Annotated in this window: 58 protein-coding genes (1 of these 58 running past the window's edge); 36 read left to right on the top strand and 22 right to left on the bottom strand. The window is 65.0% G+C overall.

Annotation, left to right across the window (positions count from 1 at the left end; all coding sequences use genetic code 11):
* Nucleotides 1–1205 carry the 3' portion of a TrkH family potassium uptake protein gene (locus ACFXP9_RS11190; protein WP_397208754.1) on the top strand. Its footprint begins 244 nt before the window's first position, so only the last 1205 of its 1449 coding nucleotides appear in the window; its start codon lies beyond the left edge, outside the window; the stop codon is at nt 1203–1205.
* A gap of 84 nt (nt 1206–1289) precedes the next feature.
* Here ACFXP9_RS11190 and ACFXP9_RS11185 read toward each other — a convergent pair whose 3' ends face one another.
* Nucleotides 1290–2873 (bottom strand): peptidoglycan-binding domain-containing protein, encoded by a 1584-nt coding sequence (locus tag ACFXP9_RS11185; protein WP_397208755.1) that lies wholly within the window; start codon nt 2871–2873, stop codon nt 1290–1292.
* A gap of 80 nt (nt 2874–2953) precedes the next feature.
* On the opposite strand from ACFXP9_RS11185, the gene ACFXP9_RS11180 reads away from it, so the two are divergent.
* From ACFXP9_RS11180 to ACFXP9_RS11140, 9 genes are all read left to right on the top strand, one after another.
* A complete protein-coding gene (locus tag ACFXP9_RS11180) occupies nt 2954–3910 on the top strand; it encodes a glycine--tRNA ligase subunit alpha (RefSeq protein WP_397208756.1) in 957 nt (318 codons plus the stop codon).
* Nucleotides 3907–4383: a DUF6446 family protein gene (locus ACFXP9_RS11175; protein ID WP_397208757.1), complete on the top strand. Its 477-nt coding sequence runs from the start codon at nt 3907–3909 to the stop codon at nt 4381–4383. The genes ACFXP9_RS11180 and ACFXP9_RS11175 overlap by 4 nt, the downstream gene beginning before the upstream one ends.
* Nucleotides 4383–6581, top strand: a complete 2199-nt coding sequence (gene glyS, locus ACFXP9_RS11170) for a glycine--tRNA ligase subunit beta (RefSeq protein WP_397208758.1) — start codon at nt 4383–4385, stop codon at nt 6579–6581. The genes ACFXP9_RS11175 and glyS overlap by 1 nt, the downstream gene beginning before the upstream one ends.
* A gap of 732 nt (nt 6582–7313) precedes the next feature.
* The gene (locus ACFXP9_RS11165; RefSeq protein ID WP_397208759.1) at nt 7314–9869 is read left to right on the top strand and encodes a putative PEP-binding protein; all 2556 of its coding nucleotides are present in this window, start codon (nt 7314–7316) and stop codon (nt 9867–9869) included.
* Between the two features lie 440 nt (nt 9870–10309).
* The gene (locus ACFXP9_RS11160) at nt 10310–10972 is read left to right on the top strand and encodes a cell wall hydrolase (RefSeq protein WP_397208760.1); all 663 of its coding nucleotides are present in this window, start codon (nt 10310–10312) and stop codon (nt 10970–10972) included.
* Nucleotides 10973–11037: 65 nt separating this feature from the next.
* Nucleotides 11038–11826 carry a dihydroneopterin aldolase gene (locus ACFXP9_RS11155; RefSeq protein WP_397208761.1) on the top strand — a complete coding sequence of 263 codons (789 nt, stop codon included), beginning with the start codon at nt 11038–11040 and terminating at the stop codon, nt 11824–11826.
* Nucleotides 11819–12817, top strand: coding sequence for a dihydropteroate synthase (folP, locus tag ACFXP9_RS11150; RefSeq protein ID WP_397208762.1), 999 nt, complete (start codon nt 11819–11821; stop codon nt 12815–12817). Before ACFXP9_RS11155 ends, folP begins: the two co-directional genes overlap by 8 nt.
* Nucleotides 12818–12823: 6 nt before the next feature.
* Nucleotides 12824–14167 carry a phosphoglucosamine mutase gene (glmM, locus tag ACFXP9_RS11145; protein WP_397208763.1) on the top strand — a complete coding sequence of 448 codons (1344 nt, stop codon included), beginning with the start codon at nt 12824–12826 and terminating at the stop codon, nt 14165–14167.
* Nucleotides 14164–14667, top strand: a complete 504-nt coding sequence (locus tag ACFXP9_RS11140; protein ID WP_397208764.1) for a GAF domain-containing protein — start codon at nt 14164–14166, stop codon at nt 14665–14667. Before glmM ends, ACFXP9_RS11140 begins: the two co-directional genes overlap by 4 nt.
* Here the strand turns inward: ACFXP9_RS11140 and ACFXP9_RS11135 are convergent.
* The 3 genes from ACFXP9_RS11135 to dksA all read right to left on the bottom strand — a co-directional run bounded on the left by ACFXP9_RS11135 (nt 14654) and on the right by dksA (nt 16923).
* A complete protein-coding gene (locus ACFXP9_RS11135; protein WP_397208814.1) occupies nt 14654–15799 on the bottom strand; it encodes an FAD-dependent oxidoreductase in 1146 nt (381 codons plus the stop codon). The genes ACFXP9_RS11140 and ACFXP9_RS11135 overlap by 14 nt on opposite strands.
* Before the next feature lie 42 nt (nt 15800–15841).
* Nucleotides 15842–16420 carry a DJ-1/PfpI family protein gene (locus tag ACFXP9_RS11130; protein WP_397208765.1) on the bottom strand — a complete coding sequence of 193 codons (579 nt, stop codon included), beginning with the start codon at nt 16418–16420 and terminating at the stop codon, nt 15842–15844.
* 80 nt (nt 16421–16500) lie between these two features.
* Entirely contained in the window at nt 16501–16923 is a 423-nt protein-coding gene (dksA, locus tag ACFXP9_RS11125; RefSeq protein ID WP_397208766.1) for an RNA polymerase-binding protein DksA, read from the bottom strand.
* A 169-nt stretch (nt 16924–17092) separates the two neighbouring features.
* On the opposite strand from dksA, the gene ACFXP9_RS11120 reads away from it, so the two are divergent.
* Together ACFXP9_RS11120 and ACFXP9_RS11115 are read left to right on the top strand one after the other, a co-directional pair.
* Nucleotides 17093–17935: an AAA family ATPase gene (locus ACFXP9_RS11120; protein ID WP_397208767.1), complete on the top strand. Its 843-nt coding sequence runs from the start codon at nt 17093–17095 to the stop codon at nt 17933–17935.
* Between the two features lie 147 nt (nt 17936–18082).
* The gene (locus ACFXP9_RS11115) at nt 18083–18628 is read left to right on the top strand and encodes a CAP domain-containing protein (RefSeq protein ID WP_397208768.1); all 546 of its coding nucleotides are present in this window, start codon (nt 18083–18085) and stop codon (nt 18626–18628) included.
* A gap of 447 nt (nt 18629–19075) precedes the next feature.
* Here the strand turns inward: ACFXP9_RS11115 and ACFXP9_RS11110 are convergent, their stop codons facing one another.
* The 13 genes from ACFXP9_RS11110 to sucC form a co-directional block, all read right to left on the bottom strand.
* Complete coding sequence (locus ACFXP9_RS11110; RefSeq protein WP_397208769.1) at nt 19076–19570, bottom strand: transglycosylase SLT domain-containing protein; 495 nt, start codon at nt 19568–19570, stop codon at nt 19076–19078.
* Between the two features lie 145 nt (nt 19571–19715).
* Nucleotides 19716–21104, bottom strand: a complete 1389-nt coding sequence (gene lpdA, locus ACFXP9_RS11105; RefSeq protein ID WP_397208770.1) for a dihydrolipoyl dehydrogenase — start codon at nt 21102–21104, stop codon at nt 19716–19718.
* 66 nt (nt 21105–21170) lie between these two features.
* A complete protein-coding gene (locus ACFXP9_RS11100; protein ID WP_397208772.1) occupies nt 21171–21584 on the bottom strand; it encodes an MAPEG family protein in 414 nt (137 codons plus the stop codon).
* 3 nt (nt 21585–21587) lie between these two features.
* Nucleotides 21588–21740: a L,D-transpeptidase family protein gene (locus ACFXP9_RS11095; protein ID WP_397208773.1), complete on the bottom strand. Its 153-nt coding sequence runs from the start codon at nt 21738–21740 to the stop codon at nt 21588–21590.
* Entirely contained in the window at nt 21737–22027 is a 291-nt protein-coding gene (locus ACFXP9_RS11090) for a L,D-transpeptidase family protein (RefSeq protein ID WP_397208774.1), read from the bottom strand. Before ACFXP9_RS11090 ends, ACFXP9_RS11095 begins: the two co-directional genes overlap by 4 nt.
* A gap of 107 nt (nt 22028–22134) precedes the next feature.
* The gene (locus tag ACFXP9_RS11085; RefSeq protein ID WP_397208775.1) at nt 22135–22389 is read right to left on the bottom strand and encodes a hypothetical protein; all 255 of its coding nucleotides are present in this window, start codon (nt 22387–22389) and stop codon (nt 22135–22137) included.
* Between the two features lie 3 nt (nt 22390–22392).
* Nucleotides 22393–22836, bottom strand: coding sequence for an EVE domain-containing protein (locus tag ACFXP9_RS11080; RefSeq protein ID WP_397210214.1), 444 nt, complete (start codon nt 22834–22836; stop codon nt 22393–22395).
* Nucleotides 22837–22894: 58 nt separating this feature from the next.
* The gene (gene odhB / locus ACFXP9_RS11075; protein ID WP_397208777.1) at nt 22895–24415 is read right to left on the bottom strand and encodes a 2-oxoglutarate dehydrogenase complex dihydrolipoyllysine-residue succinyltransferase; all 1521 of its coding nucleotides are present in this window, start codon (nt 24413–24415) and stop codon (nt 22895–22897) included.
* A 4-nt stretch (nt 24416–24419) separates the two neighbouring features.
* On the bottom strand, nt 24420–27386 hold the full coding sequence (locus ACFXP9_RS11070) for a 2-oxoglutarate dehydrogenase E1 component (RefSeq protein ID WP_397208778.1): 2967 nt from the start codon (nt 27384–27386) through the stop codon (nt 24420–24422).
* Nucleotides 27383–27910, bottom strand: a complete 528-nt coding sequence (locus ACFXP9_RS11065; RefSeq protein WP_397208779.1) for a DUF805 domain-containing protein — start codon at nt 27908–27910, stop codon at nt 27383–27385. Before ACFXP9_RS11065 ends, ACFXP9_RS11070 begins: the two co-directional genes overlap by 4 nt.
* Before the next feature lie 146 nt (nt 27911–28056).
* Nucleotides 28057–28941, bottom strand: a complete 885-nt coding sequence (gene sucD / locus ACFXP9_RS11060; protein WP_397208780.1) for a succinate--CoA ligase subunit alpha — start codon at nt 28939–28941, stop codon at nt 28057–28059.
* 13 nt (nt 28942–28954) lie between these two features.
* The gene (locus ACFXP9_RS11055) at nt 28955–29212 is read right to left on the bottom strand and encodes a hypothetical protein (RefSeq protein WP_397208781.1); all 258 of its coding nucleotides are present in this window, start codon (nt 29210–29212) and stop codon (nt 28955–28957) included.
* Nucleotides 29213–29216: 4 nt separating this feature from the next.
* Nucleotides 29217–30410: an ADP-forming succinate--CoA ligase subunit beta gene (gene sucC / locus ACFXP9_RS11050; RefSeq protein ID WP_397208782.1), complete on the bottom strand. Its 1194-nt coding sequence runs from the start codon at nt 30408–30410 to the stop codon at nt 29217–29219.
* A 417-nt stretch (nt 30411–30827) separates the two neighbouring features.
* On the opposite strand from sucC, the gene ACFXP9_RS11045 reads away from it, so the two are divergent.
* Nucleotides 30828–33101 (top strand): calcium-binding protein, encoded by a 2274-nt coding sequence (locus tag ACFXP9_RS11045; RefSeq protein ID WP_397208783.1) that lies wholly within the window; start codon nt 30828–30830, stop codon nt 33099–33101.
* A 64-nt stretch (nt 33102–33165) separates the two neighbouring features.
* Here the strand turns inward: ACFXP9_RS11045 and ACFXP9_RS11040 are convergent, their stop codons facing one another.
* Both ACFXP9_RS11040 and mdh read right to left on the bottom strand, forming a co-directional pair.
* Nucleotides 33166–34533 carry a hypothetical protein gene (locus ACFXP9_RS11040; protein WP_397208784.1) on the bottom strand — a complete coding sequence of 456 codons (1368 nt, stop codon included), beginning with the start codon at nt 34531–34533 and terminating at the stop codon, nt 33166–33168.
* A 71-nt stretch (nt 34534–34604) separates the two neighbouring features.
* Nucleotides 34605–35567 (bottom strand): malate dehydrogenase, encoded by a 963-nt coding sequence (gene mdh, locus ACFXP9_RS11035; protein WP_397208785.1) that lies wholly within the window; start codon nt 35565–35567, stop codon nt 34605–34607.
* A gap of 128 nt (nt 35568–35695) precedes the next feature.
* Here mdh and ACFXP9_RS11030 point away from each other — a divergent pair, with 128 nt between their 5' ends.
* The 14 genes from ACFXP9_RS11030 (at nt 35696) to ACFXP9_RS10965 (ending at nt 45869) form a co-directional block, all read left to right on the top strand.
* Nucleotides 35696–36433 (top strand): sulfite exporter TauE/SafE family protein, encoded by a 738-nt coding sequence (locus ACFXP9_RS11030; protein WP_397208786.1) that lies wholly within the window; start codon nt 35696–35698, stop codon nt 36431–36433.
* 83 nt (nt 36434–36516) lie between these two features.
* Nucleotides 36517–37362, top strand: a complete 846-nt coding sequence (locus ACFXP9_RS11025) for an HpcH/HpaI aldolase/citrate lyase family protein (RefSeq protein ID WP_397208787.1) — start codon at nt 36517–36519, stop codon at nt 37360–37362.
* A gap of 2 nt (nt 37363–37364) precedes the next feature.
* Nucleotides 37365–37913, top strand: coding sequence for an NnrU family protein (locus ACFXP9_RS11020; protein WP_397208788.1), 549 nt, complete (start codon nt 37365–37367; stop codon nt 37911–37913).
* A 3-nt stretch (nt 37914–37916) separates the two neighbouring features.
* Nucleotides 37917–38123, top strand: coding sequence for a DUF1737 domain-containing protein (locus ACFXP9_RS11015; RefSeq protein ID WP_397208789.1), 207 nt, complete (start codon nt 37917–37919; stop codon nt 38121–38123).
* On the top strand, nt 38120–39154 hold the full coding sequence (locus ACFXP9_RS11010; protein WP_397208790.1) for a MaoC family dehydratase: 1035 nt from the start codon (nt 38120–38122) through the stop codon (nt 39152–39154). The genes ACFXP9_RS11015 and ACFXP9_RS11010 overlap by 4 nt, the downstream gene beginning before the upstream one ends.
* An 836-nt stretch (nt 39155–39990) precedes the next feature.
* The gene (gene sdhC, locus ACFXP9_RS11005) at nt 39991–40383 is read left to right on the top strand and encodes a succinate dehydrogenase, cytochrome b556 subunit (RefSeq protein WP_397208791.1); all 393 of its coding nucleotides are present in this window, start codon (nt 39991–39993) and stop codon (nt 40381–40383) included.
* Between the two features lie 15 nt (nt 40384–40398).
* Complete coding sequence (sdhD, locus tag ACFXP9_RS11000; protein WP_397208792.1) at nt 40399–40785, top strand: succinate dehydrogenase, hydrophobic membrane anchor protein; 387 nt, start codon at nt 40399–40401, stop codon at nt 40783–40785.
* Between the two features lie 12 nt (nt 40786–40797).
* Nucleotides 40798–42600, top strand: a complete 1803-nt coding sequence (gene sdhA / locus ACFXP9_RS10995; protein ID WP_397208793.1) for a succinate dehydrogenase flavoprotein subunit — start codon at nt 40798–40800, stop codon at nt 42598–42600.
* Nucleotides 42600–42956, top strand: a complete 357-nt coding sequence (locus tag ACFXP9_RS10990) for a hypothetical protein (protein ID WP_397208794.1) — start codon at nt 42600–42602, stop codon at nt 42954–42956. Before sdhA ends, ACFXP9_RS10990 begins: the two co-directional genes overlap by 1 nt.
* Nucleotide 42957: 1 nt before the next feature.
* On the top strand, nt 42958–43287 hold the full coding sequence (locus ACFXP9_RS10985; RefSeq protein WP_397208795.1) for a hypothetical protein: 330 nt from the start codon (nt 42958–42960) through the stop codon (nt 43285–43287).
* 2 nt (nt 43288–43289) lie between these two features.
* Nucleotides 43290–44114, top strand: coding sequence for a hypothetical protein (locus tag ACFXP9_RS10980; protein ID WP_397208796.1), 825 nt, complete (start codon nt 43290–43292; stop codon nt 44112–44114).
* A 13-nt stretch (nt 44115–44127) separates the two neighbouring features.
* On the top strand, nt 44128–44907 hold the full coding sequence (locus ACFXP9_RS10975) for a succinate dehydrogenase iron-sulfur subunit (RefSeq protein WP_397208797.1): 780 nt from the start codon (nt 44128–44130) through the stop codon (nt 44905–44907).
* A gap of 217 nt (nt 44908–45124) precedes the next feature.
* On the top strand, nt 45125–45610 hold the full coding sequence (locus ACFXP9_RS10970) for a hypothetical protein (protein ID WP_397208798.1): 486 nt from the start codon (nt 45125–45127) through the stop codon (nt 45608–45610).
* Between the two features lie 121 nt (nt 45611–45731).
* The gene (locus ACFXP9_RS10965) at nt 45732–45869 is read left to right on the top strand and encodes a hypothetical protein (RefSeq protein ID WP_397208800.1); all 138 of its coding nucleotides are present in this window, start codon (nt 45732–45734) and stop codon (nt 45867–45869) included.
* A gap of 96 nt (nt 45870–45965) precedes the next feature.
* On the opposite strand, the gene ACFXP9_RS10960 is transcribed toward ACFXP9_RS10965, so the two are convergent.
* Nucleotides 45966–46304, bottom strand: a complete 339-nt coding sequence (locus tag ACFXP9_RS10960; RefSeq protein WP_397208801.1) for an ArsR/SmtB family transcription factor — start codon at nt 46302–46304, stop codon at nt 45966–45968.
* A gap of 240 nt (nt 46305–46544) precedes the next feature.
* On the opposite strand from ACFXP9_RS10960, the gene ACFXP9_RS10955 reads away from it, so the two are divergent.
* The 5 genes from ACFXP9_RS10955 (at nt 46545) to ACFXP9_RS10935 (ending at nt 49310) form a co-directional block, all read left to right on the top strand.
* The gene (locus ACFXP9_RS10955) at nt 46545–46910 is read left to right on the top strand and encodes an AtpZ/AtpI family protein (protein ID WP_397208802.1); all 366 of its coding nucleotides are present in this window, start codon (nt 46545–46547) and stop codon (nt 46908–46910) included.
* A gap of 2 nt (nt 46911–46912) precedes the next feature.
* Nucleotides 46913–47668: a F0F1 ATP synthase subunit A gene (locus tag ACFXP9_RS10950; protein ID WP_397208803.1), complete on the top strand. Its 756-nt coding sequence runs from the start codon at nt 46913–46915 to the stop codon at nt 47666–47668.
* A 68-nt stretch (nt 47669–47736) separates the two neighbouring features.
* On the top strand, nt 47737–47961 hold the full coding sequence (locus ACFXP9_RS10945; RefSeq protein ID WP_397208804.1) for a F0F1 ATP synthase subunit C: 225 nt from the start codon (nt 47737–47739) through the stop codon (nt 47959–47961).
* Nucleotides 47962–48030: 69 nt separating this feature from the next.
* Entirely contained in the window at nt 48031–48753 is a 723-nt protein-coding gene (locus ACFXP9_RS10940; RefSeq protein ID WP_397208805.1) for a F0F1 ATP synthase subunit B', read from the top strand.
* Complete coding sequence (locus ACFXP9_RS10935) at nt 48753–49310, top strand: F0F1 ATP synthase subunit B (RefSeq protein WP_397208806.1); 558 nt, start codon at nt 48753–48755, stop codon at nt 49308–49310. The genes ACFXP9_RS10940 and ACFXP9_RS10935 overlap by 1 nt, the downstream gene beginning before the upstream one ends.
* Nucleotides 49311–49539: 229 nt before the next feature.
* Here ACFXP9_RS10935 and ACFXP9_RS10930 read toward each other — a convergent pair whose 3' ends face one another.
* Together ACFXP9_RS10930 and ACFXP9_RS10925 are read right to left on the bottom strand one after the other, a co-directional pair.
* On the bottom strand, nt 49540–50202 hold the full coding sequence (locus ACFXP9_RS10930) for an OmpA family protein (RefSeq protein WP_397208807.1): 663 nt from the start codon (nt 50200–50202) through the stop codon (nt 49540–49542).
* A 177-nt stretch (nt 50203–50379) separates the two neighbouring features.
* Nucleotides 50380–50970, bottom strand: coding sequence for a methylated-DNA--[protein]-cysteine S-methyltransferase (locus ACFXP9_RS10925; protein WP_397208808.1), 591 nt, complete (start codon nt 50968–50970; stop codon nt 50380–50382).
* Between the two features lie 103 nt (nt 50971–51073).
* Between ACFXP9_RS10925 and nth the strand changes: the two genes are divergently transcribed.
* From nth to mltG, 4 genes are all read left to right on the top strand, one after another.
* Nucleotides 51074–51739, top strand: a complete 666-nt coding sequence (gene nth / locus ACFXP9_RS10920) for an endonuclease III (RefSeq protein ID WP_397208815.1) — start codon at nt 51074–51076, stop codon at nt 51737–51739.
* The gene (locus ACFXP9_RS10915) at nt 51736–52755 is read left to right on the top strand and encodes an adenosine kinase (protein ID WP_397210212.1); all 1020 of its coding nucleotides are present in this window, start codon (nt 51736–51738) and stop codon (nt 52753–52755) included. The genes nth and ACFXP9_RS10915 overlap by 4 nt, the downstream gene beginning before the upstream one ends.
* Nucleotides 52756–52927: 172 nt before the next feature.
* On the top strand, nt 52928–54190 hold the full coding sequence (gene fabF, locus ACFXP9_RS10910; protein WP_397208810.1) for a beta-ketoacyl-ACP synthase II: 1263 nt from the start codon (nt 52928–52930) through the stop codon (nt 54188–54190).
* Nucleotides 54190–55359 carry an endolytic transglycosylase MltG gene (gene mltG / locus ACFXP9_RS10905; protein WP_397208816.1) on the top strand — a complete coding sequence of 390 codons (1170 nt, stop codon included), beginning with the start codon at nt 54190–54192 and terminating at the stop codon, nt 55357–55359. The genes fabF and mltG overlap by 1 nt, the downstream gene beginning before the upstream one ends.
* The last annotated feature ends 341 nt before the right edge of the window (nt 55360–55700 follow it).

The raw sequence follows: 55700 nt of genomic DNA, 5'->3' as shown, positions 1-55700 counted from the left end.
CGCTGATGGGGGCGCTGCCCTTCATGATCGGGGCGCCGCATGTCGGCTTTACCGATGCCTATTTCGAGGCCATGTCCGGCATGACCACCACCGGCACCACCGCCTTTCCGGCGCTGGACGACCTGCCCAAGGGGGCGAATTTCTGGCGTGCCATGCTGCAATGGATGGGCGGTCTGGGGATCGTGGTGGTGGCGATGGTGTTTCTGCCGGTGATGAAGGTCGGCGGGATGCAGTTTTTCCGCTCGGAAGGGTTTGACACTTTGGGCAAGGCGCTGCCGCGCGCCTTTGACATCGCGGCCGAGATGACCGCCATCTATATCGGCCTGACGGCGGCGGCGGCGGTGGTGTTCATCATGCTGGGGATGGGCGCCTATGACGCGGCCTTTCACGCACTGACCACGATGTCGACGGGCGGTTTTTCCAATTACGACGCCAGTTTCGGCACCTATCTGGGGGCGCCGGAATGGGCGGCGGCGGTGTTCATGGTTCTGGCCTCGATCCCGTTTATCCGCATGGTGCAGGCGCTGCGTGGCAATGCCATGCCGCTGTGGCGTGACGTGCAGATCCGCGCCTATCTGCGCTGGATCTTCTATGCGGTGGCGGTGATCGTGCTGTATCGGCTGATTTATATGGAAGATATGCACCCGCTGGATGTGGTGCGCGAGACGGTGTTCAACGTCATCTCGACCTTCTCGGGGACGGGGTTTGCCAGCACCGATATGTCGGCATGGGGGCATCTGCCTTTCGTGGTGCTGATCGTGGTCGGGCTGATCGGCGGCTGCACCGGGTCGACGGGCTGTTCGGTGAAGGTGTTCCGCTATCTGGTGCTGATCCAGGCGGTGCGCGCGCAGGTGCGCCGGATGCGGTCGCCGCACCGCGTCTATCCGCTGCGGCTCGAGGGGCGGTCGCTGGATCAGGACGTGGTCGATTCGGTGATGGCCTTCTTTACCCTGTTCGTGCTGACCTTCGGCCTGCTGATCGTCGGGCTGGCGCTGACCGGGCTGCATCCGCGCACCGCCCTGACCGGGGCATGGACGGCGATTGCCAATGTCGGCCCGCTGTGGGGCCCCGAGGTGACGGCAAACGGGTCGGTCCAGCAATTGCCGGTCGCGGCGAAATGGCTGATGATCACCGGCATGTATCTGGGCCGGCTGGAGCTGGTTTCCGTTTTCGTGCTGTTGCTGCCACGTTTCTGGCGGGCCTGAGCTTTGCGGCGGGCGCCGGCGCCGGGGTATTTGGACAACGAAGAAACCGGCGCGGTCGTGATGATCCGCGCCGGTTTTTTGGGTTCAGTCAGCCGGTGATCCGGCGTCCGGTGCCGGGGCGGTGGTGGGTTCGGGGGCTGGCATCAGGGTCAGGCTGTCTGCGATCTCGGCTGCGACGCGCCCGGCATCGGCGGACTGGGCCGTGGGCCAGATCAGCACAAAGCCGGTGATCTGTTCGCCATCGCGGCGCAGCTCGGCGCGGGCGGTATGCTGGTCATCGCTGCCGCGCAGGGTAATGGTGCCGGTGCCGTCCTGTCGTTCGGCGCGGGGCACCCAGCCAAGCGCGGTGACCAGACCGGCCAGTTGCGCCATGCGGTCGCGCCCGCCCTGATCTGCGATCAGGATCAGCGCCGTGCCCGAGCCGTCGCGCGGGCCATAGATCGCCATCGGGCCTTTGTTCTGTTTATGCGCGACCCGGTTCAGCGGCGCGATCAGCGCCAGCCGGGTATGGGCGTCTTGCAGCGTTTCCAGACCCATCCGGTCGCGCCAGTTCTGGCGCTTTTCCAGCAGCCGCTGCATGGCGGTGCCGCTGTCGGTCGACAGCCGTTCCGCGCCCATGGCCGCCGCAATCGCCTTGCGGGTTTGCGGGCCGGATTTGCCGTCGATCGCCCCGTCGTAATAGCCGCCCCAGCGCAGGGCCTGCTGGACCTGTGCCATCGGCGGCATGGGGGCGGTGGCGTCGGGGGCGGGCAGGTCGGGCGCCGGGGCGGCGTCCAGTTCCTGCCCCAGATCGTCGCGTGTGGTCACGAAAGCGTCTTTGGCGATCAGCCCGCTGTCCTTGAAGGTTCGCGCCCATGGCGCCGCGCTGTCCTGATCCAGCGGTCCCAGTGCCAGCGCGAACCAGCCCGAGGGCAGTTGAAACAGGCTGACCCCCGGCAGGGTCTGGCGCAGGGCGGCCAGTTCGGCATCGGCCTTGTCGCGGGTTTGCAGGGCGCGCAGCCGGATAAAGCCGTCGGGCAGGTCCGGCGCGGCGGTGGTGTCGGATGTGGCGGCATCTTGCGCGGGGGCGGGGCTGGCGTCGGCACTGTCAGCCGCGCTGTCCCCGGTGGCGGGGGGCTGGGATGCGTCAGGCTGGGGGGGCGCCTCGGCGGGGGGGTGTTGCGGTTGCGGCATATCCTCGGGGTCGGCGCCGGGGGTGTCCGGGGCGCTGGCATCCGCTGGCATGGCCTGTGCTGGCGCTGGTGCGGTATCCGGGCTGGTGCCCGTTACGGGGGCGGTCTGGTCGGGGCTGTCCGCGCTGCCATTCCCGGCGGACCCATCCTTGGCCGCTTCGGCGCGGGCGGCGCGCAGGGCGTCGGCCCCCAGCGGCTGGCGCCCGTCGGCGGCGGTCAGGAAGCTGTCACGCGGGATGCTGTCTGACGCCCGCAGCGCGTCATAGCGCGCCACCGCCTGACCCACATCCAGCGGACCCAGCGCGATGCCGGTCCATCGGCCCGGCAGGTCCAGCGCCACGGCTTCGGGGAAATGTTCCTGCCAGCGCGACAGCGCCGCCTGTGCCTGCGCGTCGGGCGCGGCCTCCAGCCGGATATAGGCGTCCTGCGCCAGCGCGGACGTGCCCGCCGCCGCCGTTGTTGCCAGCATGGCCGCCCAAATCATCTTGCGTTGCATTGCCACCCCCTGATTGACCCTGTGCCGCGACCTGCCTAATACACATCGCGCGTGCGATCATTAGCCAAAAGGACGCCCCCATGACCAGCCCCGATGCAGCAGCCCCCGCGAAACCCCGCTGTTTCCAGGAGGTGATCCTGCGGCTGCAAGCCTATTGGGCGGCCACCGGCTGCGCCGTTCTGCAACCCTATGACATGGAGGTCGGGGCCGGCACCTTCCACCCCGCGACCACGCTGCGCAGCCTTGGCACGCGGCCCTGGGCTGCGGCCTATGTCCAGCCCTCGCGCCGTCCGACCGACGGGCGTTACGGCGAAAACCCCAACCGGTTGCAGCATTATTACCAGTATCAGGTCATTATCAAACCCAGCCCGCCCAACCTGCAAGACCTGTATCTGGGCAGCCTGCGGGCCATTGGTCTGGACCCGATGGTGCATGATGTCCGCTTTGTCGAGGATGACTGGGAAAGTCCGACCCTTGGCGCATGGGGCCTTGGCTGGGAGGTCTGGTGCGACGGGATGGAGGTCAGCCAGTTCACCTATTTCCAGCAGGTCGGCGGCCATGACTGCCACCCCGTGTCGGGCGAGCTGACCTATGGTCTGGAACGTCTGGCGATGTATGTGCTGGGGGTCGATCACGTCATGGATATGCCGTTCAACGACCCGGACGCGCCGATCCCGCTGAGCTATGGCGATATTTTCCGCCAGACCGAACAGGAATATTCGCGCTGGAACTTTGATCAGGCCGATACCGACATGCTGTTTGCCCATTTCAGGGATGCCGAGGCCGAATGCGCCCGCATCCTTGACGCCGCTGAAACCGACAGCGCCGGGCGGCGCATTCCAATGGCGCATCCGGCCTATGATCAGGCGATCAAGGCCAGCCATCTGTTCAACCTGCTGGATGCGCGCGGGGTGATTTCGGTGACGGAACGTCAGGCCTATATCGGGCGCGTCCGTGCCTTGGCCAGGCGTTGCGCCGACCTATTTGTCACCACCGGGGCCGCGACCGGGGCCAATGCCGCGCAGGCGCAGCCATGAACGGCAAAATCCTTGTCGCCGGGCTGGCGCTGGTCACGGTGATGACGGCGGCCTCGGTGTATTATTTGCAGGTCTATGGCTATTACGACGATGTGTCGGAACTGGCGGGCGATGACATGCGCCTGACCCTGCTGGATGGCGACCAGATCCCGCTTGCCACCACTGATTTCCGCGCCATTGATTCCGACAGCTCGCCGCTGCGTTACCGCGCCTGCTTTACCATTGACCCGGCGCAGGCCGATGGCGCGCAGCCGTTTGACGGCGCCACCCCGCTGAACGGCCCGTCGTGGTTTCACTGTTATTCCGCACGCGCCCTGACCGAGGATCTGGCCTCGGGTCAGGCCCGCGCTTATCTGGGGCAGCCCGAGATCCGCCCCGATGTGGACCGCGTCATCGCGGTCTATCCCGATGGCCGCGCCTTCGCGTGGCACCAGCTGAACGACAAAACCCCCGAGCGTGGAGTGATGGACTGATGCCCGACCTGCTGATTGAACTGTTCAGCGAAGAAATCCCCGCGCGGATGCAGGCCAAGGCCCGCGAGGATTTGCGCAAACTGGTCACCGACGGTCTGGTCGGGGCCGGGCTGACCTATGCCGGCGCGGGCGCGTTTTCGACGCCGCGCCGCCTGACCCTGACGATTCAGGGCCTCAGCCCCGAAAGTCCCACCACGCGCGAGGAACGCAAAGGCCCCCGCGTCGATGCCCCCGAAAAGGCGCTGGATGGCTTTCTGCGCGGGGCCGGGCTGACCCGTGACGACCTTGAAATTCGCGACGACAAGAAGGGGCAGGTCTATTTCGCGACCATCACCCGCCCCGGTCGCCCCGCCGCCGACATTGTGGCCGAGGTGCTGGACACCACCATCCGTAACTTTCCGTGGCCCAAGTCGATGCGCTGGGGGACGGGCAGCCTGCGCTGGGTGCGGCCTTTGCATTCCATCATCTGCCTGTTGTCCGATCAGGGCGGCGCGCAGGTGGTGCCGCTGACGGTTGACGGCATCGCGGCGGGCGATGAAACCCGTGGCCACCGCTTTATGGCGCCCGATGCCTTTCGCGTCACCGGCTTTGACGATTACACCGCCAGACTGCGCCGCGCCAAAGTGATGCTGGACCCCGCCGAGCGCGAGGCCGAGATCCGCGCCCAAGCCGAAAATCTGGCTTTCTCGCGCGGCTGGCAGATCGTGCCTGACGATGGGCTGATGCGTGAACTGGCCGGTCTGGTCGAATGGCCGGTGCCGCTGATGGGCGTGATCGAGGACCGCTTTCTGGACCTGCCGCCCGAGGTGTTGCAGACCTCGATGAAGGAACACCAGAAATTCCTGTCCGCCCGCAACCCCAAAACCGGCCGGATCGAGGGGTTCGTGACCGTCGCCAATATTGCCACGCCCGATGATGGTGCGACCATTCTGGCCGGCAACCAAAAGGTTCTGGCGGCGCGCTTGTCGGATGCGTTGTTCTTTTGGGACAATGACATGCGTCAGGCCCGGTCGGGCATGGCGGATTGGGCCGATGGGCTTGGCGCGGTGACGTTCCACAACAAGCTGGGGTCGCAGGCCGACCGCGTGACCCGCATCGCGGCGCTGGCGCGCGACATTGCCCCGCTGGTGGGCGCCGACCCCGATCAGGCAGCAAAGGCCGCGCAACTGGCCAAGCTGGACCTTCGATCCGAAATGGTGGGTGAATTCCCGGAATTGCAGGGGATCATGGGCCGCTATTACGCGCTGGCGGCGGGACAGGACGCTGCCGTGGCCGACGCCGCCCGCGACCATTATTCGCCGCTGGGTCCGTCCGATGAGGTGCCGGACGCGCCGGTCTCGGTCGCTGTGGCGCTGGCGGACAAGATCGACACGCTGACCGGTTTCTGGGCCATCGACGAAAAGCCCACCGGGTCCAAAGACCCCTATGCCCTGCGCCGCGCCGCGCTGGGGGTGATCCGGCTGGTACTGGGCAATGAGGTCCGGGTGGGGCTGTGCGAAAAAATTCGCGCTGCAATACCTAATGTAGGTGCCTTTGCTTCGCTTCGCCAACAGGCTGATAAGGCTGAGTCCACGCTTACTGAAACAATGGACGAGACAGCGGCTTGGGACCGCGCCAACATGACATTTTCAGATGCGTCGGCGAGTGCCGCCAGAGCTGAAACAGGACTGGCCCGCGACCTTCTTGCCTTCCTGCATGACCGCCTCAAGGTCCACCTCCGCGATCAGGGCATCCGCCACGACATTATCGACGCGGTGCTGACGATGGGGGGCAGCGACGATCTGGTGCTGGTGGTCAAACGCGCCACCGCCCTGAATGCGATGCTGGTGACCGAGGACGGGACCAACCTGCTGCAAGGCCTGAAACGCGCCGCCAATATCCTTGGTCAGGCCGAGGAAAAGGACGGCGTGGAATACAGCTTTGGCGCCGATGTGAAATTCGCGCAAACGGAGGCCGAACGCGACCTGTTCGCGGCGCTGGACGCGGCGGAACCGGCGATCAAAACGGCGGTCGGGGCCGAGGATTTCCCTGCCGCGATGACCGCCATTGCCGCCCTGCGCGCCCCGGTGGATGCGTTTTTCGAGGCCGTTCAGGTGAACACGGATCACGACATCATCCGCCGCAACCGCCTGAACCTTCTGTCCCGCATCCGCGAAGCCGGCCGCCAGATCGCCGACTTCACGAAAGTTGAGGGGTGAGGCACGCCCGTAAAAGGTCCGGGGGACCTTTTACAGTGCCGAACGCCCGAAGCGCAGCGAAGGGCCGCACGCCCGTAAAAGGTCCGGGGGACCTTTTACAGTGCCGAACGCCCGAAGCGCAGCGAAGGGCCGCACGCCCGCAAAAGATCCGGGGGACGCTGTGGCGGGGTAAGGCGCCTCCGGCACCTTCCCTGATCCGCCTCCGATACAGTGCCGAACGCCCGAAGCGCAGCGCAGGGCCGCACGCCCGTAAAAGATCCGGGGGACGCTGTGGCGGGGTAAGGCGCCCCCGGCACCTTCCCCGATCCGCCTTCGATGCACGCCGCATCCTGACCGGATCTTTAATCGCCCTGCACGGGCGCAGGCCCCTCCAGCCATCCCCGGCCCGTCGCTGCCCCGCCGCGAACGGCCCTGAAACCCTGCGCCGCCGCCCGTCCCGCGACCTGAACGCCCGCCAGATGTCCCGCCCCCAACGTCGCGCGCCCCCAGTCCGGGAATCCGTTCGGGCGCCCCGCAGCGACAGCACACATGCGCCGCGCCCGCCGCATCCTTGCCGCCCGTGCGCACCGCTTGCCTTACCCACACCCGCGCTGCCTCGCTTCTGTCCCAAATACCTCGGGGGAAATCGGCGCAGCCGATTGGGGGCGGCGCCCCCGACGGCCTGACAGCCCGCGCCTCACGGCCATGCTTTCCCCTTGCGGCAGTGCAGAAATCGCGCCTAATCTGCCGGTTATGGAAATCATCGACCACCCCCTGTCCCTGCTGGAAATCACCCCCTCGGCGGGGATCGACCGGCGCAGCCATGGCTGGCGGGCAAAATGCCTGCAACGGCTGATCCGCATGGACCTGCCGGTGCCGCGCAGCCACGCGCTGTCCTTTGATGCCGTGCGCGCCATTGCGCAGGGCCGGGTGACACAGTGGGACCGGCTGGCGCAGATTGCCGCGCAGGGGCTGGTCAGCGTGCGGCCATCGGCGCGCGAGCCGGAATGGGGCGGGCCGGGGACGGTGCTGAATGTCGGCATGAACGACGCCCGCCATGCGAGACTGGCCGCTGCGCTGGGGGAAAAATCTGCCGATGCCATCTATGCCGGGTTCATCCAGTCCTATGCCGTGCATGTCGCCCGGCTGGACCCCGATATGTTCGAGGGCGACAGCCCCGACCTGACCGCGCTGCGCCGGGCCTATCGCGACGAAACCGACGAAGACTTCCCCCAGGACCCCGCCCGCCAGCTGGCCGAGGTGCTGCGATCCATGGCCCGCACATGGGACGGCCCGACCGCGCGGCTGTTGCGTCAGGCCAAGGGCGCGCCGCTGGATGCGCCGCTGGGACTGGTGGTTCAGGACATGGCGCTGGCGCTGGGGCCGGGGGTGACCGGGTCGGGGACGATCCAGTTCATTGACGACGTGACGGGTCAGCCGCGCATCACCGGGCGCTTTCGCGGCCAGACACAGGGCCGGGCGCGCGGGCAGGGGGCGGAAACGCTGTATCTGACCCGCGACCCGCGCGGCCCCTCGCTGCAAGAGGCCGCGCCGGACGTGTTTGCCGACCTGATCCGCTTTGGTCAGGCCGCCCGCGAACGCCTGCGCGAGGAAATGCAGATCGAATTCGTGGTCGCGGACGGGCGGCTGTCGCTGATCGACGCGGTGCGGGTGGCGCGCAGTTCGCGCGCGGAATTGCGGGTCGCGGTGGCGATGGTGCGTGACGGCATCATCCCCGCATCCGAGGCGCTGATGCGGGTCGAGCCGCGCGCGCTGACCGACCTGCTGCACCATCAGGTCGACCCGCGCCAGCCGCGCGATGTGCTGGCGCGCGGCATCAATGCCAGCCCCGGCGCCGCCACCGGTCGCATCGTCTTTACCGCCGCCGCCGCGCAGGCCGCCGCGGCGCGCGATGAAAGCTGCATTCTGGTGCGGCGGGAAACCGTGCCCGGCGATATTCGCGGCATGCACGCCGCCGTTGCGGTGCTGACTGAACGCGGTGGCATGACCAGCCACGCCGCGGTTATTGCGCGCGGGCTTGGCGTGCCCTGCATTGTCGGCGCCAGCGGCATCAGCATTGATTCGCGCAACCGCGTGTTAAGCGCCGGCAAGATCACCCTGCGCGAGGGCGATATCGTCACCGTCGACGGCACCCGTGGCGAGGTTCTGCTGGGGGCGGCGGCCCTGCTGGAACCGGCGCTGGACGACGATTTCAACCAGCTTCTGGAATGGGCCGATCAGGCCCGCCGGATGGATGTGCGCGCCAATGCCGACACCCCCGAGGACGCCCGCACCGCGCGCCGCTTTAACGCGCAGGGCATCGGGCTGTGCCGGACCGAACATATGTTCTTTGACGAAGACCGCCTGCCCGCCATGCGCGAGATGATCTTTGCCGACAGCGCCGATGACCGGCGCATGGCGCTGGACCGCCTGCTGCCGATGCAGCGCAATGATTTTCAGTCGCTGTTCAGCATCATGGCCGGTCTGCCGGTGACGATCCGGCTGTTTGACCCGCCGCTGCATGAATTCCTGCCCCATGACCGCGAGGGGATGCGCGAGCTGGCCGAATCGCTGGACCTGCCGCTGTCGGATGTGACCCGGCGCGTCGAATCGCTGACCGAATTCAACCCGATGCTGGGGATGCGCGGCGTGCGTCTGGGGATCGCCATGCCCGAAATCTATGACATGCAGGCCCGCGCCATCTTCGAGGCCACCATCGAATCGTCGCGTCAGGGCGCCCCCGTCGTCCCCGAAATCATGATCCCGCTGGTCAGCGCCATGCGCGAGGTCGAGCTGGTCAAGACCCGCGTCGATGCGGTCGCGGCGGCGGTGCGCAATGAAACCCGCGCCGATTTCACCTATCGGCTGGGGGTGATGGTCGAAACCCCGCGCGCGGCGCTGCGGGCCGGTGACATTGCCCATCATGCCAGCTTTTTATCCTTCGGGACCAATGATCTGACGCAAATGACCTATGGTCTGTCGCGCGACGATGCCGGGCGCTTTATGGGCGCCTATGTCGGGCAGGGCGTCTATGCCGAGGACCCGTTCCACATTCTTGACCGCGAAGGTGTCGGTGAATTGCTGAGCATCGGTGCCGGTCGCGCCCGTGCGGTCAGCCCCGATATCCGCATCTCGCTGTGCGGCGAACATGGCGGCAATGCCGAATCCATCGCGTTTTGCGAACAGGCGGGGTTCGATTACATCTCGTGCTCGCCCTTCCGGGTGCCGCTGGCGCGGCTGGCCGGGGCGCGGGCATCGCTGATGGCGCGGGGGCAGGTCGCCCGCCACCACCTGCGCGACGGCGGTTAAGACCCGGCCAGCCGGCGGGACATCAGGGCTTTGACATCTGAACCTTGGGGCAGGGGGCCGGCTGATCCGGGCCGGGCCTTGCCCATGGCAAAGCGCGGGACACGGCGGTTGTGTGGCGCGTGTTCCCGACCCGTGGGAGCGGTCTGATCCGGGGGCCGCTTCGGGGGTGACGAATCGGTTTTTCAGCGCCCGTTGCGATGCAGAACCATGGCGCGCAAGGAAAATCTTGCCGAAAGCCGCCGATCCGGGGTGGAATCGTCGGCGGGTTTCCGCCTGTCAGGGGTGTTTTTGGTCCAAATCCCCGCCTCACGCGGCTGTGTTATGGTCTCGTTAACGGGTGGTCGCTTACCTGTCTGGCGATCCGCCCCTCTCTGCCGGGGGGCGACCAAGCTGCCAAACCGAACGAAGCCCGTTCAGAATCGAAACAGGACCGCCCTTAAATGCGTTACTTGCCCGACTGGATTGCGCGACTGACTGTGTGTGTTGCCGTCGCCTTGCCCGTCCTTGCCCCCGCATCCGCCAGCGCCGAAAGCACCCGCACGGCCAGCTATGAACAGCGCCTGTCGCAATACAAGGCCCGCAACGCCGCGCGCATGGTCGCGCCGCGCAGCACCCGCCCGCTTTATGTCGGCGCCGCCCCGGCCCGGATCAGCGCCGCCGCTGCCGGCCCCGAACAGCTGTACCGCGCCAGCGCCAACGCCGCTGGCGCGCCCTCCAGCCGCGAACTGCAATGCATGACCGAGGCGCTGTATTTCGAGGCCCGCGGCGAACCCCGCGCCGGTCAGCGCGCCGTGGCCGAGGTGATCCTGAACCGCGTCGACAGCGGGCGCTTTCCCGATAATGTCTGCGGCGTGGTCAATCAGCGTGGCCAGTTCAGCTATACCATCGGCGGGTCGCGCAAGATCCGCAACAAATCGGCCTATATGCGGGTCCGCGCCGTCGCGATGGAGGCCCTGTCGGGCGCCCCGCGCAGCCTGACCAATGGCGCGACCTATTTCCACACCCCGCAGGTCCGCCCCTCGTGGTCGCGCCGCTTTACCCGCACCACGCGGATCGGCAGCCACATCTTTTATCGTCAGGGGCGGCAACTGGCCTCGAACTAGGCTGAATCCGGCCTGCCCCGGCCCCGCCCCTTGCGGCGGGGCTTTTTTATTGGATAACCAGCGACATGGATATCGCTGATCGCATTCATCTTCGTGACTATATCGTGGCTGCCGATATCGGCGCCTTCCAGACCGAGCGTGGCCAGAACCAGCGCCTGCGCTTTGACCTCGAGGTCGAGCTTGCCGAACCGGCGCTGGGCGTGAATGACGATGTCGACCGCATCCTGTCCTATGACGTGCTGACCGACGCCATTGCCGCGGGGCTGGCCGACCAGCGCTATAACCTGCTGGAAACCCTGGCCGAGAAAATCGCCGCCGAGGTGCTGCGCCATCCGCGCGCCGACCGGGTGGCGGTGACCATCGAAAAGCTGGACCGGGTGCCGGGGGCGCTGGGGGTGACGCTGACGCGGCGGGCCGGGCGCGTGGCCGCCGATGGCGGTCTGCCCGCGCGGCCGCTGGTGGTGATGGACGGGGGCGGTCACACCCTGCCCAAGGGCGCGGTGGTGCTGGTGCCCGATGCGCCGGGGCTGCCGCTGCCGGGCGGCGGTGGCGACCGTCAGGTGCGGCTGCTGGCGCTGGATCAGGCGGCATGGGTGCTGGCGGCGCGGCTGGGGCTGACCGTGGCCGACAGCCGGACCGAACTGGACTGGGCCGTGACGGAGGGCCGCGCCGTGGTCTGGGCCCCGGCGCGGATGATCGCGGATGTGGCCGGTCAGGATGCCGACCCGCTGGCGCTGGCTGTCTGGCTGGCGGAACGGATGCGCGCCGAGGCGCTGTTGCTGCCGGCCGCGCTGACTGCGCCCGCCCATCCCACGCTGCCGGTCCGGCGCTGGCCGGGGGGCGCGGATGACTGACTATTACCGCCCCATCCCGCTGTTGCCCGGACAGGCCGCGCCCGGTGCCTTGCGGCTTGCCGGGGGCTGGACCCGCTTTGCCGAAATCGAGCTGCTGCGCCGGGGGCAGCCCCCGCAACGCCTGCCGGTGGCCGATCTGCCGGGTGACTGGCGCCACCGCCTGACCGCGCCGCGCCCCGATATGCTGGGGGTGCCGATGGCCCGCCCCAGTCTGATGGGGATTGTGAATGTCACCCCGGACAGTTTCTCGGACGGGGGGATGTGGGACGACACTGACCGCGCCGTGGCCCATGGTCGCGACCTGTTGGGGCAGGGGGCCGATTTTCTGGATGTGGGCGGCGAATCGACCCGCCCCGGCGCGGCCGAGGTTCCGGTGGATGCCGAAATCGCCCGCGTTACCCCGGTGATCCTGGAACTGGCATCGGCGGGGCCGGTCAGCGTGGATACCCGCAAGGCCGCTGTCGCCGCCGCCGCGACCGGGGCCGGGGCGGGGTTGGTCAATGACGTGTCGGGTTTCGATTTCGACCCGGCCATGGCGGCACAGGTGGCGGGCGACGGGGCCTTGGTCTGTCTGATGCACGCGCAGGGCCTGCCGGACAGGATGCAGGACGATCCGCGCTATGACGATGTGGTGCTGGATGTCTATGACGCGCTGGCCGCGCGGGTGGCGCGGGCGCAGGCGGCGGGCATTGCGCCATCGCGGATCTGCATTGATCCCGGCATTGGCTTTGGCAAGACGCAGGCGCATAATCTGGCGATCCTGCGGCGGATTTCGCTGTATCATGGTCTGGGCTGCCCGGTCCTGCTGGGGGTGTCGCGCAAGCGCTTTATCGGCAGCATCGGCAACGCCGAATCGCCCGAGGCCCGCGATGCCGGCACGCTGGCGGTGACGCTGGCGGCCATTGCGCAGGGCGTCCAGATTCACCGCGTTCACAATATTGCCGCCATTGCGCAGGGCATCGCCCTGTGGATGGCCGTCGCTGAGGAGTAAGACAGAATGACCAGAAAGTTCTTTGGCACTGACGGGGTGCGTGGCCGGGCCAATACCTATCCGATGACGGCGGAAATGGCGCTGAAACTGGGGGCCGCCGCAGGCCGTTATTTCCGGCGCGACGGCAAGAACGGGCACCGGGTGGTGATCGGCAAGGACACGCGGCTGTCGGGCTATATGCTGGAAAATGCGCTGACGGCGGGTCTGACCAGCACCGGGATGAATGTGCTGCTGCTGGGACCGATCCCGACCCCGGCGGTGGGCTTTCTGACCCGCTCGATGCGGGCGGATCTGGGGATCATGATCTCGGCCAGCCACAACCCGGCGGATGATAACGGCATCAAGTTCTTCGGTCCCGATGGCTTCAAGCTGTCCGACGAGGCCGAGCTGGAAATCGAGGCCCTGCTGGAGGGCGAGATCCGGCTGGCGCAGCCCCAGAATATCGGGCGCGCGCTGCGCATCGACGACGGGCTGGGGCGCTATGTCGAATATGCCAAGACCACCTTTCCGCAGGGGCTGCGTCTGGATGGGCTGAAGGTGGTGGTCGATTGCGCCAACGGTGCCGCCTATCGCGCCGCGCCCGAGGTGTTGTGGGAACTGGGCGCGGATGTGGTGGCGATCGGTGACGAACCCGATGGCCGCAATATCAATGACGGCGTCGGCTCGACCCACCCCGGGGCCTGCGCCTCGATGGTGCGCGAACATGGCGCCGATCTGGGGATCGCGCTGGATGGCGATGCCGACCGCATCCAGATTCTGGATGAAACCGGGCGGCTGGCCGATGGCGATCAGCTGATGGCGCTGATGGCGTCGCGTTGGGCCGACGAGGACCGGCTGAAAGGCGGTGCGCTGGTGGCGACGGTGATGTCCAATCTGGGGCTGGAAAAGTTCCTGACCGGGCGCGGTCTGCGGCTGGAACGCACCAGCGTGGGCGACCGCTATGTCGTGGAACGGATGCGGTCGGGCGGTTTTAACCTTGGCGGTGAACAATCGGGGCATATCGTGATGACCGATTACGCCACCACCGGCGACGGGCTGATTGCCGGGCTGCAGTTTCTGGCCGCCATGGCCGCCAGCGGGCGCCGGGCCAGCGAATTGGTGCATCAGTTCGACCCGGTGCCGCAATTGCTGAAAAACGTCCGCTATGCGGCGGGCAGCGACCCGCTGGCCAGCCCCGCCGTTCAGGCCGAGATCGCCGCCGCCGAGGCCCGCCTTCAGGGGTCGGGCCGGGTGCTGATCCGCAAATCCGGGACCGAGCCGCTGATCCGCGTCATGGCCGAGGCCGGCGACGACGCCACCCTGCACGAGGTCGTCGACGCCATCATCGCCCGGATCGAATCCGCCGCATGACCGCCGCTGACCTGACCCCGGCGCTGGCGGCGTTCAGCGCGGCCATCGCGCAGGGGACAGGTCAGCCGCAGCGGGCGTTTTCGGCGCTGCATGACCTGACCCGCGCCACCATCGGCGCGCGTCTGTTCACGGTGATGCGTTTTGACGCTGACCGGGGCGTTGCCGCGCGGTTGTTCAGCAGCGATCCGCTGGCCTATCCCCCGGCGGGGGAAAAACCGGTACGGCCGGACCGCTGGTCGGAACAGGTTCTGGTGCGAAAACAGCCCTTCATTGCCAATGACTTGGCGGCAATAGCCGAGGTGTTTTCAGATCACGCACAAATCGCGGCGCTGGGGTGTCAGTCCTGCCTGAACCTGCCGCTGATTATCGGTGGTCAGGTTCTGGGAACGCTGAACTGCCTTGACGTGGCCGGGCATTACACCCCGCAACGCGTCGCGCAGGCGGCCTGTCTGGTGGCGCCGGGGCTGGTGGCAATGTCGCTTGCGCTTAGGCTTGCGTGAAAACCTCGGCCACGGGGTCATAGTCATAGATCCAGTCGAACCGCCCCAATAACCGGTCCGGCGCCAGCGCCGAAACCGCGCGCAGGCCCAGATGCCCGGCCAGCGCCACCGGGCCTGACAGGTGGTAATTGCGGGCATTGGCGTTGGCGGCCTCGACAATGCGGGTCACGCGCGGGCGGCGGCGGGCCTGCCATTCGGCCAGCGCCTGCGCCTGATCGGGGATCGCATCCAGTGCGGCGGCCAGCAGCCAGGCATCCTCGATCGCCATGACCGCGCCTTGCGCCATGAAGGGCAGGGTCGGGTGGGCGGCGTCGCCCAGAATCGCCGCGCGCCCGTCCTGCCAGCGTCCGGCCACGGGGTGGCGGAACAGGCCCCAGATGCGGACCTCGGACACCTGCGCCAGCCAGCCGGGCACCGGCCCGCCGAACCGCGCAAAGGCGGCGCGCAGATTGGCGGGGTCGTCGGGCTGTGACCAGTCCTCGGCCACCCATTGGTCACGTTCCTGCACGGCGACGATATTGCGCAGCCCGTTCGCCAGCGGATAGCTGACCAGATGCCGCCCCGGTCCCATGAACACATGCGCCTCGGGGGGGGCGGCACTTTCCAGCGGGATCAGCGCCCGCCACGCGGTCTGGCCGGTAAAGAACGGGTTGCGCTTGCCGTCCAGCACCTCGCGCACACGGGAACGCGCGCCATCGGCGCCGATGACCAGACCGGCCTCGTTCGGCAGGCTTTGCACCAGCGTGTTCAGGCGGATGGTCACCCCGGCATCGCGGGCGGCCTGTTCCAGCACCGCCAACAGCCGGGCGCGGTGGATCATCCGAAACGCGGCATCGGGGCGATGCGCGGCCAGATCCAGCCGCGCCACCCGGCGCCCGGCGCGGTCATGCAGCTGCACCGCCCGCGACCGGACCGAGACCGCATCCAGCGCCGTGTCCAGCCCCAGCGCCGCCAGCACCCGCCCCGCATTGGCCGAAATCTGCAACCCCGCGCCCACCTCGCGCAGGGCATCGGCGCGTTCCAGCACCGTCACCTGCGCCCCGCGCTGCGCCAGTGCCAGCGCCGCCGTCAGCCCGGCCACGCCGCCACCGATCACCGTAATCTCGCGCTTGTCCAGATGCCCCATGGCGATGGTCCTTTCCGGTGCGGCACCGCCTGCGGACAGGGGGCCGCGTCAGGATGTCAGTTCGGCGCCAAGCATGGCCTGCATCTGCGCCAGATTATCCGCGCCCACCCCGCTGGCCGCCAGCACATGACGCGCAAAGCTGACCGGCGCGGTGCCCGCAGCCGTGATCACCCCGCCATCTGACACGGCGGCGGGCTGGTCGCAATAGCGCCCGCGCCCGGCATAACCGGGCAGAAAGTGGTCGACGAAATCCGCGCCGTTCGAGGTGTGATCCACATCATCCAGCAGCCCCGCGCGTCCCAGCGCCAGCGTGGCCGCGCAGATGCCGGCGACGGTCTGGCCACGGTTCTGCGCGGCCTGCAACAGCGACGACAGGTCCGGCGCCTGCGGCCCGGTCCAGATATCGCCGCCGCACAGCACCAGAACCTCGTCCCCGGTCAGGGAAATGTCGGGCAACCCGGTCACCCGCAGCCCCGCCATCGAGGTCACATCGCCCCCGCCCGGTGTCGCGTGGCGCACTGAAACGCCGTAAAACGACGCCCCCGCCGCGGCGATCAGCGGTGTTTCCCAATCGGCATAGCCCTGGGTCAGAACGATCAGGATGGGTTTCAGCGTGTCCTGCGTCATGGTTGGGTCCTTTTTGAATGCGCCAAGGGCGCGGCCATGAAAAAGGCGCGGTCCCTGCCGCGCCTTATGCCGTCCGAATTTTAACCGTCACGATGCACGCGTTCGCGGCGTTCGTGTTTTTCCTGCGCCTCCAGCGTCATGGTGGCGATGGGGCGGGCGTCCAGCCGTTTCAGGCTGATCGGGTCGCCGGTCATTTCGCAATAGCCGTATTCGCCATTCTCGATCCGGCGCAGGGCGGCGTCGATCTTGCTGACCAGCTTGCGCTGGCGGTCGCGGGTGCGCAATTCGATGGCGCGGTCGGTTTCCTCGGACGCGCGGTCGGCCAGATCGGGGACATTGCGCGCGCTGTCTTGCAGCCCTTCCAGCGTCTCGGCCGACTGGTCCAGCAATTCCTGCTTCCACGCGACCAGCTTACGGCGGAAATATTCAAGCTGACGCTCGTTCATGAAGGGTTCGTCCTCGGCGGGGCGATAATCCTCGGGCAAGAAGGTCTGGGATTTCATCATTCCTCCGGCGGGCCGGAGATGAAGAAAAGGTCTTCCGGCCTTACGGCTGCCGCCTTACCGGATGCAGCCCCTGTTGTCACGCTTAGATTTGTCTGTCGGGGTGGGCGCTTGCCGGGCGCGGGTGGCGCGGCTAAGGTCGCGCGGCAACACGGACAGGAGGCCCCCGATGCGTTTCACCGGAACCGACCGCTATGTCGCGCCGCCCGATCTGGCGATGGCGGTGAATGCCGCCGTGACGCTGGAACGCCCGTTGCTGGTCAAGGGCGAACCCGGCACCGGCAAGACCGAACTGGCGCGTCAGGTGGCGGCCAGTCTGGGGCTGCCGATGGTGGAATGGAATATCAAATCCACCACCAAGGCACAGCAGGGCCTGTATGAATATGACGCCGTCAGCCGCCTGCGCGACAGCCAGTTGGGCGATGAACGGGTCCATGACGTGGCCAATTACATCCGCAAGGGCAAGCTGTGGCAGGCCTTCGAGGCCGATGGCAAGGTCGTGCTGCTGATCGACGAGATCGACAAGGCGGATATCGAGTTTCCCAACGACCTGTTGCAGGAACTGGACCGGATGGAGTTTCACGTCTATGAGACCGGCCAGACGGTTCAGGCCCGGCATCGCCCGGTAGTGATCATCACCTCGAATAACGAAAAGGAACTGCCCGACGCGTTTTTGCGGCGCTGTTTCTTTCACTATATCCGCTTCCCCGATGCCGAAACGCTGACCCGGATCGTTCAGGTCCATTACCCCGACCTCAAGCCGCGCCTGCTGACCGCGGCGCTGGAACAGTTCTTTGACCTGCGTCAGGCACCGGGGCTGAAGAAAAAGCCCTCGACCAGCGAATTGCTGGACTGGCTTAAGCTGATCCTGGCCGAGGACCTTGCACCTGAGGACCTGACCCGCGATCCGCAGACCGTGCTGCCCAAGCTGCATGGGGCGTTGCTGAAGAACGAACAGGATGTGGCGCTGTTCGAAAAACTGGCCTTCATGGCCCGGCGGCAAGGCCGGTAAGGGGCGCCGCCCCTCGCCGCTGCGCGGCTTCACCCCGAGGTATTTGGGACAGGCGCGAGGGGGCGGATCGGTCAAATGTGATGCAATCCGTGGTTGATACCTGCGCTGGCTTGCGCGACCCTGCGCCAGGTTAACGAGGGGTATGTGATGATTGTCAGATCATGGATCGTGCTGGCCGGGATGGCCGCGATGCTGACGGCCTGTGGGCCGGCCCAACCGCCGGTGCCGTCAAATGGCTCGGGCAAATACGATGTGCAGGCCAGCGCGCCGGGAACGGCGCAATGCGTGGCCACCACTGCGGTGGAAAATGCCCGTGGCGCCGCCGCCACCAATCAGGCGCGGCAGGCGCATGGTCTGGCACCTGTGCGCCCGGATGCACGGCTGGCGCGGGTTGCGGCGCAACATGCCTGCGACATGGCAAAGCGCGGGCTGATGTCGCATGGCGGCAGCACCACCAGCGGGCCGGGCCAGCGGGTCAAGAAGGCCGGTTACGCGCCGCGGATCACCGCGGAAAACATTGCCGCCGGGCCGTTCAGCCTGCCGCGTGTGCTGGCGGAATGGAACGGCTCGTCCGGGCATTTGGAAAACATCCTGATCCCGCAGATGCGCGATTACGGCATCGGTCGTGCGGTCGGCAGTGACGGGCGGATGGTGTTCTGGTCGGCGGTCTATGCCGCGCCCAAGGGCGGTTGAGGCGGGCGGTCCTGCGCAGGCAAACGGGGGGCGGTGGCCTGTGACGGCCTTTGCGTGATGTCATCGGGAAGTGATGTCATCGGAAAGGCGGGGCCTGTCGGGGCCTGACGTCATCCCGTTTCCGGTCGTGGCGTGTGGCAGGCCTGTGGGACAGGCGATCGGGACCGTGGCGTGGCAGCGTCAGACGGGGTTTGTGGGGTCTTGGTTGGGCAGCCGGGGGCGCAGCCAGACCGACATTTACCACGATCTGCCCGGCGTGGCTGGCACGGGGTGGCACCGGGACAGTCCGGTGCTGCGTCGGTGCGCCATCGCTGTCGGGCGTGGGTCAATAAGGCACCGCCGCGCGGCCATTGTCGATGGGTGTGGGGGTGTCAGTCCTTGATCGCGCCCGGTTGGGCGCGACCGGATCGGGGGCTTGCCGGCTGATCCGGGCCGTCACGGGGGCGGTCAGCGCAGGCCGGTGGCTTGCAGCAGGCCCTTGCGCTTGGCCTCGTAATAATAGCCGCGCGAATACCATTTCACCGCTGCGTCGTGGTTGCCGTCGGCCACCATATAAGCGCCGCGCAGGTATTTGACGCCATATTTCAGGTTGGTATCGGCATCCAGCAGCCCCTCGGCATTGCCGCGATAGCCCATGCCGCGCGCGGTGGCGGGCAGCATCTGCATCAGCCCGTAATAGGGGCCGTTGCGCGCGCCGGGACGGTGGCGGCTTTCGCGGATCACCACGCGCTGCACCAGCGATACCGGGACGCCGTAATGGCGCGACCAGTATTCGATCTTGTTGCGCAGTTCCGGGGTCTCATTCGCGTTCAGCCCGCCCGCGCCGCCGCTGACCGCGCGCGGATCGGTCAGATACATCCGGTCCGCGCCGCCCGAGCCGCCGCCACAGGCCGCCAGTGCCATCACGCAGCCAAGGGCAATCGCCCGCATCTTGCCTGCCATTTTATCCCTCATTCCCGTTGGGGCCCGCTTTGCGGGTTGTGCTGCCGATATACGGCAGCTTGCGGTCCCGCACCTATTGAAAAAAGCGTGGGCCGCCCCGGTGGGACGGCCCGTCAGCGGCTTTTTGCCGGTCTGTGCGGGGGCGTCAGACGTGGATCGCGCCGTCGCCACAGGCCAGCGCGGCCTCGCGCACGGCCTCGGAGCAGGTCGGGTGGGCGTGGCAGGTCAGGGCGATATCCTCGGCCGCGGCGCCAAAGGACATGGCGACGCAAACCTCGTGGATCATCTCGCCGGCATTCGGGCCAATGATGTGACAGCCCAGAACCCGGTCGGTTTCGGCATCCGCGATCATCTTTACGAAACCATCTGCCTGCATCATCGCCTTGGCGCGGGCATTGCCCATGAAGGGGAATTTGCCGATCTTGATCTTGCGACCCGCGTCCCTGGCGGCCTGTTCGGTCAGGCCGACGCTGGCGACCTCGGGGGTGGTATAGATGACGCCGGGAATGACGTTATAGTCAACATGCCCGTGCTTGCCGGCGATGACCTCGGCCACGGCCATGCCTTCATCCTCGGCCTTGTGGGCCAGCATCGGGCCGGTGATGGCGTCACCGATGGCATAGATGCCTTTGACATTGGTCGACCAGTGATCGTCGGTCGCGATCTGACCGCGTTCGGTCAGCCTGACGCCTGCGGCTTCCAGCCCCAGACCATCGGTGAAGGGCTTGCGACCGGTGGCGACCAGCACGGTTTCGGCCTCGATGCTGTGTTCGCTGTCGTCTTTCTTCAGCTTGAAAGTGACGGTGGCCTTGCCTTTTTCAGCGCGCACCCCCTGAACGGCGGCCCCCAGTTTGAAGTCAAGCCCTTGCTTGGTCAGGATTTTCTGGAACTGCTTTTGCACCTCGGCATCCATGCCGGGGGTGATGGCGTCCAGATATTCAACCACGGTGACCTTGGCGCCAAGGCGGGCATAGACCGACCCCAGTTCCAGCCCGATAACGCCCGCGCCGATCACCACCATGGATTTCGGGATTTTCGGCAGGCTGAGCGCGCCAGTGGAATCGACGACGATACCGGCCTGATTGTCAACCTCGACACCCGGCAGGGCAGAGGGAACCGAGCCAGAGGCGATGACGATATTTTTGGTGTCATATTCCTGATCACCGACCTTGACCTTACCCGCGGCGGGGATGCTGGCCCAACCTTTCAGCCAGTCGATCTTGTTCTTCTTGAACAGGAATTCGATGCCCTTGGTGTTGCCCGACACGACATCGGATTTATAGTCCTGCATTTTGGACCAGTCGACTTTGACCTTGGCGCCGGTCAGGCCCATCTTGTCAAAGTTTTCATGGGTTTCGTGCAGCATATGGCTGGCATGCAGCAGCGCTTTCGAGGGGATGCAGCCGACATTCAGGCAGGTGCCGCCAAGGGTTTCGCGCCCCTCGACGCAGGCCACTTTCAGCCCCAGTTGCGCGGCGCGGATGGCGCAGACATAGCCGCCGGGGCCGGCGCCGATAACGATCAGGTCATACATCAGGTTGGTTCCTTGTCTTGATGGCGGCACCGGGGGCTGTCTGCCCCCGGACCCCCGAGGGTATTTTTACACCGAAGAAAGCAGGGCGGTGACGATCATCACCATGGTGGCCACAAAGCCCGCCCCCCAGATGACCGAGCGCCAGGGCGACCAGCCAAAGGCATAGGCCGGCACATACAGCGCCCGCGCCAGCAAATAGACCCAGGCGCAGATGGTGGTCAGCGGGGTCGAAAACACGGTCAGGGTGACCAGCAGCACCGCGATGGTAAAGAAGATCAGCCCTTCGAAATGGTTGTTCACCGCCCGGCGCAGACGCCCGGTCAGGGGTGACAGGTCCGGTTCGCGGTCGCGTGGCCCGGCATTCCATTGCGCGCCGACATCGCGGTTCAGCGCCGCGCCGGCCAGCCCGATCTGGATGGCTTGCAGGATGGCGGCAAGGCCAAGGATGAACAATTCGGGGGTGATCGTCACGGCAGTCATGGGTCAGCCTTCAATATGGATCGGCGTGCCTTGGGCGACCGCCGACCAGATTTCGCGGATTTCGTCATTGGTAACGGCACTGCAGCCATTGGTCCAATCACGCAGGTGATGCAAGGGGCCAGGACAGCCCCGGTCATTGGGAAGACCATGGATCATAATGGCCCCGCCGGTGTCTTGATTGCGGGTTTGGCGGCGGCGCGATCAGCGGCATCGGAACAGGAGATATGCAGCGACAGATGCGCCACCGAACGCGGGTTGCGGGCGTCGATGATATAGGCACCCTTGGGCCTGCGCTGGTCGCCTTCACGCCGTTTGTGGCCCTGTGCATCGGCACCAAGGCTGATGCGATAGCTGCGCAAGACCAGACCGTCATGCATCAGCCGCAACTGGCGGTCGGCCTTGCTGACCCTGATCATATCGGCCTGAAGGTCTGCGTCAGCCATGGCTGGCGTGCTGTTCTGCGCGCCGCCCGTCGCATGGGCGTGGCCGGGTGCCGCGACGGGCACGGAGATCAGCAAAGCCAGCAGGACAGGACGCGCGGGGGACATGGTCAGGCGGTTTCGACGAAATGGAAATCGCTGGCGCTGACCCCGGCCTGCGTGTGAAACACCTGCGCCGCACCGCTCAGATAGGCACGCGCGGCCTTGGCGTCACGCACGTCATACAGAACCCAGACGCTGGTATCGGATTCGCGCCAGATTTGCAGGACGCCAAGGTGGTTATTGGCGCGGTCCTCGGCATCGGCATCGAAGGCGGTTTTGAAACCGGCGAAACCGGCGATGGTGTAATGGGCGATCAGCTGCATCGGTCAACCTTTCAGCATGGCATCGCGGATGGTCTGGAAATCCGCGGCCGAGATTTCGAACATCCCGCGCCGGGCCAACATGCCCCAGGGACTGCGGGTAAATTCCAGCCTGTCCCTTAACGCGCTGATCGGGGTTTCGGTCGCATCCAGAAACGCCACATCGCGGCGAAAGCCCATCATGCCGGGGCGCATTTCCGCCTGAAAGGGGTCGGCATCAGCGATCTGGCCGATGGCGGTAAAGGCCTGCAAGACGTCACCGTCGGGATAGGCGGTTTTCGGGGAATAATAGACCAGCCAGTCCCCCGGCGACATGCGCCGCAGCGGCGCCAGCTTGCCGTGGTTCAGCATGGCGAACCCGCCCGCCACCCCCCGCAGCACATGGGCGCGGCTGACAACGCCGATCCAGAAGCGGGTGGGGCCGGACGCGGGGGGACGGGGCTGGGACATGGACAGCGGCTTACCCGTGTTCCGTCAGGGGCGGCCCGTGGACCGCCCCCGCAGGTGATTACAGATCCATCAGCAGGCGGCGCGGGTCCTCAAGCGCCTCTTTGACGCGGACAAGGAAGGTCACGGCGCCCTTGCCGTCCACGATCCGGTGGTCATAGGACAGCGCCAGATACATCATCGGGCGGATCACGATCTCGCCCTTCACGACGACGGGGCGGTCCTGGATCTTGTGCATCCCAAGGATACCCGATTGCGGCGGGTTCAGGATCGGCGAAGACATCAGCGAGCCATAGACACCACCGTTCGAGATGGTGAAGGTGCCGCCCTGCATTTCGGCCATGGACAGCTTGCCGTCACGGGCGCGTTTGCCCATTTCCGCGATGGATTTCTCGATCTCGGCAAAGCTCATCTGATCGGCGTCGCGCAGGACCGGCACCACCAGACCCGAGGGCGTGCCGACCGCGACACCCATATGGACGAAGTTCTTGTAAACCACGTCGCCGCCGTCGATTTCGGCGTTCACCTCGGGGACCTCTTTGAGGGCGTGGTTACAGGCTTTGACGAAGAAGGACATGAAGCCCAGCTTGACGCCGTGTTTCTTTTCGAACTGGTCCTTATAGGCGTTGCGCAGGTCCATGACCGCCTTCATGTCGACCTCGTTATAGGTGGTCAGCATGGCGGCGGTGTTCTGCGCGTCCTTCAGGCGGCGCGCGATGGTGGCGCGCAGGCGGGTCATCTTGACGCGTTCCTCGCGGCGCGCATCTTCGGGCGACGAGGGGCTGCGCGGGGCGGCTGCCGGGGCCGGGGCGGCGCTGGCGGCGGGGGCGGCTTTGGCGACGTCTTCTTTCATCACCCGGCCATCCTTGCCGCTGCCGGTGACCGCATCGCGCGAGATGCCCTTTTCGGCCATGGCTTTCTTGGCCGAAGGCGCGTCCTCGACATCCTTGCCCGTTTTCGCGGCGGGGGCGGCGCTGGCGGCGGGCGCGGCGGCTTTGGCCGCCGAGGCACCGGCACCGGCCATGATCACGGCCAGTTTGCCATTGGCCTGCACCGTGTCACCCTCGGCGGCGATCACCTCGGACAGCACACCTGCGGCGGGGGCCGGAACCTCGACCGAGACCTTGTCGGTCTCAAGCTCGCACAGCATTTCGTCCTGCTCGACCCGGTCGCCGGGCTGTTTGAACCAGGTGGCGACGGTGGCTTCGGTGACCGATTCCCCCAGCGTCGGCACCATGACATCGACCGGCTGGCCGCTGTCGCTGGCGGTATCGCCAGTTGCCGGGGCGTCGGATTTGGCGTCGGCACCATCCTTGGGCAGCATTTCCTCGGGGCCGGCGCTGCCGGCCTCGGCGATCTGGGCCAGCAGGGCGTTGGGCTGAACGGTCTCGCCCTCGGCGGCGACGATCTCGGCCAGTTTGCCAGCGGCGGGCGAGGGCACCTCGACCGTTACCTTGTCGGTTTCCAGCTCGCACAGCATTTCATCGACGGCCACCATATCGCCGGGCTTTTTGAACCAGGTGGCGACGGTTGCCTCGGATACGGATTCCCCCAGCGTGGGGACGCGGACTTCTACGGCCATTGGCTCAATCCTCTTTGCTGATAGCTTCGTTCACAAGTGCCTCTTGTTCCGCTTTATGGCGCGAGGCCAGACCGGTTGCGGGCGAGGCAGATGCCGCACGGCCGACATAGCGGGGGCGCGCATGTGTCGCGCCGATACGGTTCAGAACCCATTCGATATTGGGTTCGACAAAGGTCCAGCCGCCCTGGTTCTTGGGTTCTTCCTGACACCAGACCACCTGCGCCTGTTTGAAACGCTCAAGCTCTTTCGACAGGGACTGGGCCGGGAAGGGATAGAACTGTTCCAGACGCAGGATATAGACATCGTCGATGCCCTGTGCCTCGCGTGCCTGCATCAGGTCGTAATAGACCTTGCCCGAACAGATCACCACGCGGCGGATCTTGTCGTCAGCGGCCAGTTTGAAATCGACCTTACCGCGTTCGGCGTCATCCAGCAGCACCCGGTGGAAGGTGGACCCGGTGGTGAATTCATCCGCCGAGCTGACCGCCATCGGGTGACGCAGCAGCGATTTCGGCGTCATCAGCACCAAAGGCTTGCGGAACGGGCGCACCAGCTGGCGGCGCAGAATGTGGAAATAGTTCGCCGGCGTGGTGCAGTTGGCGACGATCCAGTTATCCTCGGCCGACATTTGCAGATAGCGTTCCAGACGGGCGCTGGAATGTTCCGGTCCCTGACCTTCGAACCCATGCGGCAACAGCATCACCAGACCCGACATGCGCAGCCATTTGCGTTCGCCCGAGCCGATAAACTGGTCGAACATGATCTGCGCGCCATTGGCGAAATCGCCGAACTGGGCCTCCCACAGGGTCAGGGTGTTGGGTTCAGCCAGCGAATAGCCGTATTCAAAGCCCAGAACCGCATATTCCGACAGCATCGAATCGATGACCTCGTAATGCGCCTGACCGCCGCGGATGTGGTTCAGCGGGTAATAGCGTTCCTCGGTCGTCTGGTCGATAAAGGCCGAATGACGCTGGCTGAAGGTGCCGCGGGTGCTGTCCTGACCGGCCAGACGCACCGGCTTGCCGTCCAGCAGCAGGCTGCCGAATGCCAGCGCCTCGCCGGTGGCCCAGTCAAAGCCCTGACCTTTTTCGAACATCTGCGATTTGGTGTCCAGAAGGCGGCCAACGGTTTTGTGCAGGTCGAACCCGTCGGGCACGCGGGTCAGCGCGGTGCCGATCTCGGCCATGGTTTCGGGGCTGATGCCGGTGGCGCCGGCGTTATATTCGGCACCTTCGGTTTCCAGACCCGACCATTTGCCGTCCAGCCAGTCCGCCTTGTTGGGCTTGAAGGCTTTGCCGATCTCGAACTCTTCGTTCAGATGCGACTGGAAGGCGGCCTTCATATCCTCGATCTCGCCCTCGGGGATCAGGCCGTCAGCGACCAGACGGTCGGTATATAGTTGCAGCGTGGTCTTGTGACCCTTGATCTGCTTGTACATCGCCGGGTTGGTGAACATCGGCTCGTCGCCCTCGTTGTGACCGAAGCGGCGATAGCAGAAAATGTCGATGACCACGTCCTTGTGGAATTTCTGGCGAAACTCCGTCGCGACCTTGGCGGCGTGAACCACGGCCTCGGGGTCATCGCCATTGACGTGGAAAATCGGCGCCTCGACCATCAGGGCGATGTCGGTCGGATAGGGCGAGGTCCGCGAGAAATGCGGCGCGGTGGTAAACCCGATCTGGTTGTTCACGACGATATGAATGGTGCCGCCAGTGCGATGGCCGCGAATGCCCGACAATTGCAGACATTCCGCGACGACGCCCTGACCGGCAAAGGCCGCATCGCCATGCAGCAGGATCGGCAGAACCGCGGTGCGGTGGGTGGTGTCGGAATGCTGGTCCTGCTTGGCGCGGACCTTGCCCAGAACCACGGGGTTCACGGCCTCAAGATGGCTGGGGTTGGCGGTCAGCGACAGGTGGACGGAATTGTCGTCAAAGCTGCGATCGCTGGAGGCGCCAAGGTGGTATTTCACATCGCCCGAACCGTCCACATCCTCGGGCTTGAAGCTGCCGCCCTGAAATTCGTGGAAGATCGCGCGATAGGGCTTGCCCATGACATTGGCCAGCACCGACAGGCGGCCCCGGTGGGGCATCCCGACGACGATTTCCTTGACGCCAAGCGCGCCGCCGCGCTTGATGATCTGTTCCATCGCCGGGATCAGCGCTTCGCCGCCATCAAGGCCGAAACGCTTGGTGCCCATGTATTTGACATGCAGGAACTTTTCAAAGCCCTCGGCCTCGACCAGCTTGTTCAGGATGGCGCGGCGGCCTTCGCGGGTAAAGGCGATTTCCTTGCCATACCCCTCGATCCGTTCCTTCAGCCAGGCGGCCTCTTCAGGGTTGGAAATATGCATGTATTGCAGCGCGAATGTGCCGCAATAGGTGCGTTCCATAATGTCGACGATCTGGCGGATCGAGGCGACCTGAAGCCCCAGCACATTGTCGATAAAGATCGGGCGGTCCAGATCGCCGGAATGGAAGCCATAGGTTTCGGGCTTCAGCTCGCCATGGTCGGGCACCTCGCGCATTGCCAGCGGGTCCAGCTGGGCGTGCAGGTGGCCGCGAATACGGAAAGCGCGGATCAGCATCAGCGCGCGGATGCTGTCCAGAACGGCGCGGCGCAACTGTTCATCCGACAGCTTGACGCCCTTTTCATCGGCCTTGCCGGTGATCTTTTTCAGCGCGGCCTGGGCCTCGGCGTTGCTGGCCATCGGCCATTCGCCGGTCAGCGCCGCGGTGTTTTCATCGCCCGGCATCGGCGGCCAGTCGGCGCGGGTCCAGCTGGCGCCCCTGGCCTCGCGGGTGACGGTGGTCTCGTCATCGCCGAGGCCGCGGAAGAAGGCGTCCCACGCCTCGTCGACGGCGGCGGGGTCCTGCGCCCACTGGCCATAAAGCTGTTCGACATATTCCGCGTTATGCCCTTGCAGGAAGGACGAATCGTGGAATGCGGCATTGGGGGACTGGTCGTTCATTGATTGACCTCGAGGGGGTTGGGGCCGAAACGGTTGGGGCCGGGGGTGCCGGCGCGGATAAGCTGGATCAGGACATAGATAAAGGTCCCGAAACTGGCCAGCATGACGGCAAATGTCAGCGGCAGGTTGGGGCTGGTGGTCACCAGCGTGCCACCTTCGCGCAGGCTGCGAAGCACTGCGGCAAAGCCGAAATGGGACAGGGCAAGAAGGATCACGCCGCCAAAGCTGATGGCAAAGGGCAGGGCCTGCCACCAGCCGCTTTTGTCGCGGTCATGCAGGCGCCGGGCCGCGACGGCGATGGTCGGGATCAGCGTCAGCAGCGTGAAAAGACTGCCCGGCCAGCCGCTGCCATAGGTGATGCGGGTGCCGGTCATGACCATGCGCCCATCGGGGCTGGTCTGATGAACCTGGGTGACAGCCGGGCCAAAGATCGCGGACCAGATCACGGTCAGCACGATCTGAACCAGAATGCAGAACAACACGAATTTCCAGAACTCGGCCGGTCGTGCGCGCCCTGAAAACACGAATGCCTTGCGAAAGACACGCGCAGCCGCCTGCATCATCGGCAGTGGTCGGGGCGGGACAGGGGGGGCAGGCTGGTTCACGTCGTTCATCCGTGGCGGTCTGTCGCAGCCCCCAACCTAAGCAGGGGCTGCAACAATTTCAAAGATTACTTGCCCATAGCCTTAAGAACGGCTTCACCAAGACCGGCGGGGCTGTCGGCAACCACGATCCCGGCGGATTTCATCGCCTCGATCTTGGACCCGGCATCGCCTTTGCCGCCCGACACGATGGCGCCGGCATGGCCCATGCGACGACCCGGAGGCGCGGTGCGGCCCGCGATGAACCCGGCAACCGGCTTTTTACGGCCACGCGCGGCTTCGTCTTTCAGGAACTGCGCGGCCTCTTCCTCGGCGCTGCCGCCGATTTCACCGATCATGATGATGGCGTCGGTTTCATCGTCGTCCAAGAACATGTCCAGCACGTCGATATGTTCCATCCCCTTGATCGGGTCGCCGCCGATGCCCACCGCCGAGGACTGGCCCAGACCCACATCCGAGGTCTGTTTCACCGCCTCATAGGTCAGCGTGCCCGAACGCGACACGACGCCGATGCGCCCGCGCTTGAAGATGGAACCGGGCATGATGCCGATCTTGCATTCGTCAGGCGTCATGATGCCGGGGCAGTTCGGGCCGATCAGGCGCGATTTGCTGTTTGCCAGCGCCCGCTTGACGCGCATCATGTCCAGCACCGGGATGCCCTCGGTGATGCAGACGATCAGCGGCACTTCGGCGTCGATGGCCTCAAGGATCGAATCCGCCGCGAAAGGGGGCGGAACATAGATCACCGAAGCGTTTGCCTCGGTCCTGGCGACGGCTTCGTGAACGCTGTCGAAAACCGGCAGGTCCAGATGCGTGCTGCCGCCTTTGCCGGGCGTCACGCCGCCAACCATCCTGGTGCCATAGGCGATGGCTTGTTCAGTATGAAACGTCCCCTGCGAGCCGGTCAGGCCCTGACAGATGACTTTGGTGTTTTTGTCGACGAGAATGGCCATGTGTTGGCGTCTCCTATTCCACAAATAGCGCACGAAGCGCGAAAAAGAGCGATGCTGCGAAGAGGGTCACCGTGACAGCGCGGACCAAAAAGGCCTGTATCACGATGCCAGATCGCCCATTACCGAAGGAGAAGATCTTTCCAAAGCTGCGATGCCACGCCAGAAACGTGTCCTGATCCTGATTGCGGACCAGTTGGTCTGCCATGATCGAAACCATCCCGGTCCAAAGTCCGGCAAGGGCCAGCAAACCAGCTATCGCGGCGTCAGTCACCCGGTTATCCCTTCACCGCCTTCACGATTTTCTCGGCGCCGTCTTTCAGGTCGTCGGCGGCGATCACGTTCAGGCCGGATTCGGCGATGATCTTTTTGCCCAGTTCGACATTGGTGCCTTCCAGACGCACGACCAGCGGAACCTGCAGCCCGACCTCTTTCACGGCGGCGATGATGCCTTCCGCGATGATGTCACAGCGCATGATGCCGCCAAAGATGTTGACCAGAATGCCTTTGACGTTCGGGTCGCTGGTGATGATCTTGAACGCCTCGGTGACCTTTTCCTTGGTCGCGCCGCCGCCCACATCAAGGAAGTTGGCGGGTTCGGCGCCATACAGCTTGATGATGTCCATCGTCGCCATCGCCAGACCGGCACCGTTGACCATGCAGCCGATTTCGCCGTCCAGCGCGATATAGTTCAGGTCGTATTTCGACGCTTCCAGCTCTTTGGGGTCTTCCTCGGTCTCGTCACGCAGGGCCTGAATGTCGGGGTGGCGATACAGCGCGTTGCCGTCAAAGCCCACCTTGGCGTCCAGCACCTTCAGATCGCCCTGTTCGGTCACGATCAGCGGGTTGATTTCCAGCATCTCCATGTCTTTGTCCGAGAAGGCTTTGAACAGGATGCCGGCCAGTTTTGCCATTTGCTTGGCCTGGTCTTTTTCCAGCTTCAGCGCCTGCGCGATTTTCCGGGTGTGGAACGGTTGCAGGCCGGTGGCCGGATCGACGCTGAAGCTGACGATCTTTTCGGGGGTCGAGGCCGCGACTTCCTCGATATCCATGCCGCCCTCGGTCGAGGCAACAAAGCTGATGCGCGAGGTCTGACGGTCAACCAGCAGCGCCAGATACAGTTCGCGCGCAATATCGGACCCATCTTCCAGATAGATGCGGTTGACCTGTTTGCCCGCGGGGCCGGTCTGGTGCGTGACCAGCGTCTTGCCCAGCATCTGGTTCACGAATTCCGCGACCTCGTCGATGGATTTGGCCAGACGCACGCCGCCTTTTTCACCGGCTTCGGCCTCTTTGAATTTGCCTTTGCCGCGTCCACCGGCGTGGATCTGCGATTTCACGACCCAAAGCGGCCCGCCCAGTTCGGTGGCCTTGGCTTTTGCTTCGCTGGGGTCCAGCACGACGCGGCCCTCGCTGACCGGCGCGCCGTATTCTTTCAGCAGCGCCTTGGCCTGATATTCGTGGATGTTCATCACGATCCTCCGTTCAGATGCGTTCCGGCAGCTTCTGACACAAAGCAATCGCGTTTTCGATGCAAATCTTTCGTGACGGCTGTTTTTTGCGCGGTTTGCGGTGTTTGTGATCACAGAAAAATCCGCTGTGATCACAAAATGCCCCGCGCGGTCCCAGCCCCAGCCCCGCCTGCCGCACCGCAGCTTGTTTCCGCTGCGTTGCGGCATGTGCCGGGGCGATTCCCGCCCCGCCCCGGGGCCGCATCCCACCCCGCGCCGCCCTGATGCACCCGCCCCATCAGGTCGCGGCAAGGTTGCAGCGGAAAGCCGCCGATCTGCCACGGGTCCGGCACTGTCTCAGCGATTGTGCTTGCCTCAGCTCTGACGTTGCGGAAACTTTTGTCAGTTTTGTCTCTGGGGAGAGAGGGAGTAGTCTCAATGGCGGATATCGCAGGTGACAGGTCGACGACGGCGGTCGTGACCGGGACGGGCACATATCGGTCGGATCTGGGCGTTAACAGAGATTCCGACTGGTGGAAGGTCGAGCTGAAAGGCGGCCTGAATTACGATTTCAAGATCACCGGCGATGGCAGCGCGACCTCGCTTGATGACGGGCGGCTGCATATCCGCGATGCGGATGGCAACAGCCTTGACAGCGTGCGCGACGGCAGCACCCTCAGCTTTCGTCCGACGGCGTCGGGGACGTTTTTCCTGTCGGTCGAGGATGACGACCGCTGGGACAATGCCGCCGAGGGCAATTACGTCCTGACCGCGAACATGACCGACACGATCGCGGATAACGTCAACACCACCGCCCGCATAGACGGCAGCGGCCAGACCCGCGGCGAGCTGGGTCAGAACGCCGATAACGACTGGTACCGGATCGAACTGACCGCCGGGCAAAGCGTCGATTTCCTGCTGAGCGGCGATGGCTCGGGCAGTTCGCTGGCGAATGGGCGGCTGTATCTGCGCGATGCCAATGGCAATGATCTGGGCAATATCCGCGATGGCAACCTGCTGTCTTTTACCGCCAAAACCAGTGGCGTTTATTACCTTGACGTGGGCGATGACGATGTCTGGAATGGCCGCCCCGAGGGCAATTACGTCCTGACCGCGCGCATGGATGACCGCATCGCCAACAATACCGGCACCGACGCCGTGCTGCTGGCGGGCGAGACCCGGTCTGGCCGCGTCGATGCCAAGGATGATTACGACTGGTACCGGGTCGAGCTGAAGGCCGGTCAGACCTACAGCTGGACGGTCAGCGGCGATGGCGCGCCTGATCAGGTCAAAAACGCTTTTGTCGGGCTGCGCGATGCCGACGACACCAATATCAAGTATGATTACGGCTACAGCGGGCCGGCCTCGGTCAGCTTTACCGCCAGCACCAGTGGCACCTATTATATTTCGGCCGGCAGTCATGGCGGCTACAGCGGCGGCTATGTGCTGACCGGCGGCACCGACCTGTCGCGGCTTGGCGGCGATGCGCGTGACAACCTGCTGGCGGGCGATAATGGCGGCAACGCCATTCGCGGCATGGCGGGCAATGACACGCTGATCGGCAATGGCGGCAATGACAACCTGTTCGGCATGAATGGCAATGACAGCCTGTCGGGCGGCGCGGGCAATGACTTTCTGAATGGCGGCGCGGGCAATGACACGCTGTCAGGGGGCGACGGTCTGGACACCGCGCTGTTCGGCGGCCGCACGGCGCTGAACGTGGATCTGAACATCACCGGCGCGCAGAATACCGGGCAGGGCCGCGACGTGCTGACCGGGGTGGAGCATGTGATCGGTGGTGCCGGCAATGACCGGCTGACCGGGGATGGGGCGGGCAACCGTCTGTTGGGTGGCGGCGGCAATGATACGCTGATCGGCAATGGCGGCGACGATTTCCTGTATGGCGGCGCGGGCGATGACGTGATGCAGGGCGGGGCCGGGGTTGACACGGTGCGCTTTGCCGGGCGCGGGGCGGTGAATGTCGACCTGCGCCTGACCGGGGCACAGCAGACCGGGCATGGAACCGACGTCATGACCGGGGTTGAAAACGTCATGACCGGGGCGGGCAATGACCGCGTGACCGGCGATGCCGGGCGCAACCTGATCGCCGGGGGTGCCGGCAGTGACCGGATCGAGGGTCTGGACGGTGATGATATCCTGAATGGCGGCACCGGCCATGACACGCTGATCGGCGGCAATGGCATCGACACGGTGCAATATGTCGGCAGCCGTGGCGCCGTGGTCGACCTGTCCCAGACCGGGCCGCAGAATACTGGCTATGGGTTCGACGTGATCACGGGGGTGGAACGCATCTTTTCGGGCGATGGCGACGACCGGCTGACCGGCAATAACGGGGCCAACGGGCTGGTGTCGAATAATGGCAACGACCTGCTGCGCGGGCTTGGCGGCAACGACCTGCTAAGTGCGGGTGCGGGCGACGACACGCTGGAAGGCGGGCGCGGCAATGACTATCTGATCGGGGGCGCGGGTGCAGATGTTTTTGTTTTCGCGGGCGGCGATGGCCGCGATACCATCCGCGATTTCCAGCAGGGCAGCGATGTCATCCGCATTACCAGCGGCGCCGACAGTCTGGATGATCTGCGCATTGCGGCGGTGGGTGCGGATGTTCATATCAGCTTTGACGACACGGTGATCGTGGTCCAGAACCAGTCGGTCTGGTCCTTCGGCGCATCCGATTTCGACTTTACCTGATCCGGGCCGCAAGCCGGATCAGAACGCCGCGCGGTGCCTGCCGCGCGGCTTTTTCCATCGCTGGTCAGTTCAGCAGGATCATATACAGCCCCGCCGGGCCATCGAACATGCGGGCGAATTGCGCCAGCGTGTCCGCGCGCGACAGCGGGCCTTTTTCGGCATAGGGAAGGGCGCTGGCCCCCTGAACCCAGCCCACCGGGTCCAGCGCAGACGGGTTTTCGAACCATTTGGCGATATTGATGCCGTGATCGGGGGCAAAGCGCCAGAACGGCACCAACAGCTTGCCGTCCAGCACCGACCCGGCCTCGGTCAGGACGGCCTGCCATGCCGGGCCGGTCCCCTTTGGCAGCTCAAACCCCAGCGCCGCCTGCTGACGGTCATTGGGAATCCATTCGCGGTCATTGTCGGTTTCGGCCCCCAGCTTGTCCCAAAAGCGGCGGTTGGCGGCGATCATGTCACGCAGGTGCTGGCGGGCCGCGTGCAGCCGCGCCGGGTCGGGGTCGTGGCGCAGCAGGGACAGGATGGTGGTGATGTCATCGGCCAGCGGGCCGAACTGGTCCGCCTCGTGGGTCAGGACGGCACGCCCATCACCCGCTGTGCCGTCACCCGTCATCGCCCCGCGCCACTGATCGGCCAGCGCCTGTTGCGTGGCGATGCGCATGGACAACGCGGCTTCAGGGTAAAAGGCCAGCAGGAATTCCGCGAAACCCGACAGCATATGGGTATAGGCGCGCAGCCATTCGGCATCAGCCGCGTCAAAGCGCACCACCGGGGCGGCGGCGCTGTCGCCCTGATCCGCGCTGCCCTGCCCGCTATTGCCCTGATCGCTGCCATCCTGCTGCGGCGTGGCGGCGGCAAGGGGGATGCCGAACTGGGCTGGCATAAAGGCGGCCAGACCCTCGGCCGTGTCGGGCTGGCCGTTCTGGTTGATGTCGAACCAGATCGCGTCAGGGCGCAGGGTCAGCGCGGCGCTGTCATCGACCCCGTCCAGCGCCTTGCGCGTCGCGGTCATGTCGTCGATCAGGCCCTGGGCCAGCCGGTTCAGGAAATCGGGTTCCAGCGGCTGCGGCGCGGGGTTTTGCGGCAGCTGCGCCGTCAGCACCGGCAGCCCCAGCATCTGACCCAGCGGCGCGCTTTCGCCAATGCGCCAGCGCGCCTGATAGGCACGTTCGATGCCGCGCAGAAAGCTGACCGCCGCCAGCGCCATGGCGGTGTCGGGGGTCGCATCGCCCCGTCCGGCCAGATCGGCCAGCGCCGCCGCCAGCCCCTTTTCGCGCAGCAGATCCGACAGATCCGGCGCGGCCGAGGCAGGCGCGGCCTGTGTGTCAGGCGCGGCCTGCGCGGCAGGTGCGACCTGTGCGCTTGCTGTGACCGTTGCGGTCGTGGTGGCCAGCAGGCCGGTCAAAAACATCGGCATGAAAGCGGCGCGCATCATCCCGTCCCCCCAAAACAAAACGGCGCGCCGATGGTGGCGCGCCGTCTGTCAGGATGCAAGGGCGGCGATCAGGCCAGCGTGCCGTCGATGCCTTTGCAGGCGTCAACCAGACCTTTGACCGCGTCGACCGATTTGTCGAACATGGCCTGTTCGTCCTTGTTCATCTCGATGTCGATGACCTTCTCGATGCCGCCGGCACCGATCACGGTCGGCACGCCGACATACAGGCCGTCCAGACCATAGGCGCCTTTCACGAAGGCGGCGCAGGGCAGCACGCGCTTTTGGTCTTTCAGATAGGCCTCGGCCATCTCGATCGCGCTGGTGGCGGGCGCATAGAAGGCGGAACCGGTCTTCAGCAGGCCCACGATCTCGGCGCCGCCATCACGGGTGCGCTGGACGATCTGGTCCAGTTTTTCCTGGCTGGTCCAGCCCATCTTGACCAGATCCGGCAGCGGAATACCGGCCACGGTCGAATAGCGGGTCAGCGGCACCATCGTGTCGCCATGACCACCCAGCACGAAGGCGGTCACGTCCTTCATCGACACGTCGAATTCCAGCGACAGGAAGTGACGGAAGCGGGCGCTGTCCAGAACACCGGCCATGCCACAGACCTTTTCGGCGGGCAGGCCGCTGAATTTTTGCAGCGCCCAGACCATCGCGTCCAGCGGGTTGGTGATGCAGATGACAAAGGCGTTCGGGGCATGGGCCTTGATGCCCTCGCCAACCGATTTCATGACTTTCAGGTTGATCCCCAGCAGGTCGTCGCGCGACATGCCCGGCTTGCGCGGCACGCCCGCGGTGACGATGCAGACATCGGCGCCGGCGATATCGGCATAGTCATTGGTGCCTTTCAGGCGGGCGTCGAACCCTTCCGACGGGCCGGATTCGGCAATATCCAGCGCCTTGCCCTGCGGGGTGCCCTCGGCAATGTCGAACAGCACGACATCACCCAGTTCCTTCATCGCGGCCAGATGGGCCAGCGTGCCGCCGATCTGACCGGCGCCGATCAGTGCAATCTTGGGTCGAGCCATGTTTTCCTCCTGAAGGTTGATAGCTGACCGTTGGGTTAAGGCTTTGCGCTGCGCCGCGCAAGGCGTAAGCAGGGCAGGGCGGGGCGGTGTTTGCGCTAATATGCGACCCCCGCGACGATGGGGAACGGATGGAACCGGAAATCTGGGCACTGGCCGCGCTGGCGGCATTTCTGGTCGGGCTGTCCAAGGGCGGTTTGTCGATGATGGCCACGCTGGCGGTGCCGGTCATGGCGCTGGCGATGAACCCGGTGCTGGCGGCGGGGCTGTTGCTGCCGGTTTTCGTGGTGTCCGACCTGTTCGGCCTGATCGCATGGCGGCGCGATGTAGACTGGCGGGTGCTGCTGCGCGTGGTCCCCGGTTCGGTGCTGGGGGTGGGGCTGGGATGGGCGACGGCCAGTCTGGTGCCGGCGCATCTGGTCGGCGGTCTGGTGGGCGTGATCGGTGCGGCCTTTGCGCTGTGGGCGCTGATCCGGCCGCCGCTGCCCGATGCGCCGGCCCGGCACCCGCGCTGGCTGGCAGGCGGGTTCTGGGGCAGTGTCGCGGGCTATACCAGCTTTGTCAGCCACAGCGGGGCGCCGCCCTATCAGGTCTATGTCCAGCCGCTGCGGCTGGGGCGGCAGGCCTATGCCGGCACCATCACGGTGTTTTTCGCCATTACCAATGCGGTCAAGCTGATTCCCTATGCCGCGCTGGGGCAGTTATCGCCGCAAAACCTGCATATCGCCGCCAGCCTTGTGCCCGCTGCGCTGGCGGGTGTGGCGGTCGGTGTCTGGGCGGTGCGGCGCGTGTCAGAGCGGGTGTTTTACCTGTTCATCACCTGGGCCTTGCTGGCGGTGTCGGTCAGGCTGATGGCGGATGCGGTCTGACGCCGCGTTGCAGCGAAAGACCTTGCCGTTTTGGTCGAAATCGGGCAGCCTTGCGCAAGATTATTGCGATACGAAGGTTTGCTATGCCCACGACCCGCCCCTACCGCTCGGTTCTGTATATCCCTGCCGCCAATGCCCGCGCGATGGAAAAGGCGCAGGGGCTGGCCGCCGATGCGATTATCTTCGACCTCGAGGATGCCGTCGCGCCCGCGGAAAAAGCCGCGGCGCGCGACCTGCTGCGGGCGGCGCTGGCCAATGATTACGGCAAGCGCGCCCGGATCGTGCGCATCAACGGGCTGGACACCGACTGGGGCGCCGATGACGCGCGCGCCTTTGCCAGCGGCGCCGATGCGGTGCTGATCCCCAAGGTCAGCCGCCCGCAAGACCTTGATGCCGTTGCGGCGCTGGTGCCTGAAACGCCGCTGTGGGCGATGATGGAAACCGCCGAGGGGATGCTGAACGCCGCCGCCATTGCCGCGCATCCGCGCTTGCAGGGCATGGTGATGGGCACCAATGACCTTGCGAAAGAACTCAACAGCCGGTTCCGCGCCGACCGCCTGCCGATGATGGCCGGGCTGGGGCTGTGCCTGCTGGCGGCAAAGGCGCAGGGCAAGGTGATTGTCGACGGCGTCTATAACGCCTTCAAGGACGAGGACGGGCTGCGCGCCGAATGCGATCAGGGTCGCGATATGGGCTTTGACGGCAAGACCCTGATCCACCCGGCGCAGCTGGCGGTGACCAATGCCGCCTTTGCCCCATCCGGCGCCGAGGTCGATCTGGCCCGCCGCCAGATCGCCGCCTTTGAACAGGCGCAGGCCGGGGGCAAGGGCGTTGCCGTGGTCGATGGCCGCATTGTCGAGAACCTGCATATCGTGACCGCGCGGGCGCTGCTGGCCAAGGCCGACGCCATCGCCGCGCTGGAGGGGTAAGGATGAACATTCTGGTTCTGGGCGTGGCGCTTTGGGTGGCCGCGCATCTGTTCAAACGCATGGCCCCGCAATTTCGCGCCGCGATGGGCGACACTGGCAAGGCGGTGGTCGCGCTGGCGCTGCTGGCGGCGGTGCTGCTGATGATCTGGGGCTATCGCAGTGCCGATGGCGCGGTGTTCTGGGGCGTCAGCCCGGCCTTGAAAGGCATTAATAACCTGCTGATTCTGATCGCCTTCTATCTGTTCGCGGCGGCGGGGATGAAAACCGCCATCGCGCGGCGGATGCGCCACCCGATGCTGTGGGGTGTGGTGATCTGGTCGGTGGCGCATCTGATGGTGAATGGCGACACGCCGTCCTTCGTGCTGTTTGGCGGGCTGGGTCTGTGGGCGCTGGTGGAAATGGCGGTGATCAACCGCAGCCAGCCGCATTGGGTGCCGCCCGCCGCGCAGCCCCGCCAGCGCGAGCTGATGGCGCTGGCCGGTGCGTTCATCGTTTACGGTGTCGCGGCGCTGGTTCATATCTGGCTGGGTTACAACCCGTTCGGAGCCTGACCCATGAGCACCCTTTACCGCCTGCTGACCGAGGATGACACATCCGCCTTTTGCCACAAGGTCAGCGACGCGCTGGCCAAAGGCTGGGTGCTGCATGGCAGTCCCGCGATCAGTTTCGACGCGGCGCGCGGCGTGATGCGCTGTGCGCAGGCCGTGACCAAACAGGTCGCGGATGATTACCACCCCGAGATGAAGCTGGGAAGCCAATGAGCAAGACCAACCAAGGCCGTTTCTTCGAAGATTACCGCATCGGTCAGGTGATCCGCCATGCCGTCCCCCGCACCGTGGCCGAGGGCGAGCGCGCGCTGTATCACGCCCTGTATCCGGCCCGTCACGCGCTGTATTCCAGCGATGATTTCGCCGCCCGCTGCGGGCTTGATGGCAGCCCGGTCGATGACCTGATCGCCTTCCACATCGTGTTTGGCAAGACGGTCCCCGATATCAGCCTGAACGCGGTCGCCAATCTGGGCTATGCGCAGGGGCGCTGGCTGGCCTCGGTCTGGCCGGGCGATACGCTGCGGGCCGAGTCAGAGGTGATCGGGCTGAAACAGAACAGCAACGGCAAATCGGGCGTGGTCTGGGTGCGTTCGCGCGGGGTGAACCAGAGCGGCGAGGTGGTTCTGGACTATGTCCGCTGGGTGATGGTGCGCAAGCGCGACGCCGATTCCCCGGCGCCGCAAACCGTGATCCCCGATCTGCCCAAGGCCGTGGATGCGGCTGATCTGGTCTTGCCAGAAGGGTTGAACTTTGACGAATATGACTTTGAACTGGCAGGCGAAAGTCACCGCTGGGGCGATTATGAGGTTGGCGAGCGCATCGACCATGTCGATGGCGTCACCATCGAGGAGGCCGAGCATATGCTGGCCACCCGCCTGTGGCAGAACACCGCCAAGGTGCATTTCGACGCCACCAACCGCCCCGATGGCCAGCGCCTGATCTATGGCGGTCATGTCATCAGCATGGCGCGCGCGCTGTCCTTTAACGGGCTGGCCAATGCGCAGATGATCGTGGCGCTGAATGGCGGCGCCCATGCCAACCCCTGTTTCGCCGGCGACACTGTCCGCGCCTGGTCCGAGGTTCTGGACAAGGCCGAAACCGCCACCCCCGGCATCGGGGCGATTCGGCTGCGTCTGGTGGCGACCAAGGGCCAAAGCGGCGATTTCGTGCTGAAAGGCGCGGATGGAAAATACGATCCGCAGGTGCTGCTGGATCTGGATTATTGGGCGCTGATGCCGATCTGACCGTCCGGGGCGCGCGCCCGCAAATGTCGTGCCCCGCGCGCTCTGAAATATTTCGCCCCGCGCGCCAATGACGTCATTGCCCCGCGCGCCCGTGGCATCCTTGCCCCGCGCGATGGCCATTCCGGCCCGGCATCTGTCGGGGTGGTTTGGCGATCAGCTCTTGCGGCTGTGCACCCCGAAGAATGCAGACGCACCCACAAGGACTTGCGCCGTTTGCATCCTGAACCGCCTTGCCGACTGGTCGGCGGCGACGGAATCAGCGGGCCGGGGTTGCAGCCGGACCTGCTTATCGCGGGGGAATCGCCCGGTAATAGCCCCCGTGACCGCGTGGGTTCGTCGCTGAAACCTGAATCGTCCTTGGGGCAGCCACCGCCCGGACCGCTGCTGATCCCAAGAGGTGAAGGAATGGGCCGGTTTTGTCCGTCAATGCCCGATGCTGCCGGCCCGTCAGATCATGTCAAAACGCATCCGCGGCGCATGAGGGGGCGTGAAACGGGCGCCGCTTTGCTGATCGCCCGGAAAGCCCGTCGGCCCGATGGTGCAGCGTGGCCTGCCCATACCTGCCCGCGCCGCATGGCCGGGGCGGGGGCAGAACCGGGTGGGTGAGGACGGACAGGGCTGTTTTTTGTCGCGTTTCCGGTTGTGATCACAACCGCAACCCATGTGATCACAAAAACAGATGTTCGCGCTAAATGCAGCATTTGAGCCAATCGCCCCCGTGACAAGCCGTCACAAATGTTGCATGGCTGTCGCAATATCCAGCCAGCCCGGACCGCGCCAGCTGATCTAGCAGCCGCCGCAACGCGCCGGGCCCCGATCCGAAGGGAGAGCGCCTTATGGCTGACGTCAACCGTGGCAACCGCCCGCTGTCGCCGCATCTTCAGGTTTACCGACTGCCCGTCACTGCCGTGACCTCGATCCTGACGCGGATCACCGGCCATGCGATGCTGGCGGGTCTGGTCTTGCTGGTCTGGTGGCTGGTCGCCGCCGCGACCTCGCCACAGGCTTTTGCGACCGCCGATGCGGTGATGAACAGCTGGTTCGGCTTTATCGTGATGTGGGGCTCGGTCTGGGCGCTGTGGTATCACTTCATGGCCGGCCTGCGTCACCTGGCCTATGATTCCGGCCGCGGGCTGGAAATCGACGCGGCCAAGAAGCTGAGCTGGGTCGTCATCGGCGCATCCGTCGCCCTGACCCTGATCAGCATCATCCTGTTCTATTTCGCCTGACCGGAGGAAGCCGACATGCGTTATATCACCCCCCGCAAGGCCGCCACCGGTCTGGGTGCCAGCGGCACCGGCACCGCCCATCACTGGGGCATGACCGTCAGCGCCGTGGCGCTGGCCGTGCTGACCCCGCTGTTCATGATCTCGGCCGGCAGTGCGATCGGCCTGCCGCACCGCGCCGTTCTGGCCCATTTCGGCCAGCCGTGGCACGCCATCGTCACCGCGCTGTTCATTGTTGTCGGCATGATCCATTTCATGCGCGGCACCCGCATCATGATTGACGATTACATTCACGGCACCGCGCGCAAGGTCGCGCTGATCGTGGCCGATATCTTTGGTTGGGCGGTCATCGCCGCCGGCGTGTTCGCGCTGGCACGGATGACGCTGATTGGCATTCTGGTCTGAGGGCATCACATCATGGCTGAATATACTTACGAAACGCATGAATATGATGTCGTGGTCGTCGGCGCCGGTGGCGCCGGTCTGCGTGCCACGCTGGGGATGGCCGAACAGGGGCTGCGCACCGCCTGCGTGACCAAGGTGTTCCCGACCCGCAGCCACACCGTTGCGGCACAGGGCGGCATCGCCGCCAGCCTGTCCAATATGGGGCCGGATAACTGGCAGTGGCATATGTATGACACCGTCAAGGGCAGCGACTGGCTGGGTGACACCGACGCGATGGAATACCTTGCGCGTGAGGCCCCCAAAGCGGTGTATGAGCTGGAACATTACGGCGTTCCCTTCTCGCGCACGGAAGAGGGCAAGATCTATCAGCGGCCCTTCGGCGGTCACACCACCGAATTCGGTGAAGGCCCCCCCGTGCAGCGCACCTGCGCCGCCGCCGACCGCACCGGCCACGCCATTCTGCACACGCTTTATGGTCAGTCGCTGAAGGAAAAAGCCGAATTCTTTATCGAATATTTCGCGCTGGACCTGATCATCACCGATGGCGCCTGCACCGGCGTCGTCTGCTGGAAGCTGGATGACGGCACCATTCACGTTTTCAACGCCAAGATGGTGGTTCTGGCGACCGGCGGTTATGGCCGCGCCTATTTCAGCGCCACCAGCGCCCATACCTGCACCGGCGACGGTGGCGGCATGGTGGCCCGCGCGGGCCTGCCGCTACAGGACATGGAATTCGTTCAGTTCCACCCGACCGGGATCTATGGCTCGGGCTGTCTGATCACCGAGGGCGCGCGCGGCGAGGGCGGTTACCTGACCAACAGCGAGGGTGAGCGCTTCATGGAGCGTTACGCCCCGACCTATAAAGACCTTGCCTCGCGCGATGTGGTCAGCCGTTGTATCACGCTGGAAATCCGCGAGGGTCGCGGCGTGGGGGAACATAAGGACCACATGTTCCTGAACCTGCAACACCTGCCGCCCGAGGCGCTGGCGGAACGTCTGCCGGGCATCAGTGAATCGGCCAAGATCTTTGCCGGTGTCGATGTCACCAAGGAACCGATCCCGATCCTGCCGACGGTGCATTACAACATGGGCGGCATCCCCACCAATTACTGGGGCGAGGTGCTGAACCCGACCGAGGAGACGCCGGATGCGGTATTCCCCGGCCTGATGGCCGTTGGCGAGGCGGGCTGTGCCTCGGTTCACGGCGCGAACCGTCTTGGCTCGAACAGCCTGATCGACCTGGTGGTGTTCGGCCGCGCCGCCGCCATCCGCGCCGGTCAGGTCATCGACCGCGACAGCCCGGTTCCGGCCACCAACACGGCACAGGTCGACAAGGCGCTGGCCCGGTTCGACGCGCTGCGTTTCGCCAATGGCAACACCCCGACCGCCGAACTGCGGCTTGAGATGCAAAAGACCATGCAGGCCGATGCCGCCGTCTTCCGCACCGACAAGACGCTGGCCGAGGGCAAGGACAAGATGACCGCCATTGCCGCCAAGCTGAACGACCTGAAGGTCACCGATCACAGCCTGATCTGGAACACCGACCTGATGGAAACGCTGGAACTGACCAACCTGATGCCCAACGCGCTGGCCACCATCACCGGCGCCGAGGCGCGCAAGGAAAGCCGTGGGGCGCACGCGCACGAGGATTACCCCGAGCGGGATGACGCCAACTGGCGCAAACACTCGCTTGCATGGGTGGACGGCAACAGCGTTAAACTGGCCTATCGTCCCGTTCATCTGGAACCGCTGACCGGTCAGGATCAGGGCGGGATCGACCTGAACAAGATCGCTCCGAAGAAAAGGGTTTACTGATGCGTTATTCGCTGATCGCCGCCGTTGCCGCCATGACCGCCCTGTCGGGTTGCGTCGTGCCGGTCACGGCACCGGTTCCGACCGCGCCCACCCCGGTGCCGGGCACCGCCGGCCTGACCCCGGCGCAACGGGTCGCCGCCCGCAACGTGATCAACGCCGAGATGGGCAAGCGCCTGCCCGGCGTGAACACCCAGCCGTATACCGATTGCGTGCTGTCCAATGCCTCGATGGCGGAAATGGCCGATCTGGCCGCCATTGCCGCCGGGGCAACGGGCGGGGCACCGGATGCGGTGGCCGCCATTGTCAAACGTCCGGCGACGACCCAGTGCATCGCCAAGGTCGCGGCGACCGCCTGACATGAGCCGCGTCGCGCCCCTGCTGACCTGCACCGCCGTGATCGCGATCACCGCACTGGCCGCCTGCGCGCCGGTGCCGGTGGCGCAGGCGGAGCGCAGCTGCCTGTCCGACGCGCGTCTGGCGCTGGGACCGCGCAGCGAGGTCAGCATTGGCGTGGGTGCGGTGTCGGGCAGGGGGCTGCGCACCACCGGTCATATCGGTGTGGCGATGTCCTCGGACGCGATCATGGGGCGCGACCCTGCGGATGTGTTCGCGCGCTGCGTCATGCGGCGATCAGGCCAGATGCCGACGCGGCCCCTGTATGACCAACCCGGCTGGCGGGGGGCGTGATCGTGGTCCGCCGTCGCCTTGTGATCCATCTGGGGGCGCCCAAGACGGGGTCGACCTCGGTTCATCATTTCCTGCGCCGCAATCAGGATGCGCTGGCGGACGATCTGGTGCTGCGCATTCCGGCGCCCGGCACCGCGATGCAGCGGCTGGGGCAGGCGGCCATCGCCGTCAGCCTGACGCCGGATGATGACAACCGTGCCAGCCTGCAAGCGGCGTTTCGGGCCGTGCTGGCCGATCTGCCCGATGATGACCGCCCGGTGCTGATCAGCCATGAAAACCTGTCCGGGGCGATGCCCGGAAATGGCGGTGAAACCGGGCTGTTCCCGGCACTGCCTGCCATCGTCACCGCGCTTGAGGATGCCTTGCCCAAGGGCTGGCGGGCCGATTATGTGCTGACCACGCGGCGGCGCAAGGACTGGCTGCCCTCGGTCTGGGCGCAGGCGGTGCGCAGCGATGGCTATGCCGGCACATGGCCGGAATTTGCTGCGCTGACCGATGATCTGCCCGGCTGGGGCGACCTGATGCGGCGTCTGCGCAAGGTGGTGCCGGACAAGCGCCTGCACCATCTGCCGCTGGAAAAGACCCCCGATGCGGCACGTCCGGCGGCGCCGTTGCTGGCGCTGGCGGGGCTGTCCGCGGACCGGATCGGCGCGCTGGCCCCCGAGCCCGCCCGCCGGATGGCACGGCTGCCCGATGCCGCGACCGAATTTATCCGCCGCCTGAACCAGCGCGATCTGAACCCCCGTGCCCGCTGGCTGGTGTCCGAGCTGGTGGCGCAAAACCCGTCTTTGTTCAATGCCGACTACCGGCCCGAAGGCACCCTTTGAAAAGGAGCTACCCATGGTCCAGTTTACCCTTCCCAAGAACAGCCAGATCCGGGTCGGCAAGACCTGGCCCAAGCCCGAGGGCGCGACCAATCTGCGCAAGTTCCAGATTTACCGCTGGGACCCGGATACCGGCGAAAACCCGCGCGTCGACACCTATTTCGTCGATCTGGACAAATGCGGCCCGATGGTTCTGGATGCGCTGATCAAGATCAAGAACGAGATCGACCCGACCCTGTCCTTCCGCCGGTCCTGCCGCGAGGGGATCTGTGGGTCCTGCGCGATGAATATCGACGGCGGCAACCATCTGGCCTGTATCTTTGGCATGGACGAGGTGGACGGCGATGTGAAGATCTATCCGCTGCCGCATATGCCAGTGGTCAAGGACCTGATCCCCGACCTGACGCATTTCTATGCGCAGCACGCCAGCGTGAACCCTTACCTGATCACCAAATCGCCCACGCCGAACAAGGAATGGAAACAGTCGATCGAGGACCGCAAAAAGCTGGATGGCCTGTATGAATGCATCCTGTGTGCGTCGTGCTCGACCTCGTGCCCCAGCTATTGGTGGAATGGCGACCGTTATCTTGGGCCGGCCGCGCTGTTGCACGCCTATCGCTGGATCATCGACAGCCGCGACGAAGCCACTGGCGAGCGTCTGGACGAGTTGGAAGACCCGTTCAAGCTGTATCGGTGCCACACCATCATGAACTGCACCAATACCTGCCCCAAGGGCCTGAATCCGGCCAAGGCGATTGCCAGCATCAAGCATATGATGGTTGACCGGATCGTCTGATCCCCGGCCATCGCGGACCGGCCATCGCGGACTGGCCATCACGAACAGGCAGGCGCGCCCCGTTGCGGGCGCGTTTTGCGTTTCGTGGCGCTGTCGGCATGGCCTTGACCTTGGCCGGGGCGGCGACGCATTCTGCGCCGCGATGACCATTGCCGCCAGACCCTTTGTGATGCCGCGCAGGCCCGCCGCCGACGCGGTTGGGCCGTAAGGCCGGCGCATGGCCAATGCCCCCCGACATAACCGGCGCGGCAAGGCCGGCAAGGCGGCGCAGGTGCAGGCGCGGCGGCGCGACCGGGCCTTGTGGCTGTGTGCGGGCGGGGTCGCGGCGATGCTGGGGCTTGGCCTTATCTGGGGCGGGGGGCCTTTGATGCGGCCAGTGGCGGTGCGCGATGCCGCGCGCTGGCAGGATGTTCAGCAGATCGCCCGTCATGTCACCTGTCTGGCAACCGGGGCCGGGGCAATGCCTGCGGCGCTGGTGCCGACCCCGGATTGCCCGGATCTGGTGCGGCAGGTCGACCGCTTTACCGACCGGCCCTATCTCTGGCGGGTGCTGGACCGCCACCGGCTGCGCCTGTGCCCCGGTTTTGAGGGCGAGGTTCGCGGCGATGCCCCGCGCGGGGTGCTGTATGACCGCGCCAGCCGCTGTGTCACGCTTTTGGTGCTGGACCTGCCCCCGGCGCCCGCCGCCGCCCTGTCCCCCTGAGGCGAATGCGACATATCGTCCGGTCGCGATATGACGCTGCGTCGCAGCGGTGGATTTTCTGCGCCTGCACAGTTATCTGCGGCGCGAGGGAGATTGCCACCCAAACCCAAGGATCAGACCCATGTCTGCCATCGACCTGAACAAAGCCAAGACCGAAGATCAGGCCCGCCGTGCCCGCGCCGTGCTGGACCAGATGTATGCTTATTACGAATATGAAACCCCCGTCGCCAAGCGTGACGAGGTGCCCTACGCCGCCTGATCGCGGCCTTTGCGTCAGGCGCGCTTTGGGGCGCCTGCGCCGCAGGGTGGGGATATGCCGGTTCCCGGTTGGGCCGGTTCATGACCGTGCCCGGCGCTAATCCTGCCCATCGCCCGGCTGGTTCAGTTCAAGCGCCAGAAAGCGTTCGAAATCGTCCAGATCCACCGGGTCGAACTGGCCAAAGCCCTGCATCCAGATGCTGGCCTGCCGCATCCCGTCCGGGTTCAGCCTGCACCATGTGATGCGCCCGCGCTTTTCCTGCGCGATCAGGCCCGCCCCGGCCAGAACCCCCAGATGTTTCGACACCGCCGCCAAGGAAATGCCAAAGGGCGCGGCGACGTCGCTGACGGCCATGTCATCCTCCAGCAGCATCGACAGGATGGCCCGCCGCGTCGGGTCGGACAGGGCGGCGAAGATCAGGTCAAGTGTCGGCATCGGGCAGGGGCAGGCTGATAACGGGCATGAACGGCCTTTTCGTTAGCGATCACGGGTGAAATGCTTAACTTTGGGGTTGAATATGACCTGCCCGCGAATCCGGCGCAACCCGGAAAGCCGGATCGCGGCGTGGTAAAAAATCGTTCGGCATCATGGGGTTGCATGGACGTGATCGGTGCTTGACTTGCGCGGCTGTGCCGCCTATCACCCTGCCAACCGATAACGCGGGTGTGAGAGCCGGTGACAGATCACGATCAGGACCGCCAGCGTGACGCCGACAGGCTGCGCGATCTGGAAAAACGGCTGGCCGAGGTTGCTGCGCCCAAACCGCCCTCGCGCACGGAAGAGCATTTCAGCCAGGCCAATCAGGCATGGCGCATGGTCATCGAACTGGTCTCGGGGTTGGGGATTGGGTTCGGGATCGGATACGGGCTCGACCTGCTTTTGGGCACACTGCCCCTGCTGCTGGTCGTGTTTACATTTCTGGGTTTCGCCGCCGGGGTGAAAACGATGCTGCGCACCGCCGCAGAGATCGGAAAACCGGTTCCGGGCAGCGAAACCATCGACGCAAACGGGGCGAAACACGCCCGGCACGAAAGGGACTGACAGTGGCTGCTGAAGCGCATGGCGAAGGGACGGGTCTGGTTTTCCATCCGATGGATCAGTTCGTGGTCAAGCCGCTGTTTGGCGGCGGCGCTGTCCACTGGTACACGCCGACCAACGTGACGCTGTGGCTGGCGCTGACCGCGCTGGCGATTACCGGGCTGATGGTGTTCGGCACCCGTGGCCGCGCCATCATCCCGAACCGCATCCAGTCGATTGCGGAACTGACCTATGGCATGGTCCATAAGATGGTCGAGGACGTGACCGGCAAAGAGGGGCTGAAATACTTTCCCTATATCATGACGCTGTTCTGCTTTATCGTCTTTGCCAACATGCTGGGTCTGCTGCCGAAATCCTTCAGCACCACCTCGCATATCGCGGTGACTGCGGTGCTGGCGCTGATGGTGTTTGTCGGCGTCACCATTCTGGGCTTTGTCAAGAATGGCGCCAGGTTTCTGGAACTGTTCTGGGTGCGCTCGGCCCCGCTGGCGCTGCGCCCGGTTCTGGCCGTGATCGAGATCATCTCGTATTTCGTGCGCCCGGTCAGCCATTCCATCCGTCTTGCCGGGAACGTCATGGCCGGTCACGCCGTGATCAAGGTCTTTGCCGGTTTCGCCGCCATTGCCGCCATTGCGCCGCTGTCGATCCTGGCGATCACCGGCATGTATGGTCTGGAAGTGCTGGTCGCGATCATTCAGGCCTATGTCTTTACCATCCTGACCTGCGTCTATCTGAAAGACGCGCTGCATCCGTCGCACTGACGGTCAGGGATCACCGTTTCAACCTTTCCACCGCTTCAACTTTTCCATAGCCTCAAGGAGCACATAACATGGAACAAATGGGTCAGTATCTGGGTGCCGGTCTTGCTTGCATCGGGATGGCGGGTGCCGCCATCGGTGTGGGTAACGTTGCCGCCAACTATCTCTCGGGCGCCCTGCGCAACCCGTCGGCTGCCGCTTCGCAGACCGCCACGCTGTTCATCGGCATGGCCTTTGCCGAAGCCCTTGGGATCTTCTCGTTCCTGGTGGCCCTGCTGCTGCTGTTCGCGGTCTGATCCTGACCAACTTCCTTGCGGTTGGGTGGGGGCCTTGTCCCCACCCGATTGTGACTTGAAGGCCTGGGGATGGATATGATCAGCCTGCTGCAACAGACCGCGCCTGTCGTGGTCGAAGAACATGAAACCGTGGTCGTGACCGATCAGGCCGATCCGGGCACTGTCACCGTCATCGAGACCGAGACCACCCATATGGACACAACCCATGTGGTCGAGGGTGCCGAGGGCGCGACCATCGTCGATGGTCACGCGGTGACCGATACCCATACCGCCATGGGTCACGAACCCGAGGCCGCGACCGGGATGCCCCAGCTTGACATCACCACGTTCGGCAACCAGATTTTCTGGCTGCTGGTAACGCTGGCGGTGATTTACTGGGTTCTCGCGCGGATCGCGCTGCCGCGCATCGGGTCGGTTCTGGCCGATCGTCAGGGGGCCGTGACCGGCGACCTGATGGCCGCCGAAGAGCTGAAGCGCAAGGCACGGGATGCCGAAGCAGCCTATGAACAGGCGCTTGGCGATGCCCGCAGCGAGGCCGGCAAGATCGTCGCGGCGAACAAGGCGGCCATCCAGAAGGAACTGGACGCGGCCGTGGCGCAGGCCGATGCCGAAATCTCGGCGCGGGCTGCGGAATCGGAAAAACGGATCGGCGCCATTCGCGCATCAGCGGTCGAGGACGCGCGCAGCGTGGCCAAGGACGTGGCTGCCGAACTGGTCCGCGCCTTTGGCGGTCAGGCCGATCAGGCCGCGATCGACGGGGCCGTGGATGGCAAGCTGAAAGGGGCTGTGTGATGACGCGTTTCGCAACCATCGCCGCGCTGCTGGCGGCCACGCCCGCTTTTGCGGCCAGTGGCCCGTTCTTCTCGCTGCGCAACACCGATTTTATCGTGCTGCTGGCGTTTTTGCTGTTCGTCGGTATCGTGGTTTACTTCAAGGTGCCGGGCATTATTGGCAATCTGCTGGACAAGCGCGCCGATCAGATTCGCGCCGATCTGGCCGAGGCCAAGAAGCTGCGCGAAGAAGCGCAAGAGCTGTATGCCAGCTATGAGCGCCGTCAGCGCGAGGTCAAGGCGCAGGCTGACGACATCGTCGCCAATGCCAAGCGCGAGGCCGAGGCCAGCGCGGCCAAGGCGAAGGACGATCTGAAAACCTCGATCGCGCGCCGCATTCAGGCCGCCGAGGACCAGATCGCCAGCGCCGAAAACGACGCCGTGCGCGCGGTGCGCGATCAGGCGGTCAGCGCCGCGGTTGCCGCCGCGTCGCAGCTGCTGGCCCAACAGGGCAATGCTGCGCAACGCAGTGCGGAAATCGACAAGGCCATCGAAGACGTGGCCACGCGGATGCACTGACACCCCAGTCATGGACAGTGACCAGCCCCCGGACCTGACGGTCCGGGGGTTTTTTCATGTCTGTTAACCGGATGTTAGGCCCTGATCGGCAAACTGGGGGCCGAGGACAGGAAAGGATGATTCGGTGTGGCGGGTTGGGCGTCTGGTTTGCAGGCTGTTGGGCAGGGCAGGGAAACGAAAAAGGCCGGGCGCGTGGCCCGGCCTGAAGGCGTTGCTCGGGTGGTGGGGGTTATTGCGTCGGGCGGATGATGATCTCGACCCGGCGGTTCTGGGCCCGGCCCTGCACGGTCTGGTTGGTGGCGACGGGCATGCTTTCGCCGCGCCCGACCGCGACCAGACGATTCTGGGCCACGCCGGCGGCGCGCAGGATGCCAACGACCGATTGCGCGCGGCGCTGCGACAGGTCCATGTTATAGGCCGCCGAACCGGTATTGTCGGTGTGGCCGATCACCTCGACCCGGCTGTTGGGGTATTGATTGAGGTTGCGGGCAACGGTGTACAGGTCGTTTTGTGCCGGTCCCGACACGGCTGCCGAATCGGTGGCAAACAGGATGCTTTCCGGCATTACCACGGTCAGATACTGGCCGTTATTGACGACGCGTACATTGGGATTGCTGATCTGGCTTTGCAGCGCCTTGGCCTGCTGGTCCAGAATGGCACCAACACCCGCGCCAAGCGCCGCGCCGACGATGGCGCCTTGCAGCACGTCCTTGCCCTTGTTGTTCTTGTCCTTGTCGCGCTGTGCGCCAAAGATCGCCCCCGCGGCAGCCCCGGCCAGCGCGCCCTGCTGGGTGCGGCTCATGGTGGTGGGGGCGCCATAGGGGTCGGTGGTGCAGGCGCCAAGGGCGATGGTGCCGCAGGATGCCAGCAGAATGGTAAAGCGGGTCTTCATGGTTTGGCCTTTCTGTTCCTCGGGGTGCCCCGCCATGTCTGCGCATTGGCGGCGGGGTTGCGCGTCATGTCTGGTGACCATCCCCCGGTATGGGGGGCTGAAATCCCGAACGCGTCTGTGTGGCACAGGTTCCCCGATTGCCGGGTTTTGCGCAAGCGGCAAGCATGGGTGACGGCTTCACAAGATGGCGGGCTGATACGGTTGCGCCTGTTCTGCGGCCAGAAGGCTGCGCTTGACAGACATCCCCCAGTGATAGCCGCCAATACCGCCATCGCCACGGGTGACCCGGTGACAGGGCACGATCCAGGCCAACGGGTTTTGCCCCACCGCGCTGCCGACGGCGCGGGCGGCGTTGGGTTTGCCGATCCGCGCGGCAAGGGTGGCATAGGTTACCACCTGTCCCTGCGGGATGCGCAGCAATTCCTGCCAGACCTGTCGTTGAAACGGGGTTCCGGCCAGACAGACGCGGATCTCGCCACGGTTGCGCATCAGGATGTGCAGCGCGGGGTGCAGTGCCTCGGGGGCCTCGACAAGGCGGGTGCCGGGCCAGCGTGCGGCCAGATCGGCCATCACGCTGTCCTCGCCCATATCGGCGGCCAGACCCAGGCCCCAGACGGCCCCTTCGGCTCCGGTCAGGATGGCCGGGCCATGCGGGGTCTGGAAGCGGCCGAAACACAGATCTGTGGGCGCCGGGGCGGCGGGAAGAATGGTGACGGTGATGCCGGCCCCATCCGGGCGCGGGGCGGGGGCGTGCAATGTCCGGGTCATGGGGGGCCTCCTTTCGCTAATGCGATCTTAAGCGGCGTTGGCGCGAAAGGAAGACACATTTGCGGTGCTTGCATTGTCGTCGCTGGCGCGGCATCACCGCGCCATGGCCAGACGACCCGCAAGATTGCCCGCCCCTTTGCCCTTTCCGACGCAGGTCGGGATCTTTTCGCGCTTTGCCGCGGCCGAACCGCATCCGGTGACCGAACTGTTCTATGGCAACGCGTTTCAGTTGCTGGTCGCGGTGGCCCTGTCGGCGCAGGCGACGGATGTCGGGGTGAACCGGGCGACGGCGGATTTGTTCGCGCAGGTCCGCACCCCGCAGCAGATGCTGGAACTGGGCGAGGCCGCGCTGACCGAACAGATCAAGACCATCGGCCTGTTTCGCCAGAAGGCCAGGAATGTCATCGCCCTGTCACGCCGGCTGGTCGAGGTGTTCAACGGCGAGGTGCCCGATTCCCGCGCAGCCCTGATGACGCTGCCGGGGGTTGGCCGCAAGACGGCGAATGTTGTCCTCAACAGCGTGTTCGCCTTTCCGGCGCAGGCCGTGGACACCCATATCTTTCGCGTCGGCAACCGCACCCGCATCGCCCCCGGTCACGATGTCGAGGCGGTCGAACGCGCCATCGAAGACAATGTTCCGGTTCGTTTCCAGCAGAATGCCCATCACTGGCTGATTCTGCATGGCCGCTATATCTGCACCGCGCGCAAGCCGCGCTGCGTGGATTGCCTGATCCGCGATCTGTGCCCCTATGAGGAGAAAACCCAATGAATTTCGATGTGATCGGGATCGGCAATGCGATCATGGACATGATTTCCCCGGTGCAGGAGGATGACCTGACCCGGCTGGGCATCGAGCGTGGGATTATGCAACTGATTGATCAGCCCCGCGCCGAGGAACTGACCGTCGCGCAGGAAATGATGGGCGGTCTGGGTGCGGATGGCCGCGCCCACGCCGATCTGGTTCCGGGCGGTTCGGTTGCCAACACACTGGCCGGGATTGGCCGGCTTGGGCTGCGCACGGGGTTTATCGGGCGCGTGGCGAATGATGCGCTGGGGCTGTCTTATGCCGAGCAGACCGAGGCGGCGGGCACCCGGTTCATCAACCCGCCGGTGGCGGGGGCGGGGCTGCCGACCTCGCGTTGCCTGATCTTTGTCACCCCGGATGGCGAGCGGTCGATGAACACCTATCTGGGGATTTCGGCTGAACTGGGCAAAGAGGATGTCGATGAAACCGTTTTTGAAGGCAGCAAGTGGCTGTTTCTTGAGGGGTATCTGTTTGACAAGCCTAGGGGAAAGCAGGCTTTCGAAGCTGCGGCGCGGGCTTGTCACATGGCGGGTGGACGGGCCGGGATTGCCCTGTCGGACCCGTTCTGCGTCGATCGGCACCGCGATGATTTCCGCCGCCTGATCGCCGGACCGATGGATTACGTCATCGGCAATGTGCATGAATGGTCATCGCTGTATCAGACCGACGATCTGGACGCTGCGCTGGCGGCGGCAGCGGCGGATTGCGGGCTGATTGTCTGCACCCGGTCTGGCGAGGATGCGATCCTGATCAAGAACGGGCGCCGCAGTCTGGTGCCGGTTGACCGGGTTGTGCCGGTCGATGCCACAGGGGCGGGCGACCAGTTCGCGGCTGGTCTGCTGTACGGTCTGGCATCGGGGCGGCCGCTTGATGTGGCGGGCCGGATGGGGGCGCTGGCAGCGGCCGAGGTGATTGCGCATGTCGGGCCGCGCCCGGAGGCCGATTTGCGCGAGGTCTTTCGCAATCATGGCCTGATCTGAGGCCGCACACAGGTGTTAACGGTTTCTTGGCAGTTTTCTGTCAATCTGTGAAAAAGGGCTGATTCGGTCGTTCTGTGGGGTTGCGCGGGCGGGCGGTGATGTCGGGCAAAGATTGCGCCACCCGCTATGCGCGTGTATCTAGCCGGGCAAACGCATTATGGAAGGAAGAGCAATGCGCAGGGTTGTGGTTACCGGGTTGGGAATGGTCACGCCGCTGGCTTGCGGGGTCGAGGAAACGTGGTCGCGGCTGCTGAAAGGTCAGTCCGGGGCCGGGCCTATTACCCGATTCGATCCGCAAAACGTGGTGACGCAATATGCGTGCGAGATCCCGCGGGGCGACGGCAGCGATGGCAGCTTTAACCCTGATGACTGGATGGAGCCGAAAGAGCGCCGCAAGGTCGATGAGTTCATTCTGTATGGCATGGCTGCCGCAGTTCAGGCGGTGCAGGACAGCGGATGGGCACCCGAAAGCGAAGCCGGGCGCGAGCGCACGGGGGTGATGATCGGATCTGGCATTGGCGGGCTGAGCTCGATTGCCGAAACCGCTGTGCTGATCAAAGAGCGCGGGCCCAAGCGGGTCAGCCCGTTTTTCATTCCCGGCGCGCTGATCAATCTGGTGTCAGGGCAGGTCAGCATCAGGTTTGGCTTCAAGGGGCCGAACCATGCTGTCGTGACGGCGTGTTCGACGGGCGCCCATGCCATTGGGGATGCGGCGCGGCTGATCCAGTTGGGCGATGCCGATGTGATGCTGGCGGGCGGTGCGGAGAGCCCGATCTCGGAAATCGGGATCGCGGGATTTAACGCCTGCAAAGCACTGTCGACCAAACGTGGCGACCAGCCGGAGGCGGCCAGTCGCCCTTGGGATGCTGATCGCGATGGTTTTGTGATGGGCGAGGGCGCCGGGGTTGTCGTGCTGGAGGAATATGAGCATGCAAAGGCCCGCGGCGCCAAAATTTATGCCGAGATTTTGGGCTATGGCCTGTCCGGGGATGCCTATCACATTACCGCGCCGTCCGAGGATGGCGATGGCGGTTTCCGGTCGATGACGGCGGCCCTGAAGCGTGCGGGCATCGCGCCGGGGCAGATCGACTATATCAACGCGCATGGCACCAGCACGATGGCCGATGTGATCGAACTGGGCGCGGTCGAGCGTCTGCTGGGCGATGCGGCGGGGAATGTGGTGATGTCCAGCACCAAGTCCAGCATTGGGCATTTGCTGGGCGCGGCGGGCGCGGTCGAGGCGATTTTCTCGATCCTCGCGATCCGCGATCAGATTGCGCCGCCGACCATTAACCTTGATAATCCGGTCCGTGAAACCGCAATCGACCTTGCCGCCAATGCCGCGGTGCGCCGGCAGATCCGTTACGCCCTGTCCAACAGTTTTGGCTTTGGCGGCACCAATGCCAGTCTGGTGATGGGGCAGGTTCAGGAATGATGTGGCGTAATGTCGTTTCCAATTTCCTGACCTTCGCACTGGTCCTGCTGGTCGCCTTGGCCGCGGCGGTGGCTTGGGGGCGGCATCAGTATCAGGCGCCGGGTCCCAGCGCTGTGGCGCAATGTGTTCAGGTGGCGCCGGGGTCGAGCCTGACCGTGGTCAGTCAGCGGCTGGCCGAGCAAGGGGCGATTTCGCATCCCTATATTTTTCGCGCGGGCGCCGATTATGCCGGCAAGGCGAGGTTGCTGCGTTATGGCAGCTATCTTGTGCCGCCCCATGCCAGTATGGCCGATATTGTCGAGGTGATTACCGCTGGCGGTCCCAGCACCTGTGGGACTGAGGTGATCTTTCGGGTGGGGGTGCGGGGCAACAGTGTGGTGCTGCGCGACATCAATCCTGAAACCGGAAAATACGAAGAGCGGGTCAAGTATGACCCGGCTTTTGATACCGCGCCGGAATCTGTTGTGAAGGCGCAAGAGCAGGCGGATGCCCGTTTGCGGTTGGCCGTGGCCGAAGGTGTCACCAGTTTTCAGATTGTCGAAGGGATGAGGGAAGCGGCTTTCATGTCAGGCGATATTGCCGCCGTTCCGCCTGAAGGGGCTTTGGCACCTGATACTTACGAAGTGCGCAAAGGGGCGGATCGCCAGGCATTATTGGACGAGATGATTGCGCGGCAGAGCCGTATTCTGGCTGAGGCCTGGGAAGGGCGGATGATTGGTCTGCCCTACAAGACGCCGGAAGAGGCGCTAATCATGGCCTCGATCGTTGAGAAGGAAACCGGCGTGCCGTCTGAGCGGCGGCAGGTTGCCAGCGTTTTTGTCAATCGTCTGGATCAGGGGATGCGTTTGCAGACCGACCCTACCGTGATCTATGGCGTGACCAACGGGAAAACGGTTCTGGATCGCGGTTTGCGGCGGTCAGAACTGAAAGCGAAGACGCCGTATAACACTTATGTCATTGACGGTTTGCCGCCGACACCGATTGCCAACCCCGGAAAGGCAGCGATTGAGGCTGCATTGAACCCTGACAAGACAGAGTATCTGTTTTTTGTGGCTGACGGGACGGGGGGACATGCCTTTTCGAAGACCCTGCCAGAGCACGAGGCAAATGTCGTGAAATGGCGAGAGATCGAGGCGAATCGCGGGCAGGTTGAAACCCTGCAGCAGTAACGCTTGGTGGTTTTTCGCTGGGTGCTGAGGGAATGAGCTTTCGACCGGCCTTCTTTGGGAGGCCGGTTTTTTATAATTTTTAGCGGCAATGGGTTGCGCGAGAGGTGCGTAACGTGAGGCTGAGGGCTGAGGGCTGAGGGCTGAGGGCTGAGGGCTGAGGGCTGAGGGCTGAGGGCTGAGGGCTGAGGGCTGAGGGCTAGTGGTTTGTCTTTAAGAAATTAAATAAGTTTGTCTTGACCATATCCTTAATTTTGAAACCCTTTTCTGGGACTGGGACTGGGACTGGGACTGGGACTGGGACTGGGACTGGGACTGGGACTGGGACTGGGACTGGGACTGGG

This window comes from Paracoccus jiaweipingae (genome assembly GCF_044335505.1).
GTDB lineage: Bacteria > Pseudomonadota > Alphaproteobacteria > Rhodobacterales > Rhodobacteraceae > Paracoccus.
Note: the sequence above shows the minus strand (reverse complement) of the source record. Positions and strands in the feature narration are given on the sequence as shown.

Excerpts from the sequence above, each read along its gene's own strand:
- sdhA (WP_397208793.1), top strand. The coding sequence starts at position 40,798 with ATGGCTGAATATACTTACGAAACGCATGAATATGATGTCGTGGTCGTC.
- ACFXP9_RS11100 (WP_397208772.1), bottom strand. The coding sequence starts at position 21,584 with ATGACTGCCGTGACGATCACCCCCGAATTGTTCATCCTTGGCCTTGCC.
- ACFXP9_RS10945 (WP_397208804.1), top strand. The coding sequence starts at position 47,737 with ATGGAACAAATGGGTCAGTATCTGGGTGCCGGTCTTGCTTGCATCGGG.
- ACFXP9_RS11070 (WP_397208778.1), bottom strand. The coding sequence starts at position 27,386 with ATGAACGACCAGTCCCCCAATGCCGCATTCCACGATTCGTCCTTCCTG.
- ACFXP9_RS11185 (WP_397208755.1), bottom strand. The coding sequence starts at position 2,873 with ATGCAACGCAAGATGATTTGGGCGGCCATGCTGGCAACAACGGCGGCG.
- ACFXP9_RS11045 (WP_397208783.1), top strand. The coding sequence starts at position 30,828 with ATGGCGGATATCGCAGGTGACAGGTCGACGACGGCGGTCGTGACCGGG.
- ACFXP9_RS10925 (WP_397208808.1), bottom strand. The coding sequence starts at position 50,970 with ATGACCCGGACATTGCACGCCCCCGCCCCGCGCCCGGATGGGGCCGGC.
- lpdA (WP_397208770.1), bottom strand. The coding sequence starts at position 21,104 with ATGTATGACCTGATCGTTATCGGCGCCGGCCCCGGCGGCTATGTCTGC.
- ACFXP9_RS11015 (WP_397208789.1), top strand. The coding sequence starts at position 37,917 with ATGAGCACCCTTTACCGCCTGCTGACCGAGGATGACACATCCGCCTTT.
- ACFXP9_RS10970 (WP_397208798.1), top strand. The coding sequence starts at position 45,125 with ATGGCCAATGCCCCCCGACATAACCGGCGCGGCAAGGCCGGCAAGGCG.
- nth (WP_397208815.1), top strand. The coding sequence starts at position 51,074 with ATGGCCAGACGACCCGCAAGATTGCCCGCCCCTTTGCCCTTTCCGACG.
- ACFXP9_RS10960 (WP_397208801.1), bottom strand. The coding sequence starts at position 46,304 with ATGCCGACACTTGACCTGATCTTCGCCGCCCTGTCCGACCCGACGCGG.
- mltG (WP_397208816.1), top strand. The coding sequence starts at position 54,190 with ATGTGGCGTAATGTCGTTTCCAATTTCCTGACCTTCGCACTGGTCCTG.
- ACFXP9_RS11160 (WP_397208760.1), top strand. The coding sequence starts at position 10,310 with ATGCGTTACTTGCCCGACTGGATTGCGCGACTGACTGTGTGTGTTGCC.
- sdhD (WP_397208792.1), top strand. The coding sequence starts at position 40,399 with ATGCGTTATATCACCCCCCGCAAGGCCGCCACCGGTCTGGGTGCCAGC.
- sucC (WP_397208782.1), bottom strand. The coding sequence starts at position 30,410 with ATGAACATCCACGAATATCAGGCCAAGGCGCTGCTGAAAGAATACGGC.
- ACFXP9_RS10915 (WP_397210212.1), top strand. The coding sequence starts at position 51,736 with ATGAATTTCGATGTGATCGGGATCGGCAATGCGATCATGGACATGATT.
- ACFXP9_RS11040 (WP_397208784.1), bottom strand. The coding sequence starts at position 34,533 with ATGCGCGCCGCTTTCATGCCGATGTTTTTGACCGGCCTGCTGGCCACC.
- ACFXP9_RS11085 (WP_397208775.1), bottom strand. The coding sequence starts at position 22,389 with ATGCAGCTGATCGCCCATTACACCATCGCCGGTTTCGCCGGTTTCAAA.
- ACFXP9_RS11115 (WP_397208768.1), top strand. The coding sequence starts at position 18,083 with ATGATTGTCAGATCATGGATCGTGCTGGCCGGGATGGCCGCGATGCTG.
- ACFXP9_RS10975 (WP_397208797.1), top strand. The coding sequence starts at position 44,128 with ATGGTCCAGTTTACCCTTCCCAAGAACAGCCAGATCCGGGTCGGCAAG.
- ACFXP9_RS11130 (WP_397208765.1), bottom strand. The coding sequence starts at position 16,420 with ATGACGCAGGACACGCTGAAACCCATCCTGATCGTTCTGACCCAGGGC.
- glyS (WP_397208758.1), top strand. The coding sequence starts at position 4,383 with ATGCCCGACCTGCTGATTGAACTGTTCAGCGAAGAAATCCCCGCGCGG.
- ACFXP9_RS10940 (WP_397208805.1), top strand. The coding sequence starts at position 48,031 with ATGGATATGATCAGCCTGCTGCAACAGACCGCGCCTGTCGTGGTCGAA.
- ACFXP9_RS11165 (WP_397208759.1), top strand. The coding sequence starts at position 7,314 with ATGGAAATCATCGACCACCCCCTGTCCCTGCTGGAAATCACCCCCTCG.
- ACFXP9_RS10990 (WP_397208794.1), top strand. The coding sequence starts at position 42,600 with ATGCGTTATTCGCTGATCGCCGCCGTTGCCGCCATGACCGCCCTGTCG.
- ACFXP9_RS10985 (WP_397208795.1), top strand. The coding sequence starts at position 42,958 with ATGAGCCGCGTCGCGCCCCTGCTGACCTGCACCGCCGTGATCGCGATC.
- glmM (WP_397208763.1), top strand. The coding sequence starts at position 12,824 with ATGACCAGAAAGTTCTTTGGCACTGACGGGGTGCGTGGCCGGGCCAAT.
- ACFXP9_RS11110 (WP_397208769.1), bottom strand. The coding sequence starts at position 19,570 with ATGGCAGGCAAGATGCGGGCGATTGCCCTTGGCTGCGTGATGGCACTG.
- ACFXP9_RS11140 (WP_397208764.1), top strand. The coding sequence starts at position 14,164 with ATGACCGCCGCTGACCTGACCCCGGCGCTGGCGGCGTTCAGCGCGGCC.
- ACFXP9_RS11095 (WP_397208773.1), bottom strand. The coding sequence starts at position 21,740 with ATGATCCATGGTCTTCCCAATGACCGGGGCTGTCCTGGCCCCTTGCAT.
- ACFXP9_RS11080 (WP_397210214.1), bottom strand. The coding sequence starts at position 22,836 with ATGTCCCAGCCCCGTCCCCCCGCGTCCGGCCCCACCCGCTTCTGGATC.
- dksA (WP_397208766.1), bottom strand. The coding sequence starts at position 16,923 with ATGAAATCCCAGACCTTCTTGCCCGAGGATTATCGCCCCGCCGAGGAC.
- ACFXP9_RS11180 (WP_397208756.1), top strand. The coding sequence starts at position 2,954 with ATGACCAGCCCCGATGCAGCAGCCCCCGCGAAACCCCGCTGTTTCCAG.
- ACFXP9_RS11175 (WP_397208757.1), top strand. The coding sequence starts at position 3,907 with ATGAACGGCAAAATCCTTGTCGCCGGGCTGGCGCTGGTCACGGTGATG.
- ACFXP9_RS11090 (WP_397208774.1), bottom strand. The coding sequence starts at position 22,027 with ATGGCTGACGCAGACCTTCAGGCCGATATGATCAGGGTCAGCAAGGCC.
- ACFXP9_RS11025 (WP_397208787.1), top strand. The coding sequence starts at position 36,517 with ATGCCCACGACCCGCCCCTACCGCTCGGTTCTGTATATCCCTGCCGCC.
- ACFXP9_RS11010 (WP_397208790.1), top strand. The coding sequence starts at position 38,120 with ATGAGCAAGACCAACCAAGGCCGTTTCTTCGAAGATTACCGCATCGGT.
- mdh (WP_397208785.1), bottom strand. The coding sequence starts at position 35,567 with ATGGCTCGACCCAAGATTGCACTGATCGGCGCCGGTCAGATCGGCGGC.
- folP (WP_397208762.1), top strand. The coding sequence starts at position 11,819 with ATGACTGACTATTACCGCCCCATCCCGCTGTTGCCCGGACAGGCCGCG.
- ACFXP9_RS10965 (WP_397208800.1), top strand. The coding sequence starts at position 45,732 with ATGTCTGCCATCGACCTGAACAAAGCCAAGACCGAAGATCAGGCCCGC.
- sucD (WP_397208780.1), bottom strand. The coding sequence starts at position 28,941 with ATGGCCATTCTCGTCGACAAAAACACCAAAGTCATCTGTCAGGGCCTG.
- ACFXP9_RS11020 (WP_397208788.1), top strand. The coding sequence starts at position 37,365 with ATGAACATTCTGGTTCTGGGCGTGGCGCTTTGGGTGGCCGCGCATCTG.
- ACFXP9_RS11155 (WP_397208761.1), top strand. The coding sequence starts at position 11,038 with ATGGATATCGCTGATCGCATTCATCTTCGTGACTATATCGTGGCTGCC.
- ACFXP9_RS10935 (WP_397208806.1), top strand. The coding sequence starts at position 48,753 with ATGACGCGTTTCGCAACCATCGCCGCGCTGCTGGCGGCCACGCCCGCT.
- ACFXP9_RS11030 (WP_397208786.1), top strand. The coding sequence starts at position 35,696 with ATGGAACCGGAAATCTGGGCACTGGCCGCGCTGGCGGCATTTCTGGTC.
- odhB (WP_397208777.1), bottom strand. The coding sequence starts at position 24,415 with ATGGCCGTAGAAGTCCGCGTCCCCACGCTGGGGGAATCCGTATCCGAG.
- fabF (WP_397208810.1), top strand. The coding sequence starts at position 52,928 with ATGCGCAGGGTTGTGGTTACCGGGTTGGGAATGGTCACGCCGCTGGCT.
- sdhC (WP_397208791.1), top strand. The coding sequence starts at position 39,991 with ATGGCTGACGTCAACCGTGGCAACCGCCCGCTGTCGCCGCATCTTCAG.
- ACFXP9_RS10930 (WP_397208807.1), bottom strand. The coding sequence starts at position 50,202 with ATGAAGACCCGCTTTACCATTCTGCTGGCATCCTGCGGCACCATCGCC.
- ACFXP9_RS11120 (WP_397208767.1), top strand. The coding sequence starts at position 17,093 with ATGCGTTTCACCGGAACCGACCGCTATGTCGCGCCGCCCGATCTGGCG.